At 45.4% G+C, this 50,049-nt stretch carries 18 protein-coding genes (1 of these 18 cut by a window edge); all 18 read left to right on the top strand.

What is annotated here, in order from left to right:
• Positions 1 to 205: 205 nt before the first annotated feature.
• Positions 206 to 4,699 (top strand): non-ribosomal peptide synthetase, encoded by a 4,494-nt coding sequence (locus A3844_RS29400; RefSeq protein WP_074109331.1) that lies wholly within the window; start codon positions 206 to 208, stop codon positions 4,697 to 4,699.
• A gap of 15 nt (positions 4,700 to 4,714) precedes the next feature.
• The gene (locus A3844_RS29395) at positions 4,715 to 6,664 is read left to right on the top strand and encodes a carbamoyltransferase family protein (protein WP_074109330.1); all 1,950 of its coding nucleotides are present in this window, start codon (positions 4,715 to 4,717) and stop codon (positions 6,662 to 6,664) included.
• A 36-nt stretch (positions 6,665 to 6,700) separates the two neighbouring features.
• Positions 6,701 to 7,153, top strand: a complete 453-nt coding sequence (locus tag A3844_RS29390) for a GNAT family N-acetyltransferase (protein WP_074109329.1) — start codon at positions 6,701 to 6,703, stop codon at positions 7,151 to 7,153.
• Between the two features lie 90 nt (positions 7,154 to 7,243).
• Positions 7,244 to 8,308, top strand: coding sequence for a ribosome small subunit-dependent GTPase A (rsgA, locus tag A3844_RS29385; protein WP_074083256.1), 1,065 nt, complete (start codon positions 7,244 to 7,246; stop codon positions 8,306 to 8,308).
• A 12-nt stretch (positions 8,309 to 8,320) separates the two neighbouring features.
• Positions 8,321 to 9,571 (top strand): macrolide family glycosyltransferase, encoded by a 1,251-nt coding sequence (locus A3844_RS29380; protein WP_074109328.1) that lies wholly within the window; start codon positions 8,321 to 8,323, stop codon positions 9,569 to 9,571.
• Positions 9,572 to 9,595: 24 nt separating this feature from the next.
• Positions 9,596 to 10,822, top strand: coding sequence for an ACP S-malonyltransferase (gene fabD / locus A3844_RS29375; protein WP_074109327.1), 1,227 nt, complete (start codon positions 9,596 to 9,598; stop codon positions 10,820 to 10,822).
• A gap of 44 nt (positions 10,823 to 10,866) precedes the next feature.
• Positions 10,867 to 16,836: an SDR family NAD(P)-dependent oxidoreductase gene (locus tag A3844_RS29370; protein WP_074109326.1), complete on the top strand. Its 5,970-nt coding sequence runs from the start codon at positions 10,867 to 10,869 to the stop codon at positions 16,834 to 16,836.
• A 33-nt stretch (positions 16,837 to 16,869) separates the two neighbouring features.
• Positions 16,870 to 19,407, top strand: coding sequence for a non-ribosomal peptide synthetase (locus A3844_RS29365; protein ID WP_074109325.1), 2,538 nt, complete (start codon positions 16,870 to 16,872; stop codon positions 19,405 to 19,407).
• 17 nt (positions 19,408 to 19,424) lie between these two features.
• Entirely contained in the window at positions 19,425 to 19,691 is a 267-nt protein-coding gene (locus A3844_RS29360; RefSeq protein ID WP_074083261.1) for an acyl carrier protein, read from the top strand.
• A gap of 34 nt (positions 19,692 to 19,725) precedes the next feature.
• Complete coding sequence (locus tag A3844_RS29355) at positions 19,726 to 20,979, top strand: 4Fe-4S cluster-binding domain-containing protein (protein ID WP_143192196.1); 1,254 nt, start codon at positions 19,726 to 19,728, stop codon at positions 20,977 to 20,979.
• Between the two features lie 26 nt (positions 20,980 to 21,005).
• A complete protein-coding gene (locus tag A3844_RS29350) occupies positions 21,006 to 27,530 on the top strand; it encodes a non-ribosomal peptide synthetase (RefSeq protein ID WP_074109324.1) in 6,525 nt (2,174 codons plus the stop codon).
• Positions 27,531 to 27,553: 23 nt separating this feature from the next.
• Positions 27,554 to 28,726, top strand: a complete 1,173-nt coding sequence (locus A3844_RS29345; protein WP_074083263.1) for a pyridoxal phosphate-dependent aminotransferase — start codon at positions 27,554 to 27,556, stop codon at positions 28,724 to 28,726.
• A gap of 16 nt (positions 28,727 to 28,742) precedes the next feature.
• Positions 28,743 to 32,033, top strand: coding sequence for a non-ribosomal peptide synthetase (locus A3844_RS29340; RefSeq protein WP_074109323.1), 3,291 nt, complete (start codon positions 28,743 to 28,745; stop codon positions 32,031 to 32,033).
• A gap of 28 nt (positions 32,034 to 32,061) precedes the next feature.
• Entirely contained in the window at positions 32,062 to 36,030 is a 3,969-nt protein-coding gene (locus tag A3844_RS29335) for a non-ribosomal peptide synthetase (protein WP_074109322.1), read from the top strand.
• 35 nt (positions 36,031 to 36,065) lie between these two features.
• Complete coding sequence (locus A3844_RS29330; protein WP_074109321.1) at positions 36,066 to 38,741, top strand: non-ribosomal peptide synthetase; 2,676 nt, start codon at positions 36,066 to 36,068, stop codon at positions 38,739 to 38,741.
• A gap of 16 nt (positions 38,742 to 38,757) precedes the next feature.
• The gene (locus A3844_RS29325) at positions 38,758 to 47,454 is read left to right on the top strand and encodes a hybrid non-ribosomal peptide synthetase/type I polyketide synthase (RefSeq protein WP_074109320.1); all 8,697 of its coding nucleotides are present in this window, start codon (positions 38,758 to 38,760) and stop codon (positions 47,452 to 47,454) included.
• Between the two features lie 19 nt (positions 47,455 to 47,473).
• Positions 47,474 to 48,733 (top strand): ACP S-malonyltransferase, encoded by a 1,260-nt coding sequence (gene fabD / locus A3844_RS29320; RefSeq protein ID WP_074109319.1) that lies wholly within the window; start codon positions 47,474 to 47,476, stop codon positions 48,731 to 48,733.
• A gap of 35 nt (positions 48,734 to 48,768) precedes the next feature.
• A protein-coding gene (locus tag A3844_RS33825; protein ID WP_074109318.1) for a beta-ketoacyl synthase N-terminal-like domain-containing protein crosses the window boundary here: on the top strand, positions 48,769 to 50,049 show its start. The gene runs 4,512 nt beyond the window's last position; only the first 1,281 of its 5,793 coding nucleotides appear in the window; its start codon is at positions 48,769 to 48,771; its stop codon lies off the right edge, out of view.

The raw sequence follows: 50,049 nt of genomic DNA, 5'->3' as shown, positions 1-50,049 counted from the left end.
TAATGATATAATAGTAATAATATGTTTCAAAATTACAAATATGCGATAATATATAAATCATTTGCAGGTTAATCGATGTTTCGACACGTTAGCGGACGGATGAGGATAAAGGTCGGTTCTGTAGTGTATTGTTTAAATACATGAAAGGGCGAAGCTATGCGTTCTAATCACTTGAATAAAGCATATTTTTTAGGAGGCATGAATAATGAGTTTCCCGGTATATTACGGATTAACCCATGCTCAAAAAAGAATATGGTATGAGGAGCAACTCTCCCCTTCCACATCAATATATAACATTGGTGGAGCAGTATTCCTCAGAGGAGAGATAGACTTAGTCGCGTTAGAAAAAGCCATACAATTGGCGGTTCGTATGAATGAAGGTTTAAGATTACGATTCGAGTTACATAATGGGGAAGTCAGGCAGTATGTTGAGGAGCACCGGGAAGAGGCATTGCCATACTTTCATTTTGAGAAGTTAGAAGATGACAAGAAAAGTATTGAGCAATTTATGGTTAATGAATCGGCAAAGCCGTTCTCTATTTTGGAGGATAGGCTTTTTTATTTTACCCTATTCACAATCGAAGGCGGTACGGGTGGTTACTTTATTAAAATGCATCATATAATTGCGGATGGTTGGTCATGTGAAATTCTAACCAATCAAATAGCGGAACTATATTTGGCGCTTCTTAATGGGCAACCTGCGCATGAGATGTTCGAAAACCGTTACACGGTTTACATTAATCAGGAACAGAATTATCTGCAATCAGACAGATTTCAACGGGATAAAAGGTTCTGGAATACTAAATATGCTGATCTACCGTCCAAACTTCCGTTTAGATCTATGGATGATCCTAAGGGCAGGCGTATGACCTTCTTTATGGATCAGCCCCAATTTATGAAAGTAAAAAAAATGGCTTCGGATACCAATTGTTCTATTAATTCTATATACATTGCACTTTTAATGATCTATTTATACAAAACGACGTTCGAAAGAGATGTAATAATCGGATCGCCTGCATTAAACAGGATGAGCCGGATTGAAAAGGGTATTTTCGGAATGTTTACGAATACTTTACCGATCCGAATTAGAAACATCGATGGCATTTTATCAGCCTATGAGTTTTTCAAACTCGTATACACTGAAGCGGTTAGTTGCTACAAACATCAAAAGTATCCATTCGACTTATTGATGAAGGATATTAACTTCGCACGTGAACACGGGGACAATCGGCTGTTTGACATATGCGTCAATTATTATAATACAAAGTTTAGGCGAGAGCTTGGACATTTGGAAGTCGACAACGTGGAGTTTTATAACGGCCGACAATCTTATTCTTTGCAAATGATCATCCGGGAATGGGGGGATGAGAATACTGCGACAATAGAATACGATTATAAAGAAAAGAACTATTCCGGATCGGATATTGCAGCCCTGCACGATCAACTGAACAGTCTTATCGATCAAATTACGGAAAATCCGTACGAATTAGTTGGTAAACTGACGCTATTGTCTAAAACTAAGATGGACAAGCTATTTGATTCCAGTCATCGTGCTCAAGATGCAAAGCTGCCCAATACGAACGTAATACAGTTGTTCGAGAAACAGGCAGCGGAGACACCTGACCGGATTGCTGTCACTTTAAATAACCGATGGTTAACTTACAAAGAGTTGAATGAAGAAGTAGACCGCTTGGCTGGGTATTTAATGAAATGTAATATCGCTCCTGGTGATCTGGTTGGGTTAGTTACGGTCCATTCAATCGAATCAATAGTCGGTATATTAGGCGTAATGAAAGCAGGTGCAGCGTATGTCCCAATCGATACGGATTCACCAAGGGAAAGAATAGAATTGATTTTGGCTGATTCTGATATTTCGGTTGTGCTTGTTAATGAGGATCGATATAAGATAAATCCAATAAAGGTGGATATTACCGTCGATTTGCGTGAAGCAGATAAGTGGTCCAAAGAAAATACGTGCGATCCGGACATTGCTAAACATATGTTGGACGGAACCGCCTATGTAATCTATACCTCGGGCTCGACGGGAAAGCCAAAAGGTGTAGTGATTGATCATAAAGCGCTGTTGAACTATATTCTATGGGCGAAAAATACTTATGTGAAGAGTGAGATTGAAGTTTTTTCACTATTCACTTCGCTGGCATTCGATCTGACAGTTACATCGATTTTCACGCCTCTTGTTAGCGGAGGGCAAATTATCGTATACCCTCCGGTCGCAGAAGAACATGTACTATATAAGATATTGAGGGAGAATAAATCGACTGTAATCAAGCTTACCCCATCGCATCTCTCTTTGATTGCGCATCAAAATTATATTGCGGCAGGTGTGAAGAGATTTATTGTGGGTGGCGAGGACTTGAAAGTAAGTCTGGCACAAACCATCATGAGTTCATTCGGACATGACGTTGAGATTTATAACGAGTACGGTCCTACTGAAGCTACGGTGGGCTGCATGATTCATAAATTTGATCCTGCTTGTTCTGAAGAGGTTTCGGTTCCAATCGGTATGTCTATTGATAATATTCGAGTGTATGTATTAGACCCTGATCTGATGCCAGTTCCTCAAGGGGTTACAGGGGAGATCTATATTGCCGGGAGCGGACTTGCGAAGGAATACTTGAACCTGCCGGATGTAACATTTAAGTCTTTCATTCATCACCCTCACTTGAATGAAAGATTGTACAAGACAGGCGACTTGGCTCATACCTCACCAAACGGGATTCTCTTCTACGAGGGCAGAGCGGATCAGGTTGTGAAGATTAGGGGGAACCGGGTTGACCTTAATGAAATCGAATATCATCTCTTGAACCATCCCGCCATTCGGGAGGCGATCGTAACCGAGATTAAAAGCCCGACAGGAAATTCACACTTGTGTGCATATTTGGTTGCGAAAACATCCATTCAGGATAACGACCTGGCATCATACCTGGCAATGAAACTTCCTGCATATATGGTTCCGGACTATTTTATGCCTCTTCGACAGATTCCATTGACTATCAATGGAAAGGTAGATATTCGTGACTTGCCAAAGCCGGTAATGAAAGGTGATCAGCAGAATCACGTCGATGGACGCAATGAAATCGAAGTCGCTCTGGTTGAAACAATACAAGAGACGTTGAACCTTGTCCGCATCGGAATAAACGACAATTTCTTTCATCTGGGTGGAGACTCTATCAGTGCGATTCAGATATCATCACGGATGAAAAGTTTGGGGTTCACAATAACTGCGGCGGAAATATTGAAAAGTCCTATCATAGGAGAAATGAGCTTATCTGTCCGAAGAGCGTACAAGGTTATTGGATCGCGTGATGAAATAAGCGGAATACTGCCGCAAACGCCTCCAATTATGTGGTTTAAGTCCTTGCAGTTGAATCACGAGGAGCATTATCATCAGTCCATTATGATCTCGATCTCGCCGACCGTAACGCTACATGAACTGATACTATGCTGGAACGTAATTATAAGACACCACGATGCGCTTAGACTCAACTACGATTCAAACAACGGATTGTTTTTTAATAAAGATCATTTAATTCATCAGCAGAGTATTGAACGGTATGATTTATCTAGTCTTGCGCCGGACCGGCAAGCTGAATATGTGATCGAAATGGCAACGAAGATGAAGAGTGAAACGCAGCTTAACCGGGATCTGCTAGTGCAAGCATGTTTGTTTGAGCTTGGTGAGCAAGGCAACCATCTGCTACTGACCGCTCACCATCTGGTGATGGATTCAGTATCATGGCGGATTATTTTATCGCATTTGTATATGCTATTGAAGCAGCTTCGGGAAGGAAGAGAGTTGGAACTGCCATTTAAAACATCTTCGTACAAGGCATGGGCCGAGGATTTATATTTACAAAGTCAGGTAATGCCGGATAACGAGCTGGACTATTGGTTGGACTCGGCGGGACGTCTATTCAAGTATCCATACGCAATCGAGGCGGAGAGCTCGACAGATGAGGCTTATACCCTTTATACCGAAGTACCGGAGGGCATCACGAGCAATCTATTAACCAACGCGAACATCGCCTATAATACGCAGACAAAAGAGCTGCTGCTGTTGGCGTTAATGCGCACGATCAGAGAACTGACATCTATGCAGGCTATAACGCTAGAGCTTGAAGGGCATGGTAGGGAGGGTGTCCCGCAGTTGGATTTAACCGAGACCGTCGGATGGTTCACAAGCTTCTATCCTCTTCATGCTGATCTGACAAGCAATGAGCTTGACGAGCAGATCAAGGAGGTAAAGGAACTAGTCAGACGGATTCCTCATAATGGAAGAAATTACGGCATATATAAGTACATTTGCGGCATGGTACAGGAAAGCGAGTCTGATGTCATTCGTTTCAATTATTTAGGAGAGTTCTCTAAGGCAGTAGACAATGAATACTTCCAAATTGTATTTGAAGAGACCGGCGTTGAATCGAGTCGCGCGAATAAGCTTAGCAGTTTAATAGAATTGAACTGCCTGGTAGTTTCCGATAAGCTAAAAATACAAATTACTTACAATCAAAACAGATTAACTACTGAGCATATGGAACGGTTTATGGAAGCATTTCTAGAGCATATCAAGTCAATAGCCGAGCATTGTAGAACTACAGAAGAACTGGAGTTCACGTCCTCCGACTTCGAACTGGCCGGCTTATCGACAGAAGAGCTTAATCAGCTATTCCAACTATGATAAAAGGGTGAGAAGATGCTAATTCTCGGCATATCGGGTGGCATAGATAGTATTCATGACACAATCATTGAGTTTCCTTACGGCAAGGCCCATGATTCTGCAGCCGTATTAATTGAGGATGGTCATGTAGTTGCTGCTATAGAAGAAGAAAGATTGAATCGCATTAAGCATACAAATCGTTTACCTATAGCCGCAATTGAATTTTGTCTAACTGAGAGACAGGTCACCCTGCAGGATATTGATTATATAGCGGTATACGGTACAGAGCATTACATCGATCAACTGTTGAAATTACATACGTGGAATCACCCGGACAAGCCATTGATTCATTCGGTGAGAAATTATATGGCCTCGAAGTTACAAAAGTATTTGGGAAGTGAATTTTCTGCTGAGAAAATTATTTTCGTCCCTCATCACATTTGCCATACGATGAGCGCTTACTATGCATCGGGATACGACGAAAGTCTCATCATGTCGTTGGACGGTACTGGAGACGGCCTGTCAGGATTAATTCAATCTACTGTGGATGGCCAGACAATAAACACTTTGCATACTATTCCGGAGGACAACTCCTTAGGTCTATTTTATTTGGAAGTCATCAAGTTTCTTGGTTACCAGCTGTTCGATGAGTATAAGGTGATGGGGCTTGCTCCATATGGTGACGCTTCGGTATATCGCAGTGTATTCAGAAAATTTTATACATTACATCCAGATGGTACGTATACCCTGCATACGAAAAGAATAGGATTGCTCTATGAATACTTGACGCCTCGCCGGAAGGGGGAGACGTTCACTCAAGTGCATCAAAATATATCAGCGAGTCTGCAGGAAATGCTGGAGACAATCGTACTGCATATGTTGACTTTCTTCAAAAAAGAAACATCGATCCGGAAGCTCTGCATGGCAGGCGGGGTTGCGCACAATTGCTCAATGAACGGAAAAATCTACTATTCCGGCTTATTCGACGAGATATTTGTACAACCGGCAGCTCATGATGCGGGCTGCTCTCTCGGGGCTGCCCTTCATGTATATTATACGAATAAGCCTGAGCGGAAGCGGGAGCAAATAACCGATGTATACTGGGGTACTGATTTACCACCGGATGAATCTGTTGAAAGAGAGCTTGCTAAGTGGAATGGATTGGTGGAATTTGCGCAGGTAGACAATATTACCGAAGCAGCAGCGGAAATGCTGGCGGAGGGTAAAGTAATCGGATGGGTTCAGGGACGCTCTGAATTCGGTCCTAGAGCCCTTGGCAATCGCAGCATCATTGCCGATCCCCGCCCTAGCGAGAACAAGACAATTATAAATTCAATGGTAAAGAAACGTGAAGGTTACCGGCCATTCGCACCGGCTGTATTAGCATCGGAAGCACCTACCTATTTCGACGTCATAGATGGGCGCAGCTCACTTGATTATATGGTGTTCGTATTGAATGTGAAAGAGCAGTGGCGCTCCGAACTTGGCGCCATTACTCACGTCGATGGTACGGCTCGGGTACAGACGGTAAGGAAAGATACCAATCCATTATTCTATCAGTTAATAAGAAATTTTCAGCAGAGAACAGGTATCCCGATCGTTCTGAATACTTCTTTCAATAACAATGCGGAACCTATTGTAAATTCGGTTCACGATGCGTTGGCCTGCTATTTGACAACAGAGCTTAATGGATTATGCATAGGGAATTATGTTATCCGCAAGAAGGCCGCGGAATATCAAGATTGGGCTTCGTACGAGGCTGTGCTTATGCCATATGCTGAGATTGTTTGTAGTGGCACTCATCATACAGGGGGAATTGGCTATGGGATTCGACATCGTTATTCGGGAAGCGAATCTGCGATTACTGAGGAATTATATGAAGCCGTCGTAAAGAATACGGATTTAAGTGAATTGTCAGCACCAGTGATTGAGAGTCTAACAGAGCTGTGGACAAATCGACTTATATCGATCCAACCGAAGCGTTGATCCCATTTTGTAAACTATGAAAGTGAGGAGTTAGTATTGAATAAGGTTAACGTTCATTTAGAAGAAATTACAGAGCACAACTGGTATGAGGCGACGCAACTTCGCGTAAGTGAGGAGCAGCTTAGCCTGTATCCATGCCCGATCGTTTACTGGATTGCAGAATCCAAGTATGCCACTCATTTTTGTCTGAAGGCAATTTATGCCGACGAAGTTATGGTAGGCTTTCTAATCTACAATTTAGATCCGGATGATGGCGAGTATTGGATAACGACGTTCATGATTGATGAAAGGTTTCAAAGAAAAGGCTATGCCATGCAAGCGCTTACTGAGTTCATCCATTATTTCAAGAATAAGTACGATACGGACAAAATAAAACTTGGACATCGGGCCAATAATGTTGCTGCGGCTAACTTATATGAGATGATGGGATTTCATATTAATGGAGAGATTATTGGTGATGAAATTGTCCGATGCTACTCACTAAAATAAATTGATGTATGGAAGAAAGTTTTTTTATACCAATATTATCTTGCGAACGCGAATATTATTCTCTAGTACATTAATATTTGGAGTGGTTAAATGAATCTTGACTTGTTAGGATGGAGGCAAGAATTCGATCCTTATTTTTATTCGTATCAACAACAAGGATTCCAGGTCGGAAGAGTAATCGAAGAACAGCGGAATCTATATACAATCATGATGGGCACAGATACAAAGGTTCATGTAAACGTATCCGGAAGGTTCCGTTATGAAGCTGCCAATAAACGTGATTTTCCCGTTGTGGGAGACTGGGTCATCTATCGGCAGGTTAATCAAGAGGAGAAAGGTGTTATTCATTCGATATTGCCTAGGTTCAGTAAGTTCTCTCGGAAATCGGCTGGTAACACCACTGAAGAACAAGTGCTGGCTGCGAATATCGATACGGTGTTTCTGGTCAATTCTTTAATCAATGACTTTAATCTACGCCGGCTGGAAAGGTATCTGGTTATGGCAAGAGAGAGCGGTGCAAATCCAGTCATAGTGCTGAGCAAAGCCGATCTATGCGATGATGTTGAACATAAAATTAGTCTCGTGCAGCAATTTGCACCCGCTATACCAACGCATGTCATTAGTGTGGTGAACCGACAAGGGATTGAAGCGCTAGACGTGTACTGTCAACCCGGTCAGACGATCGCAATGCTGGGTTCTTCAGGTGTTGGCAAGTCGACCTTAATGAACTGTTTAAGTGAGCAAGACATAATGGCTGTAGGCGCTGTGCGGGCACATGACGGGTTGGGCAAACATACAACGACGCATCGGCAATTAGTAATGCTCCCTAGAGGCGGAATGATTATCGATACGCCTGGTATGCGCGAATTGCAGTTGTGGACGAATAAGCAGGTAGATTATAACTTTCAAGATGTACAATCATTCGCTGTTAGGTGCAAGTATCGAGACTGTCTTCACCAAGGAGAAGCGGGGTGTGAGGTTGAAAGAGCGATTCAATCAGGCCAGCTTAGCGCCGAGCGATTCAAGAGCTACATGAAGCTCCAAAAAGAATCGCAGCATCTAGAGCGTAAAGAAAATGAGCGGGAACAATTGAAACAGAAGGTGAAAATGAAGAAGCTGTTTCAATCGATCGATCGAAAACGAAAAAGATTCTAGGATGAGGTCGATATGTCGAACGTATTACTTATAGGATTTCCTCTTTTTGGTCATATGAGGCCGTTACTCGGATTAAGCCGCCTTTTGGTTCAACACGGTGAGACCGTATATTTTTTTGGCAATGAAAACTTCCGGGAAGCCATTGAAAATAGCGGAGCGTTATTCCTGGCGTCAGAAGAAGAATATTCACCATCCGGGTCAGAAACAGCTGGAACAGATAAGCTTTCGGAATTCGCTGGCTTGCTTCTGGAGCTATTACAAGCCCGGGAACGGCTGGTACCGGTCTTGAATGCGTTGATTTCAAGCAGTAATATTGATTACATTATCCATGACTCTTTTTGCAGCTGGGGTAAAATGACGGCGCGTATCAATCGACTTCCGGCCGTATCATCAATCACGACATTCGGGTATAACCAGGATATTTATGATAAGTACCCGGAGCAGTTCATCCAGAACGTATTATTAATGCCGACTGACAGTCCGAATGCTTTGTTTCCGAAGCAGGGACGTGCGGTACAGAGAATGCTGAAGCTTATGTTTGCAGCAATGCGAGACTTAACAGAGGAAAGCGACGATTTGATCGATCTGCTTGTTAATAAACAGGAATTGAATTTTGTATATACGTCTTCATTGTTTCAGATTCATATGGATTCATTTGACTCCTCTTTTCGGTTTGTAGGACCGCTTATAAAGCAAACATCATTCTCGGATCATACAATAACGGAGCAAGCGGATGCCGATAAACGGCTTCCGCTTATTTATATTTCATTTGGTACCGTATTTAATCATAAACCGCAATTTTACGCAATGTGTATTGAAGCATTCAGGGACTTTAATGGACGTGTAGTGATTTCTACCGGTAACGTCGAACTGGATTTGCACACTGAGCTGCCGTGTCATATTGAGCTTATGCCTTGGGTTTCACAACAAGAGCTACTGAGGCTGACAACTTTATTTATTACTCACGGCGGGTTCAATAGTATTAACGAAGCGTTATTTCATGACGTGCCGGTCATCGTCATACCTAGAGCAGTAGATCAATTTCTAGTAGCCGAAAGAGTAGAACAATTAGGCGTGGGAATGAAACTCGAACTCGATACAATTACCCCTCATTCGCTGGCAAGTACAGCTAAGGAAGTGCTGGAGAGTGAAGAAATAAAGTCGAACTGTAGACTCGTCGGTGAATCCTTGCGTTTATCTGGCGGGCTTGATGAGGTGTGGGTACAAATGAAGCGCTTCAAGCAGATTCATGAGATTCGTTAAGCAATTAGGTAGGAGGAGAGAGAAATCGAGCGTTTAGCGTGTTTATTTCCAGGTCAAGGGTCGCAATATTCCGGGATGGGTCGGCGTTGGTATAAGGAGTATTCAATAGTGAGACGAGTATTCGAGGAAGCAAGCGAAGTATTGAAATATGACTTGAAGCGTATATGCTTCGAAGGGGAAACAGAACAACTCGCTGATACCCGCATTACACAGCCCGCCATTGTCACCCTAAGCGTAGCAGCGTATCAGATTTTCGTGAATGAGGTTGGTATAACGCCCGCTTATTATGCCGGTCACAGTCTGGGAGAATACAGCGCGCTATGCTGTGCCGGCGTCATTCGATTCGACGACATGCTTCGGTTGGTACAGGTACGTGGCCAACTGATGTATGAAGCGGTTGAAGCTGGAACGGGATTAATGCAGGCCATACGAGGCGTGGGCATTACCTCGATTTACGAGGCTTGCGAAGAGGTATCCGACGAGAGTGGTTTAGTCACAGTAGCGAACGTGAATAGCAATAATCAAGTCGTTATTTCAGGTCATCGTTCGGCTGTTATTAAAGTTTCCGAGCGGCTGCAGCAACAATTCGCTCGGGCGTCCGCGATCTCTCTTCAAGTAGGGGCGCCCTTTCATTCCCCCTTAATGGTGAGAGCGGCACAAACGTTCAGGAAAGAGTTTGATAAATACACGCTGTATTCAACGGATAAATTAGTTATTTCTAATTTAACCGGATTACCCTACAGAAGAAGTTCCGAGCTAAAGACTGCTCTTGCTTCACAAATATCGGCCACCGTTCAGTGGAAGGCATCGATGGATTTTTTTACTCGGCAAGGTATCGACCGGTTCGTTGAATTAGGGCCTGGCACCACACTGCGAAATTTATTTAAGAACACGGACAATGATTTGCGCTGTTATGCGTTCGATGATCCGGGCGATCTAGCTGAACTGAAACGTATGAAGTGGGCGCCGCTCATGCCTTCTCAGGTAATATCTTGGTGTCTTGCCACTGCGGTAGCGACTCCAAATCGGGGGCAACAGTCAGAGCAGAGCCTGACCGCAATTACAAATATGTATAAGCGTCTGCAGACGCTGAAAAAGCGTTCGGAGAAAATAGAGAATGCTCAGGAAGAAATGATAGAAGCCATTACAGTTATTAAACAAATGATGATGGAGAAGGGACTTGCTGCTTCCGTTCAATGTGATATATTCGACAAACTGATGCAAGAGACAACGGATCCCGGATGGGTGTAGGGTGCGTTAGATCTCAATTATTGTTGAGATGGAGGCTATGACGAATGAGCTCTGATGGGACATCGAATCGTAATGATGATATTGCAATAATAGGAATTTCCTGCCGATTTCCAAATGCGGATAATACGGATGAGCTATGGGATGTGTTGTATAATGGCTGGAATTGCATAAGGGAGCTTCCACTCCAGCGAAGACAAGACGTCAAGAGAATATTCCAGGATCCGCACAAAGCCTACTTCTTTCTCGGAGATTCATCAGCCGATGTGGATGAAGGCATTTTTTCGCTAGGTGGTTATTTGGAACGAATTGACCACTTTGATTACGCTTATTTCAACATATCTCCTAGAGAAGCGAAGTATATGGAGCCTGCTCAACGGCTCATGATGGAGGTGACATCCGAAGCGCTTGAAGATGCCGGATACGGTGGGAATAAATTAAAGGGAAGCAGAACAGGGGTTTTTATCGGTCGGGATCATTCGGATCTACCTATCTATAAAATGGTAATGGAGCCGGACCCATCGCATCTTACCGGATCGTATACAGGTATTTTATCCGGACGAATTTCACATCACTTTGATTTCAAGGGTCCGTCTGCTGTAATTGATACCGCATGCTCGTCGGGACTTGTTGCAGTGCATCAAGCGAAACAAAGCTTGCTAAATGGAGATTGCGACGTTGCCGTTGCAGGAGCGGTGAATATACAGCTTGTACCGCTTAAAGATAATGGTATGAATATTGTGTCGTCTGCAAGCAATCAAGTGTCTACCTTCGATCAGACAGCGGATGGAGCTGTATTAGGGGAAGGCGTCATTGCGCTCATCTTGAAACCGCTACAACGAGCGAAGGCTGATGGAGACGATATTTATGCTCTTATAAAAGGCAGCTCGATCAACTGTGATGGAGCCTCCAAGGGATTAACTTCTCCGAATGCCGACGCTCAGGAACAGTTATATCTTGATGCATGGGAAGATGCTGGGATTAACCCGGCATCGCTATCTTATATAGAAGCGCATGGAACCGGGACTGTACTTGGAGATCCCGTAGAATTCAAAGGATTGACTAGAGCGTTCAGACGTTACACGGCAGGCAGACAATTTTGCGGAATAGGCTCAATCAAAACGAATATGGGACATACGGTCGCAGCTTCGGGCCTTGCCGGGATTGTTAAAGTTGTGTTGTCCATGAAGTATCGGACGATGCCGGCCAGTTTACATTTCAATGAACCCAATTCACTTATTAACTTTATAGATTCTCCATTCTATGTAGTTAAACAGCGTAAAGAGTGGGAGCAGCACAGAACGCAGCCGAGAAGGGCCGGCGTGAGTTCATTTGGGTTTAGTGGTACAAATTGCCATATTGTGTTGGAGGAGGCACCAGCACCGCTGCAGGATACCGGCTGTCAGCAGCAACAGGAAGGGCTCGATATGTTCACGCTTTCGGCGAACTCGCAAGAGACGCTGCGTGAGCTGGCGGAAAAACACATTACACATATAGAGCATCATCGACCTCGCTTTCATGATATATGCTTCACAGTCAATACAGGACGGAAGCATGCCTTTCATCGGCTTGCCATCGTTGCTGCGAGTACTGGTGAATTAGTACACATGCTGAAGTGTTGGGTCCGCAGCGAGAGGGTAGCAGAAGGAGAACAGCGTGTATTATATGGTAGTTATAGAATAGTAGCTGATGATAAAAAGGTGCTGGACGCGGGAGAACTGACTTCGTTCGATCTGCAACAGCTTAATCACGAACTCTCATTGCTGCTTATATCCGGTGATGTTCGGTCCAGTGAACAATCGTTACTGAACGCCTGCCAGCTATATATTCGCGGGGGCAGCCTGAATTGGCAGGCATTGTATGAAGGCGAACGGAGACGAATCCTGCATTTGCCGACCTATCCGTTTTCGAAAGTGAGATGTTGGGCAGACGCTTTGCGAGTGACTCCGATTACGCAGCACCGACTATCCAACCATTCTCTGCTCGGAGAACTAGCGCTTGTATCCAATAATCAAACGATATATAGGAATGTTATGTCGCCTGATTTGCATTGGGAGCTGAGTGAGCACAAACTGGGGAGTCAGTCGATTTTACCTGGTACGGCTGTGATGGAGCTAATGCGTCAGGCAGGGCAACTGGCGATAAATGGTCATAGTATAGAGTTTGAGCAGTTTCTGTTGATCAATCCATTAATATGTCGGGAAGGAGAGGCAAGAGAGGTTCATACCACCGTCTTGGAAGAGCGGGAGGGCTACAGTATCACGGTAGCGAGCAAGCCTGCCTCGCAATCGACGGGCTGGGAACTGCATGCGAAGGCTAGAGTAAAGAGCTGGACGGGGAGTCTGGGTGTAATCGATTTGGAGCAATTACGGTTGGCAGTCAAGCCGTATTTGCAGCGGCCTGATTCAGAGCAAACGGCAGGCCGTGTATTCGAATTCGGTCCTCGTTGGTCTAATGTACAAGAAATTAGATTTGGTGACCGGGAGCTATTGGTGCACATTCGATTACCTGAGGTGTATCAATCGGATATGGTGCACTATAATTTACATCCTGCGCTACTGGATACAGCGTTAAATATAGCGAGCCAAGATGTTGGACGAGGTACCTACTTGCCCTTATCAGCCTCTTCGTTTTTATTTGATGGAGGAAAACGGTCACAATTCTACAGCTATATTAAAATACATGAAACACCGGATATGCAAGATCCTGAAGCGATATCATTTGATATCCAATTAATCGATATGAGCGGGCAAGTATTCGGAGTCCTGGATAATTATGTGATAAAACGGATTTCTGAGCCGTCACTCCAAGTGGAATCGAAGCCGGTTAGCTCTTCCTATTACAATGTGCAGTGGAAGCCTATGGAGGAAGTGGACCGAAGCGTCATAAGCCCTTCGCGCATTGCGGTTATTAAGGACCAGAAAGGAGTAAGCGAGAGTATCATCGATTCGTTGAAGCGTCAAGGCAATGAGGTCTTCGAGATTGAAATTGGCCTCGCAGGCGGTATCGATGGCAAACGATTGGATAGACAAAGCTATATTGTGGATCCCTCTATGCAAGGGATGAAATCGATCGCCGATATTTGTGCAGAAGCTCAAATTAGTAGATTGATTCATTGCAGCTCTCTTGATTTAACCGACCCGGTGGAGTCGTTCGGAGATCTTCAAGATCATGTGCAAAGAGGCGTTTACGATCTGTTCCATTTGATGAAGCAGTTGACTACCATTCAGCTTGATCATTCGTTAGAGGTTTCCTTAATTACGCGCAATGCATATGCTATCTCCGGAGACGATACGCGGCTGAATCCTCATCTTGCAGCAGCTATAGGGTTGCTGAGAGGGGCATCGCAGGAGCTGCGGAATTGGACGTTCCGCTGCATAGACATAGACGAACACACCACTGTAGAAGCGCTTATGAGAGAACTTGCCTTACGGAGCACCCGTTTCACAATGTCATTCAGGAAAGGAACTGCCTATGAGCCGGAGTTGGCACCGAGTCTTCCGTCTGTCGATGCCCAAAGTTTGGATATTACCGAGAATGGCGTCTACGTTATTACGGGCGGGTTGGGTGGTATTGGGCTGGCGATCGCCAAGCATTGGGCAGCGAAGAAGGCTGTGCATCTCATTTTAATCAATCGCAACATTGATATCGAACCCAAGTCAAACCGCCCGGATATCGATGAAAAAATCTCAGCTATCCGGTACATTGAGGATACAGGATCTACGGTTAAGTTATATCAGGGAGATACTGCCGACCCGATTCGAATGGAACAAATCGTTACCGATATTCTACAGCAATACGGGCAAATAAATGGCATTATTCATAATGCGGGAGTTGCCGGTAAAGGTCTGCTCTATACTAAAAAACATACCGATATGCAGAAAGTATTTGCAACCAAGGCGTATGGGGCGTGGCTGCTTGATAATCTTACTAGTCACTTGGAAATTGATTTTTTCCTCGTCAGCTCCTCAGCGATGTCATTCATAGGCGAAGCGGGGCAATCGGACTATACTGCGGCCAATTGCTATTTGGACACGTTCTGCGATAGCCGAAATCAGCGAGGTAAACCGACGATTGCAATCAATTGGCCACCGTGGTCCCAGACTGGTATGTCAGTTGCGAACCAATCTGATATTGAAAACTATTTCATCATACCGCTAGGAACAAGTGAAGCGTTGGAAGTGATGGATACGGCATTATTGGAGCAAAGGCGAAACGTTCTATATGGCCAATTGAATGACAAGCTGTTCGATGCAAAGATGAAGCACAACTATTACTTCGGGATACATACCAGCATCGCAGGTAAAGTGTCTACGGGTAGCAAAAGCAACAGAACGGATCAAACTTCTCAACCGGTAACTGCACGCAAACAGGTTCAGGTATCGGCAGGTAAGGGTGAAATGGTTACTGAAACGATGCGGATTGTAGCTCATGCATGGGCGGAAGTGCTCGGACTTGAGTCTATTTATATCTATGACGACTTTTATGCTCTGGGCGGAGATTCCATACTTGCACTGCAAATATACGAGAAATTGTTCAAGCAATACGGTAGTGTTCTCGATGTGTCTACCATTTTCAACTATCCGAGCATAGGTGGATTGTCAGGTTTTATTGACAGCGTCGGCGAACGCAGACTTTCGGATCACGTTCCTGATTCTGATTACAAAGGGAACCTTGGAGAGGAAAGTTATCCGGTTTCGTACGCTCAGCGGAGCATTTTATTGGCTGAGCGGGGAGGTCTGATTAATACAGCCTATAACTTGCCTTCCTTCTATATTTTCACCGGCGAAATTCGCTTGGACCGACTTGAATTTGCAGTTCAAAAATTAATAGAGCGCCATGATGTACTCCGTACCGGATTTAAACAGATAAATAACGAGTATATACAGTTTCTTGAATCGGATGATATACGGCTTAAAGTTGTCTACGGAAAAGTCGATGAAGAGAATGTTCAGGAGCATATTCGCGGATTTGTAAGGCCATTTGAGCTGGCCAATCCGCCATTAATGCGGATTGAATACGCCGAGCTTGCTACGGATAAACATTTGTTAATGTTTGATATGCATCATTTAATTGCTGATGGTACTTCGATCGAAATTATGATTCGGGATTTTCAATCGTTCTATAAAGGGCTGGAGCTTGAGCCTCTGCCATATCAGTATAAAGATTTCATTCATTGGCAGCGACAGTTCGAGCGAAGTCAATCGTTTGAGGAGCAGGAGCGTTTTTGGCTTGCCCTGTATGAGCAACAGGCACCAAGAAGAGAACTCCCAATTGATTACCCAAGAACGGTTCATCCTACCTGGGAAGGCGATTCTCTCACGTTTGAGCTGGACCCGACGATTTCCGTGCGAACGTTAGAACTGTGTAGGGAAACGGGAACGACGCTTTACATGGTGCTGCTGTCTGTCTACAGCATCTTGTTAACAAAAATAACCGGCGATCGTGAAGTTGTAATCGGGTTTCCTATTGAAGGACGAAGTGAGAGGAAATTCAAAGAGATTATCGGCTGCTTGATTAATACGCTTACGATCAAAACGACAGTGAAGGACGATGAGCGGTATGTAGACTTTTTGATGAGGGTTAAATCGGATCTTATTCAATCCTACAAGTATCAGCAATATCCGTTCAACGAACTTCTGAGCAAAATTCGTCTGAAAAATGAACCGGGAAGGCATCCTTTATTTGACACGATGTTTATTCTGCAAAACGCTGCGGTTTATGAATCCGGTTTGGAGCAGTTTGTAATACAAGAAATCAATACGGCGTACTCAAATGGAACGGCCAAATTCGATATGACATGGGAAGCAATGGAATCAAACGGAGTAATACGTTTCCGTATTGAGTATCGTACACAGCTGTTCAAAGCCAAGACGATTTCGAAGATGATGGAGCATTATCGCAAAATATTGCTGGCCATCCTGAATGACCGGCAAGTGAAGTATCAACAGATAAGGCTGGTAGGAAGTGATATAGCCGACGCGAATCACAAGGAGTCGATCGTATTTGATTTTTAGAGGGCAGCCATTGCTACTCTAGGGAGGTATCCTATGGAGACACTGGATTATGAGGCTAAAGTGCTCGAACTGGGTTTTTCTGCAGAGAAGAAATATTGGACGGAAAGATTGAGAGATCACGATCAACTGACCGGCTTACCGCCGGACAAGGTGGGCTATGAGAAGCAAGAATCATGCTACGCCTTATACCGGAGTGAATTATCGAATGAAGTCTCGCAGCTACTCCTCAAGATTGGGAATCGATCGGAGCAGGGGATATTCGCTATTTTTCTGGCTGCTTCCAGTTATTTGCTTTCTCGCTATAATAACATAGAAGATGCGATGATTATGATTCCGTCAGAGCATGGCGAAGCTGGCTTAACGGCACTGCTTCCGTTACGTACAGTTATAACGGGCCCAGAGCAGACATTCAGGCAGTACTTATATGAGGTGCGAGAGCAGTATCAAGAAGCACATAAGTACAGTTCGTACCCATTTACTGGCTTCCAAGCGATGTTGAATTTACAGAAGCAACGTCCAAGTATGCCGTTTGTCATTACTTATAATGTATGGGCTGATACACCTTTAGATGAATTGGCTACTGTGGATTTGATCTTTTCGTTCAAACTGCATGAAGACCAGATAACAATTGAGAGCAGATATGATGAAACCTTGTATACGCTGGAGATGATCGAGCTTTGGCATGAACGTGTGAAGCAAGTATTGCCGAGCCTGCTGCTGCAGCCGGATAAACCGCTAGCGGAAGCAAATATTGTGACGGCACGTGAGAAACAGTTGCTGGCCAACATGAACAAGACTGACAAGATAGCTATCGAGCAACTTACACTTGTTGAACGTTTCGAAAGGCAAGTCGCGCAGGATCCGGACAGAATTGCCATATTGTTCGAGCAAAGCCGGGTAACCTTCGGGGAGCTTAATGCGAAGGCGAATCAAATGGCACGAAAGCTGCGGACAAAGAACATTGGACGGGATACAATTATTGGTCTATATATGCAGCGTTCCATGGAAATGATCGTCGGGATGCTAGCTGTTATGAAGGCAGGAGCGGCTTACGTCCCCATCGACCCATCTTATCCAATCAGCCGGGTATCTTATATGCTTAAAGATAGCAGCTGCAACATCGTTCTGACACAGTCGGCGATTAGGCATAATTTAGAGGAACAGCCTGTTGAATTAATCTTAATGGATGAGGAAGCAGGATATACGGGGGATTCAGATAATCTGCAGATAGCCTGCCGCTATGGAGATTTGGCTTATCTAATCTACACGTCTGGCTCTACAGGCACGCCGAAGGGTGTCATGATTGAACACGGATCGCTTGCAAATTTGTTCGAAGGCATTTGCGACCAAATTGAGTATTGCGAGAACAAGAGTATGATTTCATTAACGTCATACTCCTTTGATATTTTTATCCTGGAAAGCCTCATCCCGTTAGGATGCGGCATGCGAATCGTAATGGCTAACGATCGGCAGAGCAAAAATTCGAAAGAAATTGGCGCCTTGATAACGACTCATAATGTAGAGATGCTTCAATTGACACCATCTCTGCTAACATTCTTATTGTCTTTCGAGGAGAGCCCTGATTATTGGAGTAAGCTCACGTCGATAATGGTTGGCGGCGAAGTGTTCCCGGCGAAGCTCGCAGCGAAATTGAGAAGCAGGACGAATGCATCGATATATAATATGTACGGTCCGACTGAGACGTCGGTATGGTCATTAATTCACCCAATTACTGCTACCGATACCGTGCAATTGGGACGGCCGATCCATAATACGAAAATATATGTATTAAACCGACATTATCAACTCCAGCCTCTTGGAGCCTCGGGTGAATTGTATATCTCGGGTCTGGGAGTGGCTCGGGGTTATTGGCGTTTGCCAGAGTTGACCAGCAGCAAGTTTATTCCTAATCCGTTCGATGACGGTCAACTGCTATATCATACCGGGGACATGGTTAGCCTCATGCCGGACGGTATACTCCGCTATATCGGAAGAGCGGACGATATGGTGAAAATTCGAGGTGTCCGGATTGAGCTCAGTGAAGTAGAGATGAGCCTTAGACGCCATCCAAATGTTGAGAACGCTGCCGTTACGGTAAATAGCGATGGAAACGATCAGCTATCAATCACCGCTTATATTTTGCCGTCTGATTCGAGTGAGATGGAGAGCATTATACATGATCTGGTGAACGAAATGCCGTTCGCGATGGTACCCCGGACATGGATTACTGTCGATCATATTCCATTGACGCCCAATGGCAAGACGGACCGAAAAGCGCTACAGTCTCTACATGCTTGCAAGAAGGAGGAAGCAGCGGTACCGGAGCAAGCATTGACGGAGACAGAAATGTTTCTGATTGAGACTTGGGAGGAAATCCTTCAGACTAATTCGGTATCTGTTCTGGATAACTTTTTCGAATTAGGCGGGTACTCTTTACACGCGGTGCAGCTAGAGATAGCTGTAGAAAACAAGTTTACAATGCCGGTTGATGACATGGTCTCCATAAAAATAAAAACATTAAGCACGATTCGAGAGCTGGCGGCCTGGATTGACCAGGTTGCCGAACAATAAGAGAGGAAGGTTGCATTATGATGGATACAACAGCTGTTAAGCATACGGTACTACAAATCGCGCGTGAAATTTCCCAGGGCAAAGAACTGAACGACAGTATATGGGAGCAAAATTTGTTCGAGTTGGGTGTTACATCTATTCAATATTTGAAACTCATCGTCGCGGTAGAAGAGCATTACGACATTGAATTTAATGAAGATACATTCGATTTCAACGATTATCCAACATTGGAGTCGATCGCTAGCTTTATTCTACTGAAAGCCAGTCATGCATCACTCAATTAGTTCAATACAAATAATTCCGAGAGGATGATAGGTTGTGAAATTTGAATTGCTCGTTGGCAAAAAAGGCTTCGAGGAGTTTTCGGTCATTGTTGGGATGAGCGAAGCTGAAAAAGAAGAGAGACGCACACTGTTGGAACAATCTTATATGCCATTTAAAGTTACACTTTATTATGCCCAACTAATTGCTGAACAGACTGAGCCTTACCGCACTCAAATGATCAATATTGTGCTTCCTCCACCGGGCAGTAAGCCTTTTAAGGGTAGATTTGATCCGTATGGTAATCGGTCATATCGTCAGGATGATACTTCGTTTCTTCAGCATAAATATAAAAAGACGCTGCTTCTGCATATTGATGATTATTGTATCGCCAATTGCCAGTTCTGCTACAAAGTAAACGAAATTCGGCATGAAGAGCAAGAGCATAAAAAAATAAACGATAAACTGAATGCAGCACTTGAATATTTGGAGAAAAACCCATATGTCGATAATATCCTTCTGACTGGTGGCGACCCTGCTTCTTTCCGCAAGACAGCCGAGTTAACTGAACTCATTGGTTCGTTGCTTGCGGCACCGAATGTCCGTTTAGTTCGGTTTGCGACGAAGGGGTTAGCTTATTACCCAGAGAGATTCCTTGATGAGGAGTTATTGGAGTTTTTCAGACAAATCAGTCGTGTGGAAGGTAAGCAAGTTAGTGTCATATCACAATTCAATCATCCGGGTGAGTTCGGCCCACTGGCAATCAAAGCAACGCGGGCACTGCAAGAAGTCGGTGTGCAGGTTAGAGGACAGCCTGCAATCATTCGTGGAGTGAATGAATCGGTCAAAACTCTGATTGATTTGCAGCGCAAGTTTCTGGACAATCAAATCATTTCCTATTATATGACGGTATTTATGCCGGTTCGCGGCGTAGAGCAGTATGCATTGACCTTGGATGAAGCATTCCAAAACGTGGCAGAGTCTAAACGGAATCTTGGTGGATTAGAAAAGAAAGGTGTCCTGCTGACGTCCCACGATTTCGGCAAATTCGAGATTTGCGGATTCTATCCAAGTATAAAGCAACCGGAGAAGATCGTGTTGAAGTGGCATCAAGCGGTTGCTCCGCAGTACTTGCCTGAACGTCTGAAACAGCTTGTTCCGACCTTGCCGGAAGAAATTCTGCTGCTCGATTACAAACAAGGCGAAATGTATTGCCTTGACCATGTGCTTAAGTATAATGGGCTCCCTTACGTAAATGAGTCGGGAGAAGCGGTAGATGATGGAACAAATGAGTATCTTCTGTCGCTTTAGTATTATAACCGATTGGGAGTGAATCTATGAAAAAGGCGGATGTAGCTGATATACTCCCGTTAAGTCCGACCCAAGAGAGCATGCTGTATCATTATCGCCTAGAGCCTGCTTCGACGAAATACCATGGACAGCATATTCTCTATCTTCGTGGGGAACTTGATCCCATCTGCTTTAACAAGGCAGTAGATATGGTCGTTGATACTAACGAAATGCTGCGTGCCGTGTTCCGTTGGGAGAATATTCAATCTCCGGTTCAGATTATTATGAAATACAAAGCTATGTGTATTCCGTATTATGATTGGTCGGCATGTCGGGAGGACAATCAGCGGGAACGATTGAACCAACTACTGAAGAAGGATCAAAAGGAACATTTTCAGCTGGAGTCTGGCGACACGATGCGAATTCGCACGATCAGGATGGGGCGAGATCAGTATGTTCTCGTGTGGTCGTTCCATCATATTATCATGGATGGATGGAGTTCCGGGGTGTTGTTAAACGAAATATTTACTAATTACGGCAGCCTGATAAAAGAACAACGAGTTGCACAGCGCCCGAAAATGAAATATAAGCAGTATCTGCGCCACCTAAAGGATACGAAGTCGAACACCCAAACAGCGTTCTATTGGAAGAGTTATCTTAAAGACTTTACCACACCGACAGAGCTTCCGTTTCATCGGCAGGAAGGATTCCCTCTAGGCCATCGTTCGCTGCGTATCTGTCTCGATGCAGAGTTGACGGAAGGCCTGGAACAATTGTCCAGAGATTATGAGGTGACGCTGAGCACATTGTTGCAGGTAGGCTGGGCCGTGGTATTAGGCAGATATAGTGGAACGAAGGATGTACTGTTCGAGGTGGCGCATACGGGTAGAAGCATACCACTTGCCGGTATAGAAGAGATGGTGGGCCTATTCGTTTCTACCTGTCCTCAGCGAGTAAAATGGGATGCAACGAGTACGGTTGACAGTTTACTTGCTGTAATGAGCAGGGAGCAGCATGAAAGAGCCCCTTATCTTAACGTATCAGTTGCAGAGCTGAAGGGGTATTCGGGAATCGATGTACACAGCGTGCTTACATACAGCTTGTTTCTATTTCAGAATTATCCAATCAATAAGTCGCTGCGAAGTTTGAATCTTGGCATAGAAATTGAGGAAATACAATCGTTTGAGACGGCTAACTATGCGTTGGTAGTGGAAATAAAACATGATGATGGTTTGGAAATCCATTTCAACTACGATACCTCTTTATTACAGGAAGCAGTAGTGGAACGGATTGCAAAGCATTACAGCAATGTACTGAAAGGAATGATCTTTCAGCCGGATAGTCAGATCGTCAACACCCCTATATTTGATGTCGAGGAACAGTTGAGATTGCTTTCGGCCCCTATGGACGTTGTCAGTATTCCGGCTGACCAATGCGTTCATGAGTTGTTTGATCAAGTGGCGGATAAATTTCCAGATGCCACGGCACTGATAGACAGCGATAAGCAGATGTCGTATTCCCAGTTACAGCAAATAACGAACCAATTAGCACGGGCTATTTCATCGAAGGTCACAGGTAACCATCGGCCGGTCGCAGTATTATGCGGCCGCTCGACAGAAATGATTGTCACGCTACTAGGAATTTTAAAAAGTGGTTCATTCTATGTGCCGCTTGATCCGCTCATACCGACCGTAAGAATAAAGCAAATTATCGATCGGATTCAACCGGCGCTATTAATTACAGATAACTCGAACATGGAATTAGCTTGCGAATTGGAACTAGAGTTGCTTAATGTACAGGATTGTAGCAACTGGGAGGGACAATATGCATTAACAATCGAACAGACTGCCCTTGCGTCAACATCTCCTGCATATGCAATGTTCACCTCCGGATCTACGGGGAAGCCGAAAGGGGTTATAGTCAATCACTCCCAATTGATCAATTCGTTGTGGTGGCACAATGAATTTGTTGGCATCAATACCGAAACAAGAACATTACAAATCGCAACCTTAACGTTCGATGCTTCTGTTGTAGAAATTTTTTGTACGCTGCTAACCGGCGGAACACTTCATCTGCTTCAAGAAAACGATAATAAATCGCCGAAGAGGCTGATAGATCTGATTCAGCTTCATCAAATTAATTTCATTCTGGTAGTACCGACGATGTATCGCGCGCTGCTGGATTATGCGGAGCATGCACCGGAAGGGGCGCTCTCTTCTGTCAAGAGAGTGATTTGCACAGGTGAAATGATGACGGCTAGCTTGGCGAAGCATCATTATACCCTACTACCGCAATCGTCGCTGTATAACTTATACGGTCCTACAGAGAATAGTATTTCAGCTTCGGGATACCTTGTACCGGAGCAAGTGGTACATGATGGCCCTATACCGATAGGTAAGCCCAGTTATAACGTAAGCGTGTATATACTGGACGAGGACATGCAGCTGCTGCCGAAAGGCAGTACTGGAGAAATATATTTAGGTGGGATGGGGGTTACGGCAGGCTACATAGGAGATGAAGCCAGAACGGCAGCCTCCTATCTAGAGACTGTATACGGCCGTCTTTATCGTACGGGTGATTTAGCACGCTGGCTGGAGGACGGCAGCCTTCAGTACTTCGGGCGCAAAGACTTTCAAGTTAAAATACGCGGGAACCGCGTTGAAATTGAAGAGATAGAAGCTGTAGTAAGAAGTCATGCGGCTATTAAAGAAGCTGCCGTAGTAGCCGTGCGGGTTAGAGACGATCAAATGCTGGCTTTGTGCTATGTTGATGACTGCATGATCGACCGTGATGACCTGAGAAATTATATCTCGTCACAATTGCCGGAATATATGGTTCCATCATTGTATAAAAGGATGGATGCGCTACCGTATACGGCAAGCGGCAAACTGAATAAGTTAGCCCTGCAGCAGTTGGAGTATGTAGTCACGGAAACCGGTCGCACTGGATACTTCAATAATCAATTGGAGGTTGAATTATCGAGTATTTGGTGCAGGATTCTTAATGTGAAAAAGGTTGATATAGATGATCATTTTTATTCCATTGGTGGACATTCCCTGAAGGCTGCAGAACTTGCCACGCGAATACAGATTCAACTGTCGGTAGTTATTGCCCTGCAAGATGTTGCCCGATATCCGACTATTCGTCAAATGGCGGCTTATATTGCAGAACGAGGCGGACAACACCAAACGACACTAGCTCCAATACCGAAAGCTGAGCTTCAGCCGTATTATCGTGCTTCTTCCGCGCAGAAGAAAATATTTATACTGCGGCATCTAGAAGAAGAGAGTACTAGTTATAACATGTCCGGAATCTTGTCAATCACGGGCACTCTGAATCGTAGCAGAGCGTTCAATACTTTTCAACGAATTATTAACCGTCATGAAGTATTTCGTACTTCATTCTTTCTCCAGGATGGAGAAGTGTATCAACGCATTCTGAATGAGGTTGCGTTCGATATTGATAGCGAGGTTATGAATGGGAGGACGATTGAACAAGTCTTACAGGGTTATATTCGTCCGTTCGATCTGTCCCAGGCGCCTCTGCTGCGGGTAGCCCTTGTTGACACAGAAAATGAAGGACAGTATTTGCTGTTCGATTCTCATCATATTGTGTTGGACGGTACTTCACTTAACCTCCTGATGAATGAATTTATTCAGTTGTATCATGGGAGTATGCTGCCGGCAGCTAACTTGCAGTATAAGGATTACACATGCTGGTTCTGGGCTAAGGCTGATGGAGAAGGCTGGAACAATCAACGGTCGTTCTGGATAAATCAATTCAAGGATAAGCTGTCCGTCATGCATTTTCCTTCAGACTATACAAGGCCGCTAGTGAAGAAGTTTGAAGGTAGTCATCACCTCTTTACAATTGAGAGTGATTTATTCAATCGGCTAAATCATTTTGTAAGTGAAAGCGGCAGTACGGTGAATATAGTCTTATTGTCAGCTTATTATGTATTACTTCATAAATATACAACACAAGAGGATTTAGTCGTTGGTTCTCTGGTTAGTGGTAGAGACCATCCGGATCTGAACAATATAGTAGGAGTATTCGTAAATTTTTTACCGATCCGCTGTTATCCGAAAAGATCGGTCAAGTATGTTGATTTTCTCAAAGAAGTACAAGAGACGGTATGGCAAGCCTATGACAATCAGACCTTCCCGCTTGAAGAGATAGTTTCGCATTTCGGCAAAGCGATTCAACCGGGTAGAAATCCATTGTTTGATACGATGCTCATCTATCACAATCAGCGTGAGCAAGAACTTGAGAGTATGTCGGAAGAGTTACAGCTTAAACAAATTTCGTATGAGTCTAGTACATCTAAACTGGATTTCAAGATCGATGTTACACCTACACCGAGCTCATACCAGTGCGTTTTGGAGTATGACACGCAATTGTTCAGACAGGATACTATGAAGGTTTTCTCAGACAACTTCTTGCTGGTGCTCGACGCTCTGCTAACTGATCCCGGACAGCGGCTCGCTGACATATTGATCATGAAAGGAGCCTCGGGTCAAGCAGAACACCAGGAACCTCATGTGCGGCTGCACCATATCGGCGTTGCGGTAGCTGACATCGAAGCTTCACACCGTCAGTACGGCGAACTAGGGATTGGTATGGGGCCTGTTCTTCATGATCCTCTACAGAATGTATTGCTTTCGATTGGTAGGATTGAACCAGGCATACTCTTTGAGTTGGTTGCACCTGTCGATTCGGCGTCCCCTGTGTTCAGAATATTGAAAGAACGTGGATCCATTCCGTACCATCTTTGTTTCGCTGTTTCGGATATTGATCGTTTATTGCATAAACTGAATACACACGGTGCTCAATATGAAGCAGTTAGCGAGAAGAAAGCGGCTGTCTTGTTCGACAATGCTATGGTTATCTTCATTTATATGAAGGGGTTAGGTTTAGTAGAACTGGTTGAGACAGGAAGCACAATATCAGCAGAGATGAACGATACGGCAGGTCCCGTCCCGACGGTCCGTTTATTAACGGAATCGATCGAAAGTTCGGTGCACTGTTTACACCAGTTCGGCTATAAGTTAGCGGATCAATATGTATGTATGCAGACCCATCATTTCGTGGCTGTGCTGCATCAGGATGGGGGCTCAATCATAGAATTGACCGCACCCCGAAGCGGCGAATTAAAACAAATGCTTGCGCAGTATGGAAGCGGCATCACGGAAATCGTACATCCGGTTTCAGATATTGTCACATGCATCGACAGGTTTGCCACAGTTGGTATTGCTTATGACTTCGCAGACGTACAAGGTATCTACGTACGGCCTGCAATAGCCAATTATTTACTCTTGGCAGACGGGACAGATGAACACCAACGTCAGCAAGTGATAAACATTGAACAGGACAGCTTGTATTCAACAGAGAGGTCCTTCATTCAAACCCGATGGGTAATGCAGGAGCAAATGGAGGGAACTGCTGCGAACGTTGTTTTCGGTGTCGACTGTATTGAAGAGCTTGATGGTGTATTGCTTGAGAAATCGATTTATCATCTGCTGCGGTTCAATCCGCTGCTGTGGCCTTCAGATCGCATCGAAGAATACCATCTTAAGTTAGTAGATGTGCAGAAAATGAACGAGGAAGAGCGTAATGAATACTTGACTAAGCTGATGAAAGCTGAAATAAGCAGTACTTTAAACGTGGCGGAAGGCAAGATGGTCCGTTTCATGCTGGTTAGGATCGGTATAGGAAGACAGCGTATCATCGGATGTTTGCATGCTTCGGTTTGCGACGGGCACAGTATCAATTTTATTATCGAGCAAATGAAAGCTACTTACACTTCACTGTTGAACGATAGGGCTCCTGAAGTTGCTAATAATCATACTTACGCCTCTTTCGCATATAAGCAGCAGCGAATGGTGAAATATGGTTTATTGGAGCGTGAGCGTAAGAAATGGATTGAACGTACTAAGGCGTTCGAGTATCCATTTGGCGTTGGCGGCAAGGCTGGCGCCTCTGTAATGTATTCGCTGAGCGGAGATAGGTTTGCTATGTTTATGCAGTTCGTCGAGCATACGAAGCGCAGCGTCGAAAAGGTTCTCTTAACTTCGTACGTGCTTCTGCTTCAGCAGATGACGCAGGGTTCTGTTGTTTCCGCAGGAGTCGCTGTTAATGGAAGACCAGAAGAAGGATACCAAGAGACAATTGGTAATTTCGTCAATTATGTACCATTTATTCTTGATACGCGTGGGGCAGCGTCTTTTGTTCAACTGCTCGATAGGACTAGCCAGGCCTTAGAAGAGGCGGCCGCACTAACTGCTTACCCTGCAACTTGCCTCGAAACTGATTCCATCTTGTCGTGGCCAACATTGTTTGTAGCACAAGCATTCCTTCCGGACCGGCAGTCGACTGTATGGAGCGGAACGTTGACCGACTATTGCGAACCAATGATGACAGGCTGCCCGTTAACTATAAGCTGCTTCGTATATGGAGGCTCGATGCAATTCATATTCGGCTATGATCAGATCCGAGTAGAAAAGGATATGGTTGAATCGCTAGCCCGGCGATTCATGGTCATTGTAAATAAGCTTGCAGAAGTACCAAAATAATTGACTTGAGGGGAAATAAAAATATGTCAACGATCATTAGATCATCTATTAATTTCCATGACGAAAGATTTTTGATGTTTGTACTTGATCAAATGGCTAACGAATTGGAAAGTAAGGGTGGAAAAGCAATTCGGATGACACTGGGAAAGTCGGAACTCCCGCTACATCCGGATATCATCAGCTCCATGCAGGAGGCTCTTCAGACGTTTGAAAAGTATACGCTTGTTTATCCGGGTGGACTACCTGAGCTGAAAGAAAAATTAGCGGGTCATTATGAACGGAAGTACAATGTAACGATTAAACCAGACAACTTTATAATAAGCGTTGGAACCAGCTCTGTGTTCCGTAATCTGTTTTATTTGCTGTTGAAAGAAGGCGACGAGGTATTACTCCCTTTCCCGTATTATTCGCTGTATCACTTTAGTGCACTGCTAGTCGGAGCAAAAGTCCGGCATTACAAAATTAATCTGGATACTCTCGCGCTTGATGTCGAATCATTTGAGCAAAATTACACCGATAAGACGAAAGTTGTAGTTATTAACACGCCAGGTAACCCGCTGGGAAATATACTTACTCGGGATGAGCTAAATATGATCGACCGAATCGTTGATGGACGAGCTACAATTATTAACGATGAAATTTATGCCAACACATATTTCGACGATAAGTGTGAATCCGTTATGCAGCTGAAGAATACCAAATCTCAATTTGTGACAACGGATGCCTTCTCCAAAGGTTACCGTATGTACAGCAAACGTGTAGGGTATGCGATCGTGCCGGATGAACTTGTTCAGCCACTCACCGTCATTCAGCATCATACATTACTGACGGCAGACCCGATCGTTCAATTCGGTGCCATGGCGGCGCTTGATCATCAGCATGAGGTGGAACATCTGGTCAGCATCTATAAAATGCGCAGGGAGTATACGCTAGAAGCGTTCCGGGATGTTGAGGATGTAAGAACCTTGCCATCCCGAGGCGGATTTTATATCACAATCGATTGCCAGCGCTTTATGGGGCGACATAACATTGCAAATTCGCTAGAACTGGCGACGGAGCTGTTTCAAGCAACGCATGTTGCTACAGTCCCTGGATCAGATTTTGGTCTTCCAAGTATGCTGCGGTTATCTTACTCAACAGCTGACTATGAGGAAGGTATCGATCGGATGGTACAATTTTTTAAGTCGAAACGGTAGGAGACATGGATAAAGGATGGACGATAAGCTAGTATTTGATATCGGACTGAACGAATTCAACTTACAGTCCGATTATGAATCGAAACAATTAGAGAAATTCAATGATACTCGCACTGCATATCGGACCGAGGTTACGATTGCAGATTTATTCGTCGAGCAGGTTAAACTGAATCCGAATCGTATTGCGGTTATTGATGGTGAGCACACGGTGACGTATAAGGATCTGGAGGAGAAGTCCAATCAGATAGCCCGTCTTCTGCTACAAGCTGGTGGTGCTCCAAGGGACCTGGTAGCGGTTATGGCCGATAGAGGTGCCGAATTTGTAGCATCTACGCTGGCTATTTTCAAAAATGGCATGGGATATGTTCCGATAGACCCGCATTATCCGCGACAAAGAATTCAGCTTTTGCTAAAGGATAGCGGCTGTAAGATATTGATTACGCAAACCATTCATTTAGACAAATGGACTATCGATCTGCCGGATAGTATGGAGTCAATCCTATGTCTGGATCAGACTGATCAGACGATGTCGGTATTAAATCATTATTCGGAAGTTGATATTTTAAAGCAGCCGGTTGCGGAGTATGCATCAAGCGGTAAGGAATCTGATACGGCCTACGTCATCTATACATCCGGTTCAACCGGGCAGCCGAAAGGTGTAACGATTACACATAGACAAGTTTTGAATACAATTTTCTGGCTAAACGACAAGTTCCCTCTTGATGAATCAGACGTGATTGCACAGAAAACGTCGATATCGTTTACCGATTCGGTATGGGAACTATTTTGGCCCCTGATTGTAGGGGCGAAGCTCTCCATCTTGAAGGATGAGGAGGGGAAAAGTCCCGAGTCGTTATTCAAGTGGCTCCAAACCGAGAACATTACTATAACTCAATTCGTACCGGCGATGATGAGATTGTTCTTATCATACGTCGAGTTACACAACGAACTCAATCCACTTCCTCGGCTGCGATGGGTATTTAACGGCGGTGAGGCGATTTCGGCTGATTTAGTACAAGACTGGAACCGACTTTTCCAACGAGCGCGTATTGCGAATATTTATGGTATGACCGAATCAGCAATTTATGCTTCGGTTTATTTGTGCATGAATGCCCCATTAAGCAGGCGGAGCAACATTCCGATCGGTGCGCCGATTTCCAATACACACATTTACGTATTAGGCCAGTCGGGGGAGCTTTGCCCGCCAGGTATTAAGGGAGAGATTTGTATCGGTGGATCAGGAATTACGGATGGTTATTTGAACCGGCCTGATCTGACCCAAAAGGAATTCACTTCTCATCCTGTAACCGGTGAGCGATTATATCGTACTGGCGATATCGGCTGTTTGGATAAAAACTTCATTCTCGAGTATTGGGGCCGTAAAGATGATCAAGTACAAGTCCGCGGCTATCGGGTGGAGCTCAAAGAAGTAGAGCGTGCCATATTGCAGCACCCGAATGTCCGTCAAGCAGCAGTAATTGCTGCATCATCTGAGGGCGAAGTTACCGATCTAGTTTGCTATTATGTATGTCGTGAAAATCAAATTGTGACAGAAAGTATGCGTGCTTATTTAGAGGAAGTGCTGCCGGTTTATATGGTTCCAAGCTATTTTATTCAACTTCCGGAGATGCCATTAACCCCTCACGGTAAGATCGATCGCAAAGCGCTACCGGACCCACGAGAAGTTTGTACAGCCGGGAGCCAATATGTTTCTCCCCGGAATGAGATGGAGAAACAGCTTGCAACCATTTGGGCAGAAGTGCTGCAGGTATCTTTACCTGGCATCGATGACAACTTTCTAGAGCATGGTGGACATTCATTAAAGGCTATTCAATTCGTATCGGTGTTAGGTCGGCAGTTAGGTGTTAAGTTGAGTGTCCAAGCGTTGTTGGAGCACCAAACGATCCGGGCCATTTCAGAACATATTGCTGTCATATCCGAAAGCGACAATGAAGTTGACATATTGCAGTCAGCTCCGGCGGAGTATTACCCAGTCACGCCGTTCCAAGAGCAAATCTACACATTAAGAGAAATTGAAGGAGATGAGCCGGGCTCCAATTCGCCAGGTGTGCTCCGATTAGAGGGACCTCTCGACAGACAAAAGCTTAATCATACGCTCGCAGAGCTTGTCAAACGGCATGAAGGGCTGCGGACTTCATTCCATAAGATCAAAGGTATAGTAAGTCAGCGAATTCATCGCGATGCTTCGCTGCGGATAGAGAGCGTCAAGCTGGAGGATCAGCAGATCGATGAGGTGATTCGTTCATTTATCCGTCCGTTTGATTTAAGCATTGCTCCGCTAATCCGGATTGGACTTATTGAGATGGAAGAAGGCGTTCATCTGCTTGTTGTTGATATGCATCATATTATTTCTGATGCTATATCAAAGACGATTCTGCTTAGGGATTTCACAGGCCTGTACGACGGTACACAGCTTCCGAATAATTTGATGCAACCGAAGGAGTACGCCGTATGGCTAAGACAGTATGAACGGTCGACCTCATGGAAACGGGAAGAAGACTATTGGTTCCAGGTCTATAAGCAGCATTCGCCGCTGCTGCAGCTGCCGACCGATCACGAACGAACGGGGAAGAGGACCTTCGCAGGCGCTGAGCTTCGAAGCGAAATGTCTCAAGGTTTGTCAGCGAGAGTGCGCCAATTTGGTCTTGATTATAAAAGTACTTTATACATGATGCTTCTGACCGCATATTCAATACTGCTCAGTAAATACGGTAATCAGGAAGAACTGGTCATCGGTTGCGATGTGGATAACCGTAATCGCTCTGAATTCTATGGATCGATTGGAGCCTTCACAAATTTACTTGCACTTTATATGAAGCCACACAAGCAGTTGGCCGTAACCGACTACCTATCTGAGATAAAAACGAATGTAAGTAAGTCCTTGGAACATGGATTATATCCGTTTAACCATCTGCTTCGCCACGTGAAGTATGATCGGCAGATCGCAAGAAGCCCGCTTGTAGAGTCGATGCTTACACTTCACCAGCTTGAGCAACCGACAAGGGGGAGCTCCAGCCTACAGATTACGAGTTATCCATACAAACGGCAGTATTCGATGCTTGATGTGGCACTGGAAGTCATTGATAAGGGGAATGGTCTGCTGCTTAGTTGGCAGTACAATACCGGCTTGTTCGATGAGCGTACGATTGCCAGAATGAATAATGATTTTATCGCAGTTATAGAGCAAATCATCGCCTTACCACAAATGGAGATCGGCAGTATTCAGTTAAATCATGGAGTAGCACTCGCCAATGGTGAATGGGATGCTGGAGAATTTGTCTTCTAGAAGGTTCTGAGGACAGGAGAGAAATCGAATGAACAATTTAGTATCGCGTAATATTTTACAAGCCAGCGGTAAACTAGGGGATGCCGGACAATTCTGGGGAAATAAACTTACCGGAACGTATCATCCGTTAGATTTTCCGACTCGCCGATCCGCTCAGACCCTATCTAATGAAGAGGCTGCAGAGATGACTCTGCAGTTTCCTTCTGTGGTCAGTGATCGAATGCTACAAATAAGTAACGGGTCTGACCAGCGGCTATTCACGGTTCTGATGGCCGGATTTGGATTTGTGCTGCACAAATATACCGGTCATGACGATATTTATATCGGCATACCTGTGATGAAGCAGGAAGCAGGGAAAGAGTACTTGAATTTGGTGCTCCCGATATGCCTGCGGATGTCAAATGCTTACACGCTGCGGACGCTGCTTTCTCATACTCAACAGCAATTGTCCGAAGCAATAAAGCATCAGAATTACGATGTACTGGCATTAATCGACCAGATCTATGGAGAGGGGCGCACGAAGTGCACCCGATTCTTCGAAGCAACCTGCCTATTCCAAAGTCTGCACGATCCCGCATATTTTCAATTCATTGAGAGTGAGCTGAGGTTTTCTTTCAGGAAAGACGGACAGTCACTTTATGTGGATATTAGATTTAATAACCAAAAGTACCAGATGGCGATGATCAAGCGATTTTGTAAGCATGTATTCGCCAGTTATACGCAAATGATGACCAATCCTGACATGTCGCTTTCTGAGATTGAATTAGTATCCAACGAAGAATTTCGTTCCCTTACAAATTTCAATGATAATGTAGTGCCGTTCCCTAGCGAACAACCCTATAGCCGCTTATTCGAACAACAAGCACACCGTAGCCCTGAATGTATTGCCGTTGCAGACCGAACGCGGACGCTGAACTATCGAGAGTTAAACGAACGGGCTAATCAACTGGCCCGATATTTACTGGACCAAGGATTTAAGCCTGGTGAGAAGCTCGGCCTCTATATGAACCGTAGTACGGACACGCTTACAGCAATTATTGCAATCTTCAAGGTGCGCGGAGCTTATGTTCCGATCGATCCGGGTTTTCCGCTACAGCGCATTGATTACATTGTGAAGAAAAGTGAAATATCAGGTGTTATTTCCAACGCATTTGACGAAGATAACAAGCTTCTATTATGCGAGGCCTTAGATTCACTTCAGTATAAATTTTGTTTTGGGATAGATGATCTTAAGCTTCAGAATTATTCTGTGGCTAATCTTGAATTGGCGGGCTGCGGAGCAGATTTAGCATATATAATTTTCACTTCCGGTACGACAGGGCAGCCGAAGGGGGCGATGGTGCACCACCGCGGGATGATAAACCATATATTCTCGAAGATCGAGGCACTTCATCTTCATCCCCATGATATCGTCGCCCAAACGGCTTCACTATGTTTCGATATATCAGTATGGCAGTATTTAGCGGTGTTGTTGGTAGGTGGATCTGTACGGATTATTGACATCGATATCGTCATGGATGTGGAATCGTTGTTGCGCACGTTGCTGGAAAGTGGAACGACGATTGTGGAGGCGGTTCCATCTCTGCTAAGAGAGTTATTGAACTATGTGGATACCAGGGCGCAGGAAAGCCGGGCGCTGCCGGCGCTGCGGTGGATGATGGTAACGGGAGAGGCCTTGCCCGTTACGCTTGTCAATCGGTGGTTCAACCATTATCAGATCCCGCTCATTAATGCATACGGACCGACTGAAGTGTCCGACGATATTACGCATCACTTTATCTATCAGCCGGCTGAGGCTAATACAAGCGCCATTCCAATCGGCCGACCTATTCAGAATACGGCTATCTACGTTCTTGATTCCGCGTTGAAAATGTGCCCTATAGGAGTCAAAGGAGAAATATGTGTTGCCGGCCCAGGCGTGGGATATGGATATTATGGCGACAAGGAACGTACAAGCAAATCATTTGTCCCGAATCCTTATGATAAGCTGCATGACGACTTGCATTATAAAGTCATGTATCGGACCGGAGATCTAGGGGGAGTGAATGAAGAAGGGTACCTCGAATACTTCGGGCGGTTGGATGATCAAATAAAAATTCGTGGTTATCGGATCGAATTAGGAGAGATAGAGTGTGCATTGGAAAGCTATCCTTCTATCCGCGAAGCTGTGGTTGCCGTCTTCCAGCACGATAATGGAGAGCAGTACCTATGCTGTTATTTGAAATCGGATCAGGAACTGAGCCGGAACGAAATTCGTCAATATTTATTAGATCAGCTGCCTGAATACATGGTCCCTAGCTATATGGTCCAACTCACAGCGTTTCCGCTTAATACGAATGGTAAGCTGGATCGATTTGCATTGCCCACACCACAGCGTAAGGATATTGCGGTTGGCGCCAAGTCCGTGACACCATTGACGCGTACGGAATGGGCATTAACGGAAATATGGGGCAAAGTATTGGGTTTGCAACCGGACCAGATAGGCAATAAGGACCATTACTTCAGTCTTGGGGGGCACTCCTTAAAGCTAAACCAACTTCAGTTGGAGATCTCCCATCGGTTCGGAGTTGACGTTACGGTTGGGGAGTTGTTTCATAATCCGACTATTGAAGCGCTGGGACGGCTTGTTGAACAGGGAGAGCGCGGAAGAGTGGTATTGGAGAAGGCTCCGAACCATACCTATTATCCGGTTGTGCCGGCACAGGAGAAAATGTTCGTGCGCCAACAGTTGAATCCCGAGGATACAAGCTTTCATATTAGCGGTGTACGTATCATTAACGGAGCTTTAGACTGCGACAGGCTTCAGAGTGCTTTTCAGAAGCTGATTGAACGGCATGAGGCATTCCGAACTTCGTTTGCGTTTAAAGAAGACAAGGTCGTTCAACGAATTGCCCCCTCTGCTACGTTTGAGATCGAACGGTTATATGCCGATGAGCATCAATTGGACGATGCGATTCAAGAATTCATTCGGCCTTTTGATCTTGCTCAATGTCCGTTATTAAGGGTTGGTTTAATCGAGCTATCGAAGGAACGCCATGTGTTACTGATCGATATACATCATATCGTTGCGGACGGATTGTCCATGAATATATTGATTGGGGATCTAGCCAGGCTGTATCAAGGTGAAAATCTGCCTGCCCTTTCTGTGCAGCACAAAGATTATTGCGTATGGCAAAATCAGCAATTGCAATCATATGCATTTCAGGAGCAACTCACATATTGGTCGGAACTTTTCCGTTCTCCTGCTCCCGAGCTTGCTATTCCTTGTGATTATCAGTGCACCGAGAAATTGGCATACCGTGCGGCAACGGTCGATTTCACACTCGATCCCGAGCGGTCACGTAGGCTTGAGGAGCTTGTTGCCGGGCAGAGTACGACACTGTTCGTCGCACTGCTATCCGTTTACTATTTGCTGCTGCATAAGTATAGCGGAAATTCAGATATCGTGATAGGCGCACCTGTTTCTGTTCGCAAATTCAGTGAGCTTCAGCATGTAATCGGGATGTTTATTAATACACTTCCGATTCGTAATCACGTACCGGAAAACAAGGCTTTCAACTTTTACTTGGCGGATGTGGGAAAGCAGGTTATCTCTGCACTTGAAATGGTTGATTTACCAGTTGAGCAGTTGCCGTCTGAACAACCAGCCAGCAACTCGGGTATGTTCAATGCCATGTTTGTATTTCACGATGATAGAAGCCCAGAAGCGGCCGTAGAAATTGGCGGGATGCATTGTAGCAGCTATCTGCTTCAGGCTCAGAAGACTAAAGTAGACTGGCATTTAGAGTCTTATCTTTCTGATGGTTGTCTGAAGTTCAGATTGGATTATAACAGCGACCGATACAAACGAGAAACCACTGTGCAAATGACAGAGGATTATTTGGCGTTAATAATACAAGTGCTAAACGATCGGTATGCAAAGTTAAGCGAATTGCATCTAAATCGTGACATTGTATTCTTACAGAGATCTTCATTGGATTGGGAGTTCGACGTATAGACCGTTGTTGCACATACAAGGAGGCGACATATTCTGTGAAACCGACGTTGAATCATAATATTATACTGAATAGCTATGATTTTCGGGTGGAGGAACAATATTGGAGAGACAAATTGAGCGGAATGGACCATACGTTGTCACTAATCCGGAATTATAGCCCTCCATCGATCACTACGGAAAGTTCTTCATATGAGGAATCCGCGTTCGAGGTGCCGAATCAGACGTTTCAACTCATAAAAAAGCAGTATTCATCTCATCCGGTCAAGCTGTTTCTGTATTTACTGTCCAACTATTTCGTGCTTATCCGCCGGTACAAAAGGATGGAGGATCTAATCATCCTTACTCCGGTTTTTCATCATCCGCTACCCCTGAACTCATTAAACTTTGGGCTGCCGCTTAGAACAACATTCGATGAAAGCTTGAACCTGGCGGCTTTAATGAAATTGCTGAAGGAAGTTATGAAGGAAGCGACAGACCACCACAACTTTCCATTTGCCAAAATAGTCGAGTTTCTGGGTTTGGATCAGGAGAAACTGACATCGGTATTAGATACGGCTTTTATGATGGAAGGCATGCAGGACGAGTCAGCTTTGGTACAACTGCCTGCGGCGTTATCGTTCATAGTTAACGAGTCTAATGTTGGAATAACTGGGCGGGTAAAGTATCGTGCGGGAGCATACACGACCGAATTCATTAATACCATGATCGGCCATTACCTTCGCTTGTTAGAGGAAAGCGCGGAGGATGCGAATAAGACGATTGCCTCAATGGAGATGGTTACAACCATGGAGAGGCATGAACTTCTGTTGGTTCGTAATCAAACCGATCGTTCGTACAGTCTGTCAGATCCGATCTATCGCCGGATTGAACAACAGGCTAAGCAGACGCCATTCAATACGGCAGTTGTATATGGCAATGAGTCATTAACCTACCATGCGTTGAATGAGAAAGCAAATGCTCTTGCATGGAAGCTTCATGATCGCGGAATAGGCAGAGGATCGTATATTCCTGTTCTGATCGGTCATGGACTCAATCTACCCTTGGCTTTATTAGCGGTGATGAAGACTGGAGCTGCATTCGTTCCGCTGGATGGAACCGGTCCTGTTGAACGTTTGCGTACATTGCTTGCAGATTTGGATGCTCACGCCGTGTTAATAAGCGGAGAACAGCCCACAGACATGGAGCTGTCCGACAAGATGATCGTTGTGGATTATACGGAACTGTCCCCGACGCTGCTGGAATTGGCGCATACAGCCGCACCGGAGGATCCAATTTATGTTATTTATACTTCAGGTTCTACAGGCAAGCCCAAAGGGGCGATTATTCCGCATATCGGGATCACGAATCGTTTTCAATGGATGGATGAACATTTTGGCTGCAGCCAACAGGACGCAATTTTACAGACGACGCCGCATATCTACGATAGTGCCGTTTGGCAGCTATTCTGGCCACTTCTCCATGGCGGACGTACCGTTCTGCCGACGCCGGAGTTTCAAATGACGCTAACCGATGTACTGGACATCGTATCTAGCCAAAAAATAACGATTACGGATTTTGTCCCATCTCTTTTTAATTTGCTTGTTGAACAAATGGAGTTCAAGGATAATATATCAAAAGATATGAAAAGCTTGCGGCATCTAATAATAGGTGGGGAAGAGATGACGTCCCGTTCCGTAAAGGCATTCCAGAAGCGGTTCCCTGACATACGTATGACGAATTTGTACGGTCCCACGGAGACTTCGATAGGCGTCATCTATTTTGAAGTCAGTCATGATCATGAAGGCGCTATTCCAATTGGAAGGCCGATAGCAAATGCTAAAATCTTGCTGCTGGATGAACATCGCAACCTTACTCCTCTTGGACAACAGGGGGAGATTTATATAACAGGACACTGTTTGGGGCTTGGATATTTGTATAATCCGGACAAGACAGCAGAGAATTTTGTCGAGAATCCCTATCCTGAAATTGGTTACTCCAAGCTGTATAAGACGGGGGATCTTGGGCGCTATGACATAAATGCTCTGATTCGATTCGAAGGTCGTATCGATCACCAGATTAAAGTCAATGGCCACCGGGTCGAAATTGGCGAAATTGAAGCCGCGTTGCTCGCTAATCCGGAGTTGAAGGAAGCAGCTGTTATTTTTAATGAACAGAAACGTATGTTGGTCGCTTTCTATGTCCCTCGGGACAAAGGAACGACTCCGAATGAATTGAATGCTTACTTACACGAGCGACTTCCGCGGTATATGGTACCTTCATTATTTTTGAAGCTCGAAAAAATGCCTCTAATGAAAAGCGGAAAAATCGACCGTAAAGAGCTAGCTGCTATATCGGACAGGCGTGAACCAGATACCGATTATGAGCCTCCTCGAAATCAGATGGAGCAGCAGCTTGAAGAAATATGGAAAGAAGTACTCGGTTTAAGTCGAGTGAGCATTAACGATAGCTTTCTGCAAATCGGGGGGAACTCGCTTCTCATCCTTAAAGTGCATGCTCAAATTGTCGAACGAATTGATGCCTCTCTCACTGTTGCTCAGCTATTCACATTCCATTCCATTGCTACATTAGCCGACTTTCTGGAACGACAAGGAGCCCCGATAAAGGAGGCGGAACTAGAACTCCAAACGAGTCAGGCAGATATCTTGAGTTTGCTTCGAAAAGTCAAGGAAGGCGTTATTACCGCAGAAGAGGGTGCGCAACAGTTAGAATGATGAGAGGTGAATTGAAATGAAACTTACGAAAACGTACATTCTCGAACAATTTGCTGCTCAGCGTGTGGGCGAGAAGGATGCGCTTGCAATGCTTATGGAGCTTACCAATTTGGGCACAAGTAGCGCCGAAGCGGTCAATTCGGATATTGCAATTATCGGTATGGCTTGTAAATTACCGGATGCGGATAACCTTGAGCAGTTCTGGAGCAACTTATCCGCTGGCAAAGAATCGATCGGAGCTCCGCCGGCAGAACGAGTACCGGACATAGCCGTACTTGCAGACGAATTATTCGGACAAGCGAAGTACAGTTTCGCAAAGATTGGTTATCTCAGGCATGTCGATCGTTTCGACAATGCCTTTTTTAATATTTCTCCTGCTGAGGCCCGCAGTATGGACCCGTATCAGCGGCTGTTTCTGGAGCTCGCATGGGAAGCGATTGAGCATGCGGGATATAGTTCTGCGATGATGAACGGTAGCCGAACTGGCGTCTTCCTTGGGTATTGCGACAATGAATCTCAGTACCAGCGATATATGGAGAAAGTTGACGCGTCGTCACTGGCAGGTAACATTGCGGCTATAATTGCTTCACGCATCTCGCACTATTTGAATTTACTCGGGCCAAGCCAGCTCATTAATACGTCATGCTCATCATCCCTAACAGCGCTACACCAGGCCTGTTTAGCTATTCAGAACAATGATTGCGATCGTGCTTTAGTCGGCGGAGTAAATTTATCTCTATTTCCAATTGAGCAGGACACTGACTTCGGCATTTTATCTTCAGGATGCAGAACGAAGGCTTTTGATGATTCGGCCGATGGAACGGTCACCGGAGAGGGGCTCGGAATTGTATACATAAAAGCTTACGATCAGGCGGTTAAAGACGGCGATTTCATCCATGCTGTAATCAAAGGATCCGCTGTCAACTCAGACGGACGGTCTAGCGGTATAACCGCGCCAAATGCAATTGCACAGAGTGATACAATTCGCATGGCTTGGAAGCGGGCCAATATTAACCCAGAGACAATCTCATACATTGAGGCGCACGGTACGGGCACCCGGTTAGGCGATCCTATTGAAATTGAAGGACTCCAGAATGCTTTCCGATTCTATACAGACAAAAAACAATTTTGCGGAATCGGTTCGTTAAAGAGCAACATTGGACACACGGTTGCCGCATCCGGTATAGCGGGTATTATTAAGGTTGTATTAATGATGCAGCATCGCATGATTCCCCCGACGCTACACGTGACGAAGCCGAATTCATTAATACCTTTTATAGATTCGCCCGTTTATATTAACGAGACTTTGCTGCCATGGGATACGTGTGAATGGCAGCCTGTCCGCCGAGCCGGCGTAAGTGCGTTCGGTCTAAGCGGAACGAATGTTCATATTATAGTTGAAGAAACGGACTCAAAGGAACGACACAACCGCTCACTTGAGCCAACACAGGCTGTGCTGGTGCTGTCAGCCAAGACTTTGGCATCTCTGCGGGAGTACGTGCGGCGATTCGCTGAATATATGCCGTCCACCGAGTATGACCTGATTGATATATGTGCCACCTCTACCTGCGGAAGGGATGCACATCGTTATCGTATTGCAATAGCAGCTGCGAGCAAAGAAGAACTAAGAACCAAAGTGACACAGCTTACAGAACAATGGCCGGAAGAAGGATGGCCATCCTTCACAGGAAAAGGCATCTATCTAGGCAATACCGACGAACTTTGTGTTAGTGCCCGGATGATCAAGGAGGATACGAAGGCTGAGGCGATGGGCAGAGCTTTTGCCGGCGGCAGCGACATCGATTGGGTGGCGTACTATCGGGAGGTGGAATGGAGACGAGTACCACTTCCTACATACCCTTTTTCGAAAACACGCCATTGGGCTAATCACCATACTGAACAAGCTGCGATTGGGATCGAGCAAGCTACAGCAATTGAAATTGATGAGACCGATTCAGTCCGTGAACATGCGGACATTCACGACATTGCACGTTCGACATTTCTATTTGGAGAGAGTTTACTTGCACATGCCGGATATAAGCAGCCTGCCGATATGTTCGATGAAGAGGCGCTTTTCGTCGCCAACTATTTCATGCAGTTATTTAGGGGTAAAGGGCTGTTCTGCGAGGCTAAGGGTCATACCTTAGATGAAATATGCGCCGCCGTAAGCTTGGATACGAAGCAGGTACGTCTGTTCCGATACATTCTCAGCCTGCTCGTTGAGACCGGTTACGTGACGCTAAATGGTTCGGAGTATGAGATAAGCGCCAGAGCCGAAACTGCTGACGTGGAGGCTTACTTCGAAGAATGTTTGATTCGGTTCCCCGGTAACCAAGGGACATGGCGTTTGTTGAAGCATTGTCTATCCCACTATGAAGAAGTTTTGTCTGGCGCTATCAACCCGTTGCAGGTATTATACCCTGACGGAACATCGCACTTCTTCAAATCGTTCGAAGATGAAAGCAAGTCTTTCGGGGATCTGTGCGGATTAATGGCCGTTGAGACGATTGCACAATATATAAGATCTTATAGCGGCAAAGTCCGTATTCTCGAAGTAGGCGGCGGTACAGGAAGCTTGACACAGTTGCTGCTTCCTAAGATAAAAGATGCTCAGTACGAATACACGTTTACCGACATCGGAAACTCTCAACTAATCCAAGCCCGGAAGCAGTTCGAAGGCGAATATCCAAATTTGACTTACAAATTACTGGATATAGGGAAGCAGCCAAGCGAGCAGGGCTTCAAGCACCATAGCTATGACATCATAATTGCCTATAATGTGATTCATGCAACGCAAGATATTCGCGGTTCACTGCTAATGCTTCATACATTGCTTGCGAGTAAAGGGATTTTGTGTAGCCTAGAGCTTGTTAAAAACAGAGCGTCCACTAACCTGATATGGGGGCTTGCCGAAGGCTGGTGGGCGTTTAAAGATGTTGAGCTTCGGGTACATACTCCGTTGATTGACCACTTGCGCTGGGAGAAAGCATTGAGGGATACCAATTACGAGGCTGTCGGCTCATATCCTGTAGAGAGAGAGTCCCGAGAATTAGCGGAAACGATGCTCGTTATCGGACAATCTAGCTATTATCCGCAAGCGTATCAAGATTGGACGTATGAGATTTTTTGGAAACAAAGTGAGCTGTCCCCATCTTCTACCCGCTCCTCACTACGAGGAAACTGGCTTGTATTCATTGACGAATATGGGATTGGAGATGCGGTGGCGCAATCCCTCCGATCTAGCGGCAATAGCGTCTATACAATTAGTCGGGGGGAAACGTTTGCTCAAGAGCAAGCCGACTGGTTTGTTATGAACGTTACGACTAATAGTGATTACATGAGATTACTCCATTTGCTGCAAGAGCAAGATGTCAACATTAGTGGTATTGTTCATTTGTGGTCGTTAGATATTCCTTATCAAGACAATTCATATACTCCAGAGCAAATTGAAAGCGCTCAGGAGCTCGGATCGTATAGTTTATTTCACTTGGCAAAAGCACTTATTGCGTTAAATGTAGACCATTCTATTGAAATTCGGATTGTTACTGATCGGTCACAGGCTGTGTCCATAGCCGAAGAGGTTTATCCTGCCCAGGCACCGATTGTCGGCTTAGCCAAAGTGATCCCGCAAGAAAATCCGAGGCTTCAATGCTACGTCACGGATCTGGCGATCGGGCAATTGTCAGCAACACAACTTGCGCAACAGGTAGTACAGGAAATTAGGTTTAATTATGAAGATTCGTTGGTTGCATATCGGGATAAACGGATCGTTCCCGAGATGAGAAGAAGTGATATCGATGTAATTCCCGATATAGTTACACCGATCACCCTGCGTGCCGGCGCCGTTTATATACTCGTAGGCGGAGCAGGTAAGCTTGGACTTCAAATCGGCAAGCATATAGCAAGCAAAGCTAATGTTACACTCATTATCGTAAACCGTACCTCGCTCCCGCCGAAGGAGGAATGGAACGATTGGATTACCCGCCCCGGGTGCAGCTTGGCGGAAGCGGCCAAGATGAAGGCAATGCTCGAGATTGAGGGGATGGGCTCGACGGTGGCCTATTATGCGGCAGATGTATCTGATCCGGATCAGATGGAGACGATCTTACACGAGGTTAAGCATCGCTATGGTCCAATTAACGGCGTAATTCACAGCGCCATGCAGCAGTCGTTCGACCCTATTGCCGTCAAATCGTTTGACAATTTCCGTGATGGAATGAAGGCGAAATTGGCTGGAACAGTAGTCTTAGACGTTCTTGTGGAAACGGAGAACCTGGAGTTCTTTATTATGTTCTCTTCGCTCGCATCCATATGGGGAGGAGCGACGGGAAGTGACTATGTCGCTTCGAATAGCTTTTTGGATGCATATAGTGCGTATCGCCGTTACAAAGGTAAGCATGCGCTTGCAATAAACTGGTATGCATTCGAGGGAATTACAGGGCCCGGCTTTATTGGTTATATGCCGATAGCAGGCGGAATGCAATCTTTTGACGCCATCCTGTCTAAAGATGTCAATCAAATGGTTATCGGACAGTTTGATTTGGAAATCTTGCAGCAGTGGAGGCCTTCCCTAAAGATTAGACTCTCGGATGACGTTTTCGTTCGGGGGGAGGAGTATCCGAATATCCACACACTGAAAGGTTCGGCGATTAACAGGAACGATTCATCCGTGGTTCTAACTGGCAAGGAGGATGGAAGCGCATACACAGCCGATGAGCTGGCTGTGGGCCAGATTTGGTCTGAAGTGCTCGGCTATGAAACTTTAAGTCTCGACGATGACTTTTTTGCTTTAGGTGGTGATTCTCTACTGGCGATCGGTATTGTGACACGGCTGGCCAAGCATGCTTCGGCTGCGGTTACGATCAACGATATTTTCATCAACCCGACGATTCGTCAGCTTGCAGCAATCATTGGGTCAGTGAGTGTTGAAGAGCAGGTTCTAGCCATCCCGATAGCACAGTGGGCAGAATATTATCCCGCCACCTCTTCCCAGCAGAGGATCTACGTACTGGAACAAATGCAAAATGGTTCGGTAGCCTACAACATTCCGACTGTTCTGCAGCTTGAAGGGGAACTTGATCGGGAACGGTTTGAAGCTTCGTTTCGATTGTTAATTGAACGGCACGAATCATTCCGTACATGCTTTACAATTAACGACGGCGTGCTTGTACAGCGAATTATGGATGAGGCCGATTTCACACTTGAATACGAGGAGCTCTCTGAGGCATCCGTCATCCGAGACGAATTGAATCGGGCTATTAGACCGTTCGATCTGACGAAGGCACCGCTGCTACGCAGCAAATTGTTCCGCATAGAGCCGAATAAACACGTGTTGGTGCTTGATATGCACCACATCATTTCCGATGGTGTATCGATTGGTATTCTTATTAACGAATTTTTCCATTTTTATCGTGCTGAATCTTTACCTGCACTTCGTATTCAGTATAAAGATTTTAGCGTATGGCACAACAATCGGCTGAAGGATGGAAGCTTTAAGAAACAAGAGGAATATTGGTGTTCCGTTATGTCGGGTCAACTGCCCGTACTGAACCTGCCGACCGATTTCCCGCGACCGCTTGTGAAAAGCTATAACGGAAGCGTGCTGACGTTTGAGGTGGGTGCTGATCTGACCGATAGCATTATTAGTTTTGGCCAGCAACGCGGCACGACATTATATATGACACTGCTGACTGCGCTGAATATTATGTTCGCCAAATATAGTGGTGATGAGGATATTATTATTGGTTCACCGGTTGCCGGAAGAAATTATGTGGAGCTGGAAGGGATAGCAGGCCTGTTCCTCAATACGCTTGCAATGCGGAACTTTCCCAGAAGAGACAGTCGGGTAGCCGATTTTATGGAAGAGATTAAACAAAATACGCTGGCTGCGCTTTCGCGTTCGGAATATCCGTTTGAAATGCTAGTTGATCGACTGTCTCTCCAGCGGGATACGTCCCGTAATCCGCTCTTCGACATCATGTTCATTCTGCAGAATACAGGTGATGCTAAAGAAGTGCTGCATGAGCATGATGATAAGCTGAAGATCCATCCATACCCATTCGAACAGCGTTCCTCACAGTTCGATCTGACATTCGATATTATCGAGCGGAATAAGCGGCTTATCGTAGATATTGAGTACTCTGACGAACTGTTCCGGAAGGAAACGATCGAAATTATGGCAGGTCACTTCACTGCGGTTCTGCGAGCGTTAGTAGAGCAGGCGGATCAAAAAATTGGTCAGATATCATTATTGTCCGTCGAAGAGCGATCGCTCCTGATTGACCAATGGAACGTTAACAAAACGCTTCATTCGCGGGAGAAGACGGTTGTTCAATTATTCGAGGAGCGTGCAGGTCTTCATCCGGTTCTTCGCGCGGTACAAGACGGGCAGCGCGAGCTCACATACGGGGAGCTGAACAAGAGGGCGAATCGTGTGGCTGCTAGGTTGTTAGAGAATGGGGCTAGACCGGATCGTTTCGTTGCACTACTAATGAACAGATCAGTTGATATGATGATCGGCCTACTAGGTATATTAAAGTCTGGAGCTGCATTGGTTCCGATCGATCCCAATTATCCTGAGGAGCGAATTAATTACGTCTTGGAAGACAGCGGATTAAGCCTGGCTGTAGCTGACCGTTCGTTGACGCACAAGCTGAGCGGCATGTCTGCAATCATTCATGTGGATGAAATGGACGATGGAACTGAGTCCGATACCAACCCGCTTATTCAGGCGACGTCTGAACATCTCGCTTATATGATCTATACTTCGGGATCAACGGGCAGGCCCAAAGGCGTCATGATAGAACACCGGAATCTGACCGCATTTAAAGCGGGAGTTGAAGCTGCAGCCGATTTTATTTACGGTGGGAACTGGCTTGCACTAACGACAATCAGCTTTGATATCTTCATTCTTGAAACCATTCTGCCACTACTTAACGGGTCGTCAGTCATGATTGCCTCGGAGCATGACCAGATTAATCCACATTCGATCAAGCAACTGATCCTTGATCATAACGTGAATATGATTCAGTTGACGCCATCCCGTCTGCAGCTGCTGCTTGAAGATTCTAGTCTGCCAGAGGCCATTCTTCGTTTACAAATGATTTATGTCGGAGGGGAGGCCCTTCCTCTTAAGCTTCTGCAGCGGCTTCAAGCAAAGACCGAAGCGAAAATTTATAATATGTACGGCCCGACCGAAACCACGATCTGGTCTACGGTACAAAATCTGACCTGCGCGAACAAGGTAACGATCGGCCGACCGATTCCGAATATGCAGGTCTATATCCTTGACCGGAACATGCAACCGGTAGGTATTAATATTATCGGTGATCTATATATCACAGGAGAGGCCGTCGCGAGAGGATATTATGGCAGGAATGAACTAACGGCCGACCGATTCATCCCTTGTCACTTCAATCCGGGACAACGAATGTATAGAACCGGAGATTTGGCCAGATGGAGGCCTGACGGAAGCATCGAATATGCTGGACGTGACGATTTTCAGGTGAAAGTGAAGGGTTATCGGATTGAATTGGGAGAGATTGAGCAATCGCTATGTAAACATGACAGCATACAAGAGGCGGTAGTCACTTTGGCAGGGCAGGAAACAGCGAACCCTTATTTGACAGCTTACTATATAGGAGATTACGAGATTGAGACCAAGCAATTGCAGCTTCTCCTTAGCAAGACTTTACCCGATTATATGGTGCCGTTGGCTTACACCTATATGAAGAACTGGCCTTTGACACCGAACGGCAAGTTGGATCGGCTAGCGCTCCCGGAGCCTACACGCAATATTATGTCACCTGTGGCGGCAGGCGCCACAAGCACGCTTTCTTCAATTGAACAGCAGTTGTGGGACATTTGGAGTGAGTTACTGCAAACAGACGCTCTCGGAGTCTACCACAACTTCTTTGAGATGGGCGGCAACTCGCTTGCAATTGTTCTGGTGCATGAGAAGCTGGAAGCATTGTATCCTGGTACAGTTCGCATTGTAGATCTGTTTGCCTATCCGACGATTTCGTCACTTGCCCAATTTATTGAAGATCAGTTAATGGGAGCGGAAATTAATTTTAGTGAAGACGATGGCGATTATTGGATGTATGAGATGGAGGGGCCTATATTACGGTTGCCGCGTGAGTATAAGAAGCAGGCTCGCCTGGTTAAGCAAGAGCGGATTATGCTGAGCTCCCATGTTGAAGGCGAGCGGTATGCAAGACTGCAGCGGGCGGCCGATCACGAGAAAGTTGAGGCTATTGATATTCTTCTTGCCCTATACGTGCACCTATTGTCGCAGATTATGGGTAGTGAGGATATTTATTTGGAGCAAGCGGTACAAGGTTCCTACGGTCCGACTATTCGTCCGCTTCGTATTGAGCTGAATCGCTGCAGTAATTTCTCTGAGTTGTTCCTTCTCATTCATCAGAAGCGGCTATTTGCCTCCTTAAGCCAATGGGATGACTCGTTCTGGAGGAAGCAAAAGCAGGAGAACCGGCAAGCAGATGACATAATTCCATTGTTCAGCGAACTGTCCAACTATTCACGCCTAAATAATATGGAGCATGATCTTGTCCACGTTGTGGAACTGATGCCGGATGGCATCGTATTCCGCACAGTATTTAATGGTTCCTGCTTACATCAACGTGGTGTTAGCTCATTACTTGATGATTATGAGCAGCTCTTAATGATGCTGCTTGACGAGTATGCTACTTAATGAAGAGAGGAAGACACACATGGACAACCTGGCGTTGTTATTTCCCGGGCAAGGATCTCAATATGTGGGGATGGGACGAATCTTTTATAATCGGTACGCGATTGCACGAGAGACATTCGAACAAGCGGAGGATACGTTAGGGTATTCGCTTAAAGAGATGTGCTTCTCCGGTAACATGGAACAGCTCTCCATGACAGAATTCGCCCAGCCTGCCATTCTGACAGTTAGTATGGCTGCGTTCCGAGTGTTTCAGCAAGAATTTAATATTCAGCCTGCACTTGCTGCGGGTCATAGCTTAGGAGAAATTACAGCCCTTACTTGTTCGGGGACTATTCGCTATGCAGATGCACTGCAAATCGTGCGGAGCAGAGGGCAGCTGATGCAGCAGGCTGTCTCAGAAAAAGAAGGTGCGATGTCAGCTGTCATCGGCTTGAAGGCCGAAGTTATCGAGCAATTGTGCAAGGAGTATTCTCTAGACGAACGAGTTGTTGTTATTGCAAATTATAATGCGGCCCACCAGATCGTTATTTCAGGTCATGCCGAAGAGGTACGGAAGGTGGGAGAGACATGCCTGGAATTAGGAGCGACTTCCGTAGTTGGCCTTCAAGTCAGTGCACCGTTCCATTCGCCATTAATGCAGCCTGCAGTAAGCCGCATGAGGGAGGTGCTAGGCCAATTCCAGTACCATGACCCTAAGTGGCCGGTATTATCGAGTACGACAGGCCGGCTGTACGAAGCGACTGATGATATTGTAGAGAAGCTGGCTAGCCAACTTATATTACCGGTGAATTGGCAGGCAGTCATGGACTATGTTGCTGTACATGCAGTATCAGCTATCGAGATCGGTCCGCGCAATGTGCTAAAAAATCTAGCACGCAGCGCGCCCTTCCAGGTATTCGGATTCGAGAAGCTGGAAGACATACTCGGCTTTCGGCAAGGAATCGAAGACGAGAAGGAACGTATGCAATCGTCGGTTACACAGTTAGTGGATAGGGCTCTCGCAATCATTGTTTGCACCAAGAATCGGAACCCGCAAGCTGACGAATACGAGCACGGTGTGTTAGGCCCATACGCAGAACTCCTCGCATTGAGAGCAAGTCTGGAAAGCGGGAAAGTACAGGCTACCGCAACGGAAGTAGACATTGCTTATTCATTGCTAATGAGTATGATGATTGCGAAGCAAGCGCCGATGGAGGAGCAGGTTATCCGCTATAATCAGCTGTTTCAAGAGACGGGGCATCGAAACCTGGTATCGGAAAAAGTGTTAACTAATGCCTGAACCAAAGGGCAGGTATATAGGAAGGAGAATTAGGTGTGGGTAAGTTTCTGGGACTGGACAGATTTAAGCTGGATCGTAGCCATACATCTTCCCAGCCCGAAAGCCGGGACAACGCAGTGAGCGGAGGTATCGCTGTAATAGGAATGGCGTGCCGGTTCGGCAGGACGAATAGTCCAACTGAATTCTGGAATATTCTGAGGGATGGAGAAGACTGCATCATAGATATGCCAATCGGGAGGCAGCAGGATTTATTGCCGCTAATTCGAAAAAAAGGTATGGATGATGAAAATATTCGCTTTCGAAAAGCGGCATATTTAGAGGAAATTGATAAATTTGATCCGGCATTTTTTCGTTTATCCCCGAAAGAAGCAGGGCTAATGGATCCTAATCAGCGGCTTTTTCTGGAAGCCTGCTGGGAGGCCATAGAGGATGCAGGCTATGGGGGCGACAGTCTTGCAGGCAGCCGCACCGGCGTGTTCGTTGGGTTCAGCAGTGACTTTGGTGAGGAATATAAGCGGATGATTAAGGAGATCGATCCAGAGCTGTTGTCTCTGTCTGCGGTTGGCAATATCAAATCGGTCATTGCCTCGCGCATCTCGTATTTATTGAACCTTAAAGGACCAAGCATGTTGGTAGACACCGCATGCTCCTCTTCTCTGATGGCTGTACATTTGGCGTGTCAGTCTATTCGAAGAAGGGAATCCGATATGGCACTTGCCGGCGGTGTAAAAGTCATTTTAATGGCTCTAGATGACGGCAGCAATGAACTCGGCATACTTTCGTCGGATGGTAGAACCAGAGCGTTCGATCATCACTCGGAGGGGACAGGCATTGGTGAGGGCGTCGGTGCTATACTATTAAAACCGTTGGAACAAGCGATCGCGGACGGGGATCCAATCTATGCGGTTATTAAAGGAAGCGCAACGAATCAAGATGGTGCTTCGGCCGGATTGACTGCTCCCAATTCCATCGCTCAACAAGATGTCATTGTTCAGGCATGGAAGGAGGCTCGAATAGATCCGAACACGCTGAGCTATATTGAAGCGCATGGAACGGGGACCAAATTAGGGGACCCCATAGAAATAGACGGATTAGAACGAGCTTTCCGTCATTACACGGATCGTCATCAGTTTTGCGCGATCGGTTCGGTGAAGACTAACATCGGGCATACCGATCATCTTGCTGGAATTGCCGGTATGATAAAAGTCATTTTATCGATGAAGAATAAACAACTGCCGCCACACCTACATTTCAAAAGCTCCAATCGAAATATTCGGTTCGAGTCTTCCCCAGTATATGTAAATGATACGCTGGCT

This window comes from Paenibacillus helianthi (assembly GCF_001909055.1).
Classification (GTDB): domain Bacteria; phylum Bacillota; class Bacilli; order Paenibacillales; family Paenibacillaceae; genus Paenibacillus_AQ; species Paenibacillus_AQ helianthi.
This window is presented reverse-complemented; position numbering and strand designations above follow the sequence as displayed.

Coding starts and splice junctions, on each gene's coding strand:
- fabD (WP_074109319.1), top strand. CDS start 47,474: ATGGACAACCTGGCGTTGTTATTTCCCGGGCAAGGATCTCAATATGTG.
- A3844_RS29360 (WP_074083261.1), top strand. CDS start 19,425: ATGATGGATACAACAGCTGTTAAGCATACGGTACTACAAATCGCGCGT.
- A3844_RS29395 (WP_074109330.1), top strand. CDS start 4,715: ATGCTAATTCTCGGCATATCGGGTGGCATAGATAGTATTCATGACACA.
- A3844_RS29335 (WP_074109322.1), top strand. CDS start 32,062: ATGAACAATTTAGTATCGCGTAATATTTTACAAGCCAGCGGTAAACTA.
- A3844_RS29370 (WP_074109326.1), top strand. CDS start 10,867: ATGAGCTCTGATGGGACATCGAATCGTAATGATGATATTGCAATAATA.
- A3844_RS29325 (WP_074109320.1), top strand. CDS start 38,758: ATGAAACTTACGAAAACGTACATTCTCGAACAATTTGCTGCTCAGCGT.
- A3844_RS29400 (WP_074109331.1), top strand. CDS start 206: ATGAGTTTCCCGGTATATTACGGATTAACCCATGCTCAAAAAAGAATA.
- A3844_RS29380 (WP_074109328.1), top strand. CDS start 8,321: ATGTCGAACGTATTACTTATAGGATTTCCTCTTTTTGGTCATATGAGG.
- A3844_RS29350 (WP_074109324.1), top strand. CDS start 21,006: ATGAAAAAGGCGGATGTAGCTGATATACTCCCGTTAAGTCCGACCCAA.
- A3844_RS29365 (WP_074109325.1), top strand. CDS start 16,870: ATGGAGACACTGGATTATGAGGCTAAAGTGCTCGAACTGGGTTTTTCT.
- A3844_RS29340 (WP_074109323.1), top strand. CDS start 28,743: ATGGACGATAAGCTAGTATTTGATATCGGACTGAACGAATTCAACTTA.
- rsgA (WP_074083256.1), top strand. CDS start 7,244: ATGAATCTTGACTTGTTAGGATGGAGGCAAGAATTCGATCCTTATTTT.
- A3844_RS29345 (WP_074083263.1), top strand. CDS start 27,554: ATGTCAACGATCATTAGATCATCTATTAATTTCCATGACGAAAGATTT.